The organism is Microcoleus sp. K4-B3, from assembly GCF_036704615.1.
In the GTDB taxonomy this organism is placed as follows: Bacteria; Cyanobacteriota; Cyanobacteriia; order Cyanobacteriales; family Microcoleaceae; genus Microcoleus.
Window position 1 is genome coordinate 1 of record NZ_JAUBSF010000006.1, and the last position, 57,671, is coordinate 57,671.

Annotated in this window: 41 protein-coding genes, 3 pseudogenes and 1 CRISPR repeat array (1 of these 45 running past the window's edge); of the genes and pseudogenes, 20 read left to right on the forward strand and 24 right to left on the reverse strand. The window is 45.7% G+C overall.

Translation table 11 applies throughout. The annotated features are described in order from the left end of the window. The first annotated feature begins 62 nt into the window (after positions 1-62). From QUA78_RS04910 to QUA78_RS04920, 3 genes are all read left to right on the forward strand, one after another. Positions 63-1,844, forward strand: coding sequence for a metallophosphoesterase (locus QUA78_RS04910; RefSeq protein ID WP_333304837.1), 1,782 nt, complete (start codon positions 63-65; stop codon positions 1,842-1,844). Positions 1,845-1,991: 147 nt separating this feature from the next. Next, the gene (locus QUA78_RS04915) at positions 1,992-3,239 is read left to right on the forward strand and encodes a DUF262 domain-containing protein (protein ID WP_333304839.1); all 1,248 of its coding nucleotides are present in this window, start codon (positions 1,992-1,994) and stop codon (positions 3,237-3,239) included. Between the two features lie 13 nt (positions 3,240-3,252). Further along, positions 3,253-3,894, forward strand: coding sequence for a HEPN domain-containing protein (locus tag QUA78_RS04920; protein ID WP_333304841.1), 642 nt, complete (start codon positions 3,253-3,255; stop codon positions 3,892-3,894). A 157-nt stretch (positions 3,895-4,051) separates the two neighbouring features. On the opposite strand, the gene QUA78_RS04925 is transcribed toward QUA78_RS04920, so the two are convergent. Together QUA78_RS04925 and QUA78_RS04930 are read right to left on the reverse strand one after the other, a co-directional pair. After that, a complete protein-coding gene (locus QUA78_RS04925) occupies positions 4,052-5,257 on the reverse strand; it encodes a DUF4336 domain-containing protein (protein ID WP_333304843.1) in 1,206 nt (401 codons plus the stop codon). 126 nt (positions 5,258-5,383) lie between these two features. Next, entirely contained in the window at positions 5,384-6,205 is an 822-nt protein-coding gene (locus QUA78_RS04930) for a Uma2 family endonuclease (protein WP_333304845.1), read from the reverse strand. Between the two features lie 119 nt (positions 6,206-6,324). Between QUA78_RS04930 and leuB the strand changes: the two genes are divergently transcribed. Next, positions 6,325-7,410, forward strand: a complete 1,086-nt coding sequence (gene leuB / locus QUA78_RS04935) for a 3-isopropylmalate dehydrogenase (RefSeq protein WP_333304846.1) — start codon at positions 6,325-6,327, stop codon at positions 7,408-7,410. Positions 7,411-7,564: 154 nt separating this feature from the next. Here leuB and QUA78_RS04940 read toward each other — a convergent pair whose 3' ends face one another. Then, positions 7,565-9,043 (reverse strand): bifunctional orotidine-5'-phosphate decarboxylase/orotate phosphoribosyltransferase, encoded by a 1,479-nt coding sequence (locus QUA78_RS04940; RefSeq protein WP_333304848.1) that lies wholly within the window; start codon positions 9,041-9,043, stop codon positions 7,565-7,567. A 222-nt stretch (positions 9,044-9,265) separates the two neighbouring features. On the opposite strand from QUA78_RS04940, the gene QUA78_RS04945 reads away from it, so the two are divergent. The 4 genes from QUA78_RS04945 (at position 9,266) to QUA78_RS04960 (ending at position 14,414) form a co-directional block, all read left to right on the forward strand. Beyond that, a complete protein-coding gene (locus QUA78_RS04945; RefSeq protein WP_333304850.1) occupies positions 9,266-9,496 on the forward strand; it encodes a pentapeptide repeat-containing protein in 231 nt (76 codons plus the stop codon). Positions 9,497-9,593: 97 nt separating this feature from the next. Next, positions 9,594-10,304, forward strand: coding sequence for a DUF547 domain-containing protein (locus QUA78_RS04950; protein WP_333304852.1), 711 nt, complete (start codon positions 9,594-9,596; stop codon positions 10,302-10,304). A gap of 250 nt (positions 10,305-10,554) precedes the next feature. Beyond that, positions 10,555-13,317: a CRISPR direct-repeat array (repeat unit 37 nt; unit sequence GCCGCAATCAAACTAAACCCCTATTAGGGATTGAAAC). Positions 13,318-13,320: 3 nt separating this feature from the next. Then, positions 13,321-14,244: a GNAT family N-acetyltransferase gene (locus tag QUA78_RS04955; RefSeq protein WP_333304854.1), complete on the forward strand. Its 924-nt coding sequence runs from the start codon at positions 13,321-13,323 to the stop codon at positions 14,242-14,244. A 23-nt stretch (positions 14,245-14,267) separates the two neighbouring features. Next, a complete protein-coding gene (locus tag QUA78_RS04960; protein WP_333304856.1) occupies positions 14,268-14,414 on the forward strand; it encodes a hypothetical protein in 147 nt (48 codons plus the stop codon). Between the two features lie 184 nt (positions 14,415-14,598). Here the strand turns inward: QUA78_RS04960 and QUA78_RS04965 are convergent, their stop codons facing one another. Then, on the reverse strand, positions 14,599-15,213 hold the full coding sequence (locus QUA78_RS04965; RefSeq protein WP_333398617.1) for a Uma2 family endonuclease: 615 nt from the start codon (positions 15,211-15,213) through the stop codon (positions 14,599-14,601). Positions 15,214-15,404: 191 nt separating this feature from the next. On the opposite strand from QUA78_RS04965, the gene QUA78_RS04970 reads away from it, so the two are divergent. From QUA78_RS04970 to QUA78_RS04980, 3 genes are all read left to right on the forward strand, one after another. After that, positions 15,405-16,805: a DUF2157 domain-containing protein gene (locus QUA78_RS04970; RefSeq protein WP_333398619.1), complete on the forward strand. Its 1,401-nt coding sequence runs from the start codon at positions 15,405-15,407 to the stop codon at positions 16,803-16,805. A 98-nt stretch (positions 16,806-16,903) separates the two neighbouring features. Then, positions 16,904-17,602 (forward strand): GDYXXLXY domain-containing protein, encoded by a 699-nt coding sequence (locus QUA78_RS04975; RefSeq protein WP_333301824.1) that lies wholly within the window; start codon positions 16,904-16,906, stop codon positions 17,600-17,602. Positions 17,603-17,838: 236 nt separating this feature from the next. Beyond that, entirely contained in the window at positions 17,839-18,960 is a 1,122-nt protein-coding gene (locus QUA78_RS04980) for a hypothetical protein (protein WP_333398620.1), read from the forward strand. A 132-nt stretch (positions 18,961-19,092) separates the two neighbouring features. On the opposite strand, the pseudogene QUA78_RS04985 reads toward QUA78_RS04980, so the two are convergent. Beyond that, a pseudogene (locus QUA78_RS04985) lies at positions 19,093-19,756 on the reverse strand (class I SAM-dependent methyltransferase). A 100-nt stretch (positions 19,757-19,856) separates the two neighbouring features. Here QUA78_RS04985 and hemH point away from each other — a divergent pair. Next, entirely contained in the window at positions 19,857-21,020 is a 1,164-nt protein-coding gene (gene hemH, locus QUA78_RS04990) for a ferrochelatase (RefSeq protein ID WP_333301822.1), read from the forward strand. Between the two features lie 188 nt (positions 21,021-21,208). On the opposite strand, the gene QUA78_RS04995 is transcribed toward hemH, so the two are convergent. After that, positions 21,209-21,820, reverse strand: coding sequence for a DUF4126 domain-containing protein (locus QUA78_RS04995; RefSeq protein WP_333301821.1), 612 nt, complete (start codon positions 21,818-21,820; stop codon positions 21,209-21,211). A gap of 387 nt (positions 21,821-22,207) precedes the next feature. On the opposite strand from QUA78_RS04995, the gene QUA78_RS05000 reads away from it, so the two are divergent. From QUA78_RS05000 to QUA78_RS05015, 4 genes are all read left to right on the forward strand, one after another. After that, positions 22,208-23,494 (forward strand): Glu/Leu/Phe/Val dehydrogenase, encoded by a 1,287-nt coding sequence (locus tag QUA78_RS05000; RefSeq protein ID WP_333301820.1) that lies wholly within the window; start codon positions 22,208-22,210, stop codon positions 23,492-23,494. A gap of 16 nt (positions 23,495-23,510) precedes the next feature. Beyond that, positions 23,511-23,672 carry a hypothetical protein gene (locus QUA78_RS05005; protein WP_333301819.1) on the forward strand — a complete coding sequence of 54 codons (162 nt, stop codon included), beginning with the start codon at positions 23,511-23,513 and terminating at the stop codon, positions 23,670-23,672. Positions 23,673-23,740: 68 nt separating this feature from the next. Beyond that, positions 23,741-24,157: an element excision factor XisH family protein gene (locus tag QUA78_RS05010; protein ID WP_333301818.1), complete on the forward strand. Its 417-nt coding sequence runs from the start codon at positions 23,741-23,743 to the stop codon at positions 24,155-24,157. After that, on the forward strand, positions 24,145-24,480 hold the full coding sequence (locus QUA78_RS05015; protein ID WP_333301817.1) for a XisI protein: 336 nt from the start codon (positions 24,145-24,147) through the stop codon (positions 24,478-24,480). The genes QUA78_RS05010 and QUA78_RS05015 overlap by 13 nt, the downstream gene beginning before the upstream one ends. A gap of 90 nt (positions 24,481-24,570) precedes the next feature. Here the strand turns inward: QUA78_RS05015 and QUA78_RS05020 are convergent, their stop codons facing one another. From QUA78_RS05020 to QUA78_RS05075, 13 genes and pseudogenes are all read right to left on the reverse strand, one after another. Further along, the gene (locus QUA78_RS05020; protein ID WP_333301816.1) at positions 24,571-25,659 is read right to left on the reverse strand and encodes a formylglycine-generating enzyme family protein; all 1,089 of its coding nucleotides are present in this window, start codon (positions 25,657-25,659) and stop codon (positions 24,571-24,573) included. Positions 25,660-26,117: 458 nt separating this feature from the next. Continuing rightward, positions 26,118-29,012: a ribonucleoside-triphosphate reductase, adenosylcobalamin-dependent gene (nrdJ, locus tag QUA78_RS05025; protein WP_333301815.1), complete on the reverse strand. Its 2,895-nt coding sequence runs from the start codon at positions 29,010-29,012 to the stop codon at positions 26,118-26,120. Between the two features lie 21 nt (positions 29,013-29,033). After that, a complete protein-coding gene (ltrA, locus tag QUA78_RS05030) occupies positions 29,034-30,863 on the reverse strand; it encodes a group II intron reverse transcriptase/maturase (protein WP_333301814.1) in 1,830 nt (609 codons plus the stop codon). A gap of 644 nt (positions 30,864-31,507) precedes the next feature. Next, positions 31,508-31,909, reverse strand: a complete 402-nt coding sequence (locus tag QUA78_RS05035; protein WP_333301813.1) for a hypothetical protein — start codon at positions 31,907-31,909, stop codon at positions 31,508-31,510. A gap of 62 nt (positions 31,910-31,971) precedes the next feature. Beyond that, positions 31,972-32,121, reverse strand: a complete 150-nt coding sequence (locus QUA78_RS05040) for a hypothetical protein (RefSeq protein ID WP_333301812.1) — start codon at positions 32,119-32,121, stop codon at positions 31,972-31,974. Further along, positions 32,118-32,405 carry a hypothetical protein gene (locus QUA78_RS05045; RefSeq protein WP_333301811.1) on the reverse strand — a complete coding sequence of 96 codons (288 nt, stop codon included), beginning with the start codon at positions 32,403-32,405 and terminating at the stop codon, positions 32,118-32,120. The genes QUA78_RS05040 and QUA78_RS05045 overlap by 4 nt, the downstream gene beginning before the upstream one ends. A 163-nt stretch (positions 32,406-32,568) precedes the next feature. Then, on the reverse strand, positions 32,569-34,731 hold the full coding sequence (locus QUA78_RS05050; protein ID WP_333301810.1) for a DUF4394 domain-containing protein: 2,163 nt from the start codon (positions 34,729-34,731) through the stop codon (positions 32,569-32,571). Positions 34,732-35,306: 575 nt separating this feature from the next. Beyond that, positions 35,307-36,971: a hypothetical protein gene (locus QUA78_RS05055; protein ID WP_333301809.1), complete on the reverse strand. Its 1,665-nt coding sequence runs from the start codon at positions 36,969-36,971 to the stop codon at positions 35,307-35,309. 267 nt (positions 36,972-37,238) lie between these two features. After that, positions 37,239-38,192, reverse strand: coding sequence for an ABC transporter ATP-binding protein (locus QUA78_RS05060; protein ID WP_333301808.1), 954 nt, complete (start codon positions 38,190-38,192; stop codon positions 37,239-37,241). Between the two features lie 322 nt (positions 38,193-38,514). Further along, positions 38,515-39,018 (reverse strand): annotated as a pseudogene (locus QUA78_RS32755) (DUF6745 domain-containing protein); the annotation flags it as partial. Between the two features lie 621 nt (positions 39,019-39,639). Next, positions 39,640-40,998: pseudogene (locus QUA78_RS32760) on the reverse strand (leucine-rich repeat domain-containing protein); the annotation flags it as partial. An 82-nt stretch (positions 40,999-41,080) separates the two neighbouring features. Beyond that, positions 41,081-42,121 (reverse strand): ABC transporter permease, encoded by a 1,041-nt coding sequence (locus QUA78_RS05070; RefSeq protein WP_333301806.1) that lies wholly within the window; start codon positions 42,119-42,121, stop codon positions 41,081-41,083. A 239-nt stretch (positions 42,122-42,360) separates the two neighbouring features. Continuing rightward, positions 42,361-42,873, reverse strand: a complete 513-nt coding sequence (locus QUA78_RS05075; protein WP_333301805.1) for an adenine phosphoribosyltransferase — start codon at positions 42,871-42,873, stop codon at positions 42,361-42,363. Positions 42,874-43,110: 237 nt separating this feature from the next. Between QUA78_RS05075 and QUA78_RS05080 the strand changes: the two genes are divergently transcribed. Next, on the forward strand, positions 43,111-44,277 hold the full coding sequence (locus QUA78_RS05080) for a pyridoxal phosphate-dependent aminotransferase (protein ID WP_333301804.1): 1,167 nt from the start codon (positions 43,111-43,113) through the stop codon (positions 44,275-44,277). Positions 44,278-44,597: 320 nt separating this feature from the next. On the opposite strand, the gene QUA78_RS05085 is transcribed toward QUA78_RS05080, so the two are convergent. After that, complete coding sequence (locus QUA78_RS05085) at positions 44,598-45,371, reverse strand: RNA polymerase sigma factor SigF (RefSeq protein WP_333301803.1); 774 nt, start codon at positions 45,369-45,371, stop codon at positions 44,598-44,600. Positions 45,372-45,834: 463 nt separating this feature from the next. Further along, entirely contained in the window at positions 45,835-46,677 is an 843-nt protein-coding gene (locus QUA78_RS05090) for a photosystem II manganese-stabilizing polypeptide (protein WP_333301802.1), read from the reverse strand. A 399-nt stretch (positions 46,678-47,076) separates the two neighbouring features. Here QUA78_RS05090 and QUA78_RS05095 point away from each other — a divergent pair, with 399 nt between their 5' ends. Beyond that, the gene (locus tag QUA78_RS05095; protein ID WP_333301801.1) at positions 47,077-47,439 is read left to right on the forward strand and encodes a hypothetical protein; all 363 of its coding nucleotides are present in this window, start codon (positions 47,077-47,079) and stop codon (positions 47,437-47,439) included. Positions 47,440-47,505: 66 nt separating this feature from the next. On the opposite strand, the gene QUA78_RS05100 is transcribed toward QUA78_RS05095, so the two are convergent. Beyond that, complete coding sequence (locus tag QUA78_RS05100) at positions 47,506-49,206, reverse strand: calcium-binding protein (protein ID WP_333301800.1); 1,701 nt, start codon at positions 49,204-49,206, stop codon at positions 47,506-47,508. A 123-nt stretch (positions 49,207-49,329) separates the two neighbouring features. Here QUA78_RS05100 and QUA78_RS05105 point away from each other — a divergent pair, with 123 nt between their 5' ends. After that, positions 49,330-49,491 (forward strand): hypothetical protein, encoded by a 162-nt coding sequence (locus QUA78_RS05105; RefSeq protein ID WP_333398622.1) that lies wholly within the window; start codon positions 49,330-49,332, stop codon positions 49,489-49,491. Positions 49,492-49,651: 160 nt separating this feature from the next. On the opposite strand, the gene QUA78_RS05110 is transcribed toward QUA78_RS05105, so the two are convergent. After that, positions 49,652-55,102, reverse strand: coding sequence for an AAA family ATPase (locus QUA78_RS05110; RefSeq protein ID WP_333301798.1), 5,451 nt, complete (start codon positions 55,100-55,102; stop codon positions 49,652-49,654). A gap of 166 nt (positions 55,103-55,268) precedes the next feature. Continuing rightward, positions 55,269-56,255, reverse strand: coding sequence for an AEC family transporter (locus tag QUA78_RS05115; protein ID WP_333301797.1), 987 nt, complete (start codon positions 56,253-56,255; stop codon positions 55,269-55,271). A gap of 213 nt (positions 56,256-56,468) precedes the next feature. Between QUA78_RS05115 and QUA78_RS05120 the strand changes: the two genes are divergently transcribed. Further along, positions 56,469-57,671: the beginning of a VWA domain-containing protein gene (locus QUA78_RS05120; RefSeq protein WP_333398624.1), read on the forward strand. Its footprint extends 1,329 nt past the window's final position; only the first 1,203 of its 2,532 coding nucleotides appear in the window; the start codon lies at positions 56,469-56,471; its stop codon lies off the right edge, out of view.

The window sequence follows — 57,671 nt, forward strand, 5'->3', positions numbered from 1 at the left end:
ATTTTTGGCTGGCATACTTCTGGCTTTTCTGTGACTTGTGATTTATTATTATACCAGTTTTAATGCGAAACAGCTTAGAATTTTCTCAAGGTTATTCTCGCAATCCCTGGTTTTTTGCTGTTTTGATTTTGATTGTCCTATTGCTAGGTTTTATTATGCCATCTAACCTCAACGAACCTCAACTTTTAACCGATCCCTTTCTCCAACTTCCAACAGCAAACTCGGTGCGAGTTGTCTGGTTTACCGAGTTTGCAGGTACTCGCAACACGGTTGCTTACGGCGAAAATCTGAATGAAATTGCGGCTGCAAATACTACGAAGCTAAGCCGCACTCGCGAAGACAAAGACTCGCGCATTTCCGAGGAAATCAAACAAAGCATAATTGACAGCAATCCAATTGTCCGCGACATCTGGCGCCACGAAGCAGAAGTCCCCAATTTAATGCCCGGTGTTCGCATTCCTTATCGAGTCACCAGCGAAAGGAAAGACGGCGCATCTGTCAGCAGCAAAATATTCACTCTTTCTCCGACACCAGCAGCAGGAATTGCGCTCAAAATTCTCCTCACTTCCGACCATCAATTGATGCCTATGACAGCAGCCAATCTCCAGAAAGTAGCCGAAATAATTGGGAGAGTTGACGCGGTTTTTATGGCAGGGGATTTAATTAATATACCCGATCGCGCTTCTGAATGGTTTGACGAAAATCGCGGCCGCGCCTTCTTTCCCGCTCTGCAAGGGCGCGCATTTTCCGCACTGGACAAAAACGGCATCAAAACAGTTTACAGCGGCGGTGAACTGATCCAACACGCGCCTTTATTCCCCGCCATTGGAAACCATGAAGTTATGGGTCGCTTTGCAACCAACAGCACACTCGGTGACCAATTTAATGATCCTTTTCCCCGCGCCGCTGCCGAGAAAATATACGCTCAACGTGCTGCATCTTTGAATCCCAATAATGATTCTTCAGTGCGCGAAATCTGGCTGAAAAACAATACTTTTAATAGCGATACCTATGACGAAATTTTCAATTTTCCGGAAGCAAAAAAATACTATGCTGTGACTTTTGGGGACGTGCGGTTAGTGACTTTGTACGTTACGAATATCTGGCGGACTCCGAATTTAGATCCGGGTGCAAGAGGCAGGTATCGCGAACGGGAGGAAAATTTTAATAATCCCGAAAAATGGGGATACGGACAGCATATTTTTGAGCCTATTGTCAAGGGAAGCGCTCAATATACTTGGCTGCAACAAGAGTTAAAGAGTTCGGAATTCCAGCAGGCAAAATATAAAATTGTGATGTTTCACCACCCGCCGCATTCTCTGGGTGACAATATTGTACCTGCTTATACTGAGCCAGTGCAAATAGTCGATCGCGCTCTCGATGGCGAGATTAAAATGGTGCGTTACGAGTATCCGAAACAGCAAGATTATCTGATTCGGGATGTAGTGCCGTTGCTAGAAACAGCGGGGGTGCAGTTGGTATTTTACGGACATTCGCACTTGTGGAATCGATTTGTAAGTTCCAGCGGAATGCACTTTTTGGAGACTTCTAATGTGGGCAACAGTTACGGTGCTTTTGCGGGGGAAAAACGCCGACTTGTGCCGCCGGGATATCGGGAAGATTACAGCGCTATTGGAGACCCGAACGGATTGGAACCTGTGGTGCCGACTGTTGCGCCTTTGTTGGGAGAAGACGGGCGGCCGCTGCCGTATATTGATAGCAATGATATTACGGCTTTTACTATTTTTGATACGGGGGAGGGTACTGTTAGCAGCTACTATTTTGATACGCGGAAACCCGGATCGGAAGTGGTGAAGTTTGATGAGTTTAAGTTGAAAAATTAGCCATCTAGCTTAAAAATACGTAAAAATTAAAAGCGATCGTTTTCATAATCGATAAATTAGTTACTGCTATGATAACTTAAGGCTTCTGACTTCTGCTATACTTAGGTATACTGTATCCAAATTAAACTTACCCAGTAGAGCGCGGTCATGCCTGAACTCAACCTCTTAGAAAAACAAGAAGAAGTAAGCTTTGATGAGGAAGATGAAGCTCTAGATTATGAGCTTGAATCTAATGGTAATCCCAAATCAGTATTAGACGAAATTTCCGAAATTATTGTAGCTGGGAATGACTGGACGACAGCCACCATACTCGATCAACTTGTTCGTGACAATATTCAACTTAATCCAAGATTTCAAAGACGAGATGCTTGGGATATAACTCGCAAAAGCAGGTTTATTGAATCAATTTTTCTAGGATTTCCCATTCCAGATATAGTTTTGGCTTCTCAAGATAAAAAGCGCGGAAAATTTGTAGTTCTTGACGGCAAGCAACGCTTGCTTACGATTCTGCAATTTTATGGAAGGAGCGAAACTCCCAACGATAGTTTTGCTTTGAAAAACTTAGAATTTAGACCTGAACTCAATGGTTGTACGCATGAGGCTATAAAAAACGATCTTCTCCATAGTTCTGTACTTGATGCACTCGATAATCAAACTCTTCGTACTACATTGATTCGGAATTGGCATACAGAAAGTTTACTCTACAAAATTTTTCTCCGTCTGAATGTAGAAAATACTCCGCTATCTCCACAAGAACTCAGGCAAGCATTGCATCCAGGTGATTTCATCAATTTTTTAGATGACGAATCAATTAAAAATCAGGCTTTAAGAAAAATACTTAAATCCCAAAATCCCGATCCTCGGATGCGCGATGTCGAATTATTACTGCGATATGTAGGATTCCATCATTTTTTATCCGATTATCGCGGTAATCTTAAAGTGTTCTTGGATATGACTTGCAAAAAACTCAACAAGGATTGGAAAGAGAAAAAAACTGAGGTCACATATACAGTTAGCCAATTTGAAAAGGCAGTGCAAACAACCACTACAATATTTGGAGAAGAAAATATATTTCGCGTGTGGTTGAGTAGTTATAATACTTACCGAGGCAAGTTTAATCGAGCTATTTTAGATGTAATGGTTTTTTATTTTTCAGATCCAGTTATTAGAGAAGCTGCTGAGAAGAATCGGGCGGGTGTGGAAAAAGCTTTTAAAGAGTTATGTTCATCATCTAATAGCGAATTCAGAGAAGCTGTTGAGAAAAGCACAACTAGCATGCGCGAAACTCATACTCGTCTCTCACTGTGGGGCAAAGCTTTGTTAAAGGTTTTGGATGTAGAGTTTAATGTACCTGAACTCGTAGATAACCATATTATCTTTAACGGTTTGAGGTAAGTTATTGAGAGGTATGCCAAAATCAGTTAGATTGCGTACTCTAACTCAGCAGTTAAATAGGTTAAAAAAACAATTTATTCCTAAGATTAGTCCTCTCGGTTCATATTCCGAGCGACAGCTAGCCTTAACTCTTGCCTACAGAGTTTTAGTTCATGCCGAAATTGAGGCTTATTTTGAGGACAGAGTTTGGGAAGTAGCCCTTAATGCTAAAAAGAATTGGGATAGTCAGGGTAAGACTTGCCGTACTTTAATCTGCTTGCTTGGCTTTTCTGGTCAAATGATGGAAGCACCACCAGATACACTGACTCCACCTAAGGGAAGTAAAGCTTTGCCACCGCAAAAAATAAAAGTCAACAAAAAAATAGATTTAGCTATTAATAGTTTTAAGCGAAGCATTGACCAGAATCATGGAATCAAAGAAGCTAATCTTCTGGCGTTGCTTTTGCCAATAGGAATAGATACCGATGATTTAGATCCTGCTTGGCTGGCTACCATGAATACGTTTGGGGAAGAAAGAGGTGTTGTGGCACATACTTCAGCTACATCCCCGAAAACTATTAAAAGCCTAAATCCTATAAATGAACTGCGGAGGGTAGAGCAAATTATTCAAGAACTTTTGAGGGTGGATGAGCTGATTAATAATTTAATGACATAAATGAATAAACCGACACCAATTGTCAAGAGTTTAATCTTTTTGGTAGGCTTCTAGCCGGAACGGGCAAGATGCCCGTTCCACAATACTTTATTTTTTTGTGGCACAGGCATCTTGCCTGTGCTCAAACAGCTTATTCAGAATGGTGCAAAATTTCAGATTAAACTTTCTCTTTTGCAGGCGGTACTAAACCTGTTTTATTCAAACCCGCATCAATCTGCCTGAGCAATTTAAAATCATCTTCGGGTAAAGAATTAACAGGCGAGTGTTTTGCCAGAAACGAGAATGCTTGCCGAAATTCACGCGGCCGGGAGTCGATCGCACTATCGAAGTGACAAGGTACAATCCTTTGAAAATCCCAACTCGCCACTTTATCCACCCAATCGAGAGTTTCCCTCGGCGCGCGGTTGAGAATCAATGTCTGCAAAATCGGGGCGACAAACAACCGCCCTCCTCCCCGCAAAGCCTCAAACGATCGCACCCAATCTGTTTTCCACTTGAACGGATACAACCCGAAATAAGCTTTTCTAGAGCGTTCTGGCGCTTGGCGCGCGCTGGCTAACACCTCCGACCACGGCGGCACTTCCAGCACGCTGGGGCTAAAATACATGGCAAATAAGGCGATTCTCTGCCAGCCTTTGCGCCGATTTTCCTGGGTGTCTGCCACCCTGTCCGAGGCGCTTTCTTTGGCGTGAAACAGCAGCGGGTAGGAGTCGAGTTGGACGATCGCCGGCGGATTTTCGGGAATCGAAACTATGGAATCTGTTAACATCAGCGTGCGCGATCGTCTGTGAAATAAGGCAACTTCTGCAAATTTGCCCAAACCGAGGTCGAGGGGGCCGAGAATTGCCCAGTCAAATTGATCGGCTAAGGGCGTGTTGCTGCTGTCAAACGGCAGTACAGACGTGCGTTTCGCCGGCAAACCCAGCCAACTCAGCGGCAAATTCACGGGGAAACTCCACTGCTGCGGGGCGACAAATACCTGCGCTTCGGGAAAACTCCTCGCAAAGGGGCCGACAAAAACTTTGTGCTCGATGCCTGAAACCGTTGTCAGCAGGATGTACTTCACCTCACCGTGCTCCGCTACTAACTCCTTTACCAAGCGGATGCACTCAGGAGTCGGTGCAACGGGGGCGTAGACGAGAAGGCCTTCGGGTTCTAGTTTAATTACTGTCATCCGAATCGGGACGACAACGTAGAAAATTCCTTGTAGCTGGTCAAAAGTCCAGATTGTGTCCTTAACAATTTCCTTGCGGATGGTGCGCCGCTTGCTGTAGGGATAGAGGGGGACGATGGGCCAAAAGGCCCAAGAATAGTCCCGAGAATCAATCTGTGCTGGTGTTGGTATGCCTTCGCCCTCTGCCACTGGTGCGACTCCTTGCCGATTTTTTTGTACGTGCGTGCGATCGAACTGTTTTTATCTTATTTCACTCCTGTTGCGCGGATTCGAGGAGTTGAAAAGGGGTTTCACCAGGCCTGGGTGCGAAAACTATTAAACCAACTGTTCAGGATCGATGCCTAGTTCCCGCAACCGCGCCGCTAGTCTTTCCTCTCGCTGTTGAGATTCTGTCAGTTGCTGTTGAGATGCTATGAGTTGCTGTTGAGATTCTATCAGTTGCCGTTCCGCCGCCGTTGCTCTTTCACCCGGACTCAAAATCAACCCTCCTTGGGCCGTAAACCATCGCAACCACAACCGATTCATACTCTTATAAGTGCCTTGCCACCAACCTAAACTCAATTGCAACTCAGGAATAAATAACCGCCCATCAATTAATTCTGCCGGTTCATAGTGGCCTCCTACAAGATGAAAAGCTCGCAATTCATCCGTGTAGCGACTGAACACAAAATAGTAAGGAATCCGCAAAATTTGTTCATAAACTTGCCACTTAGTCGGCGGTTCCCCAGCTTGCTGAACAGTCCGCCCTAAATCTTCATCTTCAGTGCCCGGCGATAGCAATTCCACCACCACAAACGGATTTACCCGTTCTTGCCAAACTACATAACTCAAACGCATATCGCGCCCTTGATAAAGCCTTGGCACACCCACCGCAGCAAACCAATCCGGGCGTTTGTGCCAGCGCGGTTGTGTTGCATCGTAATACAAATTTAGGTCACTGGCTGTAAAGACTTGTTCCGCATCCCATCCCGGCGGCAAAAACGTGAATTCCAAGAGTTGCGGCTGATCTAAATGAAATGTATCTGGCAAACCGGGCTCCTTTGGATCTTCGCTAGGTAAATCGTACATTGTTGGCAAACTCTGCCGGGGGTCTAGAGGCGGTTCAGCTTGAGCAGGCGGGTAAGTCGGGAATGTCATAATGAATTCTGAGGTTGCTTATCCTGATATGATTATAGCCTTGTGAGAATGTCTTGCATTTCCAAAGAATTCCCATTAACTCTCAATCTCAAATCTACAATCAAAACTCCAAAATCGATATGACTCAAAACTACCGCATCACTCTTTTACCAGGAGACGGCATCGGCCCTGAAATTATCGCTGTAGCGGTAGATGTCCTGAAACTTGTCGGTCAACAATTGGACATCGGCTTTGAATTTCAAGAAGCTTTAATGGGCGGCGCTGCTATTGACGCAACAGGCAATCCGCTGCCAGAAGAAACACTCTTAAAATGCCGCAACTGCGATGCAGTATTGTTAGCAGCAATTGGCGGTTACAAGTGGGATAATTTGCCCCGCAAACAGCGCCCGGAAACTGGATTATTAGGACTGCGCGCCGCATTGGGATTGTTTGCCAATTTGCGTCCTGCGACTATTTTACCGCAATTGGTTGATGCTTCTAGTTTGAAACGGGAAGTTGTCGAAGGCGTGGATATTATGGTCATCCGCGAACTCACAGGCGGCATTTACTTCGGCAAACCGAAAGGTATTTTTGAGACGGAAACAGGCGAAAAACGCGGTGTGAATACGATGGCTTACACCGAGTCGGAAATTGACAGAATCGGGCGAGTGGCTTTTGAGACGGCCAGGAAGCGGGGAAAAAGGCTGTGTTCCGTTGATAAAGCGAATGTTTTGGACGTTTCGCAACTGTGGCGCGATCGTATTATTGCCCTTTCTTCAGAATACCCTGATGTCGAACTTTCTCACCTCTACGTTGACAACGCAGCAATGCAGTTAATTCGCTGGCCGAAACAGTTCGATACAATTGTCACTGGCAATTTATTCGGCGACATTCTTTCCGATGCGGCGGCGATGCTAACTGGTAGCATTGGGATGCTGCCTTCTGCTAGTTTGGGAGCAACCGGGCCGGGAGTTTTTGAACCCGTACACGGTTCCGCACCGGACATCGCGGGACAAGATAAAGCCAATCCCATCGCCCAAGTTTTGAGTGCGGCAATGATGCTGCGCTACGCCTTAAATCAACCGGAAGCTGCTAATAAAATCGAGCAAGCAGTTGTCGAAGTTTTGGATCGAGGTTATCGCACTGGTGATATCATGTCAGAAGGCATGAAACTCGTCGGCTGTCGGGCAATGGGCAATGCTTTAATTGAAGTTTTGCAAGGTTGATATATTTACCTTTACTCGTTCCCAGGCAGAGCCTGGGAACGCATTTCAGGAGGCTTTGCCTCCCCTAAAACAAGGCAAACGAGACATAATTTTGGAGGCAAAGCCTCCGGAGCTTAATTACCAGGCAGAGCCTGGTAACTAGAAATTTTATAATTTAATGTTCTGCCGTCAAAAGATTGAATTGCTCGGTATCAATGCGATTTGCTCGATACAAAATCTCAGCTATTTCCGAAAGCGCTAGCACAGAATGTGCGCGATAACCGTTGGCCTGCATCTTATCTTTGACTCCCTGTTCGTGGTCGATCAATACTACAATATCTTCCACATTCAACCCAGCAGATTTTAACTTGCCCGCGCCTTCCATCACGCTTTTGCCACTAATCAAAATATCATCGACTACGACAATCGTTTCTCCTGCCTGAAAATGCCCCTCAATCAATTTACCTGCACCGTAAGTTTTCACTTCCTTGCGCGGGAAAATCATCGGGCGTTCCATCCGCAATGCTAAACCCGTCGCTGTGGGTAAAGAACCGTAGGGAATTCCCGCAATGCGATCGAATTTTAAGTTTTTAAGAATGTCTGCATAAGCGCTGACAATTTGATGGAAAATCTGCGGAATTGAGATAATTTTTCGCAAGTCGATGTAATATGGAAATACGGCTCCCGATGCTTGTACGTGGTCGCCAAAAACTACGCAGCCGATGTCATAAAGTTGCAAGATTAAATCGTGGTGAGGTTCCGGTTGTAAAAAGCAAACATCGGGCAGCCACAATTCGCAAGTGGGACTACCTTCGATCGCCCGCAGCCTCTGTTGATTAATACTATCCCGCAATTTCTCAATTTCTCGGCGCGGCTCTTTCCCCGCTAATAAACTCGGGGGGACTGGCAGCAATAAATCTTCACCATTCTTGCTTAAACCGGCCGCCAGCAGTTGTGCGAGGTCGTTTTCTTCTGTGAGGTCATTTTCTACGGGGATGTCTCCTTCGACTAAAATCAGGCGTTCAGGAGCCTCTTTGCGGATGCGGGCTAACATATCCGGCATTACTCCTACTTCTAAACCGACTTTTTCGGGAGTTCCCCAAGTTTGAGAGAGTCGGACTAATTGCAAGTAAAAAGGGTTGTTTGGCGTCGGGTATTCTTGCACAGCCGCCGCTGACGGGTTGGCGGTGGCACAGAGGACAAAAACAGTTTTTCCAGCGTATAACAAAAAAGGCGCTACTTGGTCGAATCCGGGATAGGGACTTAAAGTAATAGCGTCAACTCGCCAGTCTTGAAATACAATTTTGGCAAACACTGTGCTGGTATTTAAATCGCAGTGTTTGGCATCTAAAATTACTGGCAGGTGAGGGGGAATAATTGTTAAAATTTCTTGCAGCAATGCCCAACCGGGAATACCGAGAGATTGGTAAAAACCGAGGGTGATTTTGCAGGCACAGATTAAATCGGCTGTTTGGTCGATCGCACTTTTTAGCTTTGACAACAAATCAGTTACAAAAGTTTGAGTTTCCTCCCCTGTCATCGAAACCAGCGCGGGCAAGGTTTCCGGGTCGGGGTCGAGGGCTAAATACAGCAAACTTTGATTGTTTTCAACAGCCGCTAACAGTTTATCGAAAAAGTTGGTTCGATCCGTCATAGTTTGTTAGGGAGGTAAGGGGAATTTAAAAAATTGCCGCTCAAAGTGGGATTGGTGTTGTGCCGGAAGAAACCGATCCCTGTAGAAGTTGAAATTAAGAATCTTTTAAGATTGTAGAAGGTAAAGAGCAGGAAATCTGTAAATTAGGGAGCAGTTTCATGGGGACAGATGTTCGGGTTGGCTGCACCGGTGATTGCAGCTAACCCCCAGCAAGTCAATTAGTTGCGGCAAGCTAACCAGTCTCCGGGCTGCGATTTGATCGGCATTCCCCTAGCGCAGGCGAGTTTAGCAAATGCGGATTTGCCAGGGGCAGATTTGAGAGGAGGAAATTTTAGCGAAGCTAATTTATCGGGGGCAAATTTCAGCGGGGCTTTTTGGCGGCAAGCTAATTTACAAGGCGCTAATTTGAGCAATGCTAATTTAACCCGATCCCGTTTGACGGGGCTAATCTAAAAAATGCTACCGTTGCAGGTGTTATTTCGGTTGACGGTAGTATTAAATAGAAGCAGAAGCTCAAGCAATGCCCGCCTTATCATATGGATAGTAATAAATGATCGGTACGATCGACTTTACGATTTGGGACGAGTTGCTGCAACGCTACGTTGACGATTTGGGCCGCGTCAATTATCGGCGCTGGAAAGCTGAGGGGGCGGATGTTTTGAGGGCGTGGCTGGAAAGTTTGGCCGATTTGGATTTGGCGGAATGTACCGATGCGGATGCGCGGCTGGCGTTGTGGCTGAATGCGTACAATGCGATCGCAATTTCTCAAGTTCTGGAAGTATATCCGATCGCGTCCATCCGTCCCAAAATTTTGGGAATTCCCAACTGGCTGAGTTTTTTGGATTTTTTCACTCGTTCAAATACGATTATTGGCGGCAAAAAGTACAGTCTCAATCAAATCGAACACGCAATTTTGCGGCCGGAATTTGCGGAACCGCGCATCCATTTTGCATTAGTTTGCGCTTCAGTCGGTTGCCCGCTGCTGCGCCGGGGGGCTTATTTCCCGGAGTCTGTGCGGACTCAATTAGAAGCGGATGCGAGGCGTTTTATTCACAATCCCGATAAGGTGCGGTACGATGCCCAGAAAAAGACGCTTTATTTGAGCAAGATTTTTAAGTGGTACGGCGAGGATTTTGTAAAGGCGGCGGGTTCGGTGGCTGAGTATGTGGGCGGTTATTTGGGGCCGGAGGCGGCTGTGAGTGATGGATGGGCGATCGTTTTTTTGCCTTACGACTGGAATTTGAATCGGGTTGAGGGTTGAGTTTTCCGGGAATGGGTAGGTTTTTTTTGGGGGTGGTTTTTTTTCGGCTGTATCGCTTGCTATGTAAGGAGTTGAGCTACTTTTGGAAAAAATCGGTTCGCGGAAACGCTGTAATGCTTGCTGTGATTGGTTTTGAGGGGTGTTGAAAAATTTGCCTCTTGACAGGTCGATCGCTGAAATGGTACTTTTTAGATCGGTTCACGGAAATGTACCTTGAAAACTCAATAGAGTAAGGCTTTCAGATATGGCCGCCGCAATCAAACTAAACCCCTATTAGGGATTGAAACTTTCCAACTCATTTATAACAAAACTTAACTGCACCCAAGGCCGCAATCAAACTAAACCCCTATTAGGGATTGAAACCGTCCGAAGGTTTACCAAGAACTCTATCAATAATGCCGCAATCAAACTAAACCCCTATTAGGGATTGAAACTTTGACCGCTGGGCGGTAACGCCGGAGCGCAACATGCCGCAATCAAACTAAACCCCTATTAGGGATTGAAACAACCAGAAACTTTATGGACGCTGCACGCGGAAGAGCCGCAATCAAACTAAACCCCTATTAGGGATTGAAACGCCAAGCCGTGTACGATCGACTCGCAGCGCTTAAGCCGCAATCAAACTAAACCCCTATTAGGGATTGAAACGCAGATACTATGATTGTTCCAAATCCACATGAACCAACGCCGCAATCAAACTAAACCCCTATTAGGGATTGAAACTTTACACTTTTCTCGGGGAGATGGAACGAATCGGCCGCAATCAAACTAAACCCCTATTAGGGATTGAAACCGGATATTCTGCACAAGTGCTTTCATTGTATCCATCTGCCGCAATCAAACTAAACCCCTATTAGGGATTGAAACTCGGGAATAAAAAAATCAAAATGATTTTCAATAGCATTCCAGGGGCCGCAATCAAACTAAACCCCTATTAGGGATTGAAACCCGCTTAAAAGAGAGCGCGACCAAAAACAAAAAATTCGGCCGCAATCAAACTAAACCCCTATTAGGGATTGAAACTCTGGCTCTTGTTTTCTTAATGCTATCCCCAATATAGCCGCAATCAAACTAAACCCCTATTAGGGATTGAAACCCATTGCCTCTGCAACGGCGTAGTGTCCATATTCATGCCGCAATCAAACTAAACCCCTATTAGGGATTGAAACCGACCACGGAATTGAGGCAGTTGGCGGCAAAGTCGTCCAAGGCCGCAATCAAACTAAACCCCTATTAGGGATTGAAACGTGGATTCTTGACAGGCAGCGATCGGGGGGGTGAATCAGGCCGCAATCAAACTAAACCCCTATTAGGGATTGAAACATCGCGATAACCGGCAATTTCCCCAACCTGAACCAAGCCGCAATCAAACTAAACCCCTATTAGGGATTGAAACAGCCTGATTGTGTGGATGCTGCGGATACAGTTGATCGGCCGCAATCAAACTAAACCCCTATTAGGGATTGAAACATAATCCTAACAACTGCGATCGCATCACCTCAGAGTGCCGCAATCAAACTAAACCCCTATTAGGGATTGAAACAAAGCTTTGAGCGGTTTGTCTGGCGTCAGCCAAAATGCCGCAATCAAACTAAACCCCTATTAGGGATTGAAACTTAACAAAAACCTTCCTAAAGAATAAAATGAAACCAAGCCGCAATCAAACTAAACCCCTATTAGGGATTGAAACTTGGGGGAGGACGCTGAACGAACGATGAATTAGGCCGCAATCAAACTAAACCCCTATTAGGGATTGAAACCTTGAGTTTTATTTTTTCCATCTTCGTATTCTAATTGAAGCCGCAATCAAACTAAACCCCTATTAGGGATTGAAACAAACGACGCTCTACCGCTTCCTTTAAAGCGAGTCGCGCCGCAATCAAACTAAACCCCTATTAGGGATTGAAACGAATTAATTGATGCTCCAATTACCCGAGGCTACCTTGCCGCAATCAAACTAAACCCCTATTAGGGATTGAAACATGTGGGAGAACAGCCTTGCGGCGGGGGTCGTAGGCAGATTAGCCGCAATCAAACTAAACCCCTATTAGGGATTGAAACTTGACTGTACTAATTCCTTCAATTTGATCTGCGCGGAGGCCGCAATCAAACTAAACCCCTATTAGGGATTGAAACGGAGGCTTTTTTGTGCCTTAATTCTATTGAGCCGGTAGGCCGCAATCAAACTAAACCCCTATTAGGGATTGAAACGAGACTCTGCCTGATAGGATTTCTTTCAACTAATAAAAGCCGCAATCAAACTAAACCCCTATTAGGGATTGAAACTTATACCGAGCCAATGTGCAGCTTTATTGACCAGCGCCGCAATCAAACTAAACCCCTATTAGGGATTGAAACGAAGTCTTGGAAGGGAAAGCAAAAGGAGAACGCGCCGCAATCAAACTAAACCCCTATTAGGGATTGAAACTTCCACCCTTTAACTAAGGGACATTTACCGCGTAGCCGCAATCAAACTAAACCCCTATTAGGGATTGAAACTCAGGTTCTGGAGGCATAAGGTGACTATAATAAGCCGCAATCAAACTAAACCCCTATTAGGGATTGAAACTCAAAAATTTCCGATTGATATAGTGCAACCGACCCCAGCGCCGCAATCAAACTAAACCCCTATTAGGGATTGAAACAGATGATTTGGACTGAACATCTAGCGGGTAAAGATTTAGCCGCAATCAAACTAAACCCCTATTAGGGATTGAAACCGATCGCCTGATGGACAGCTTATGTCACATCCTCACGCCGCAATCAAACTAAACCCCTATTAGGGATTGAAACGTACATCGGCGTACAAAGTACAAAGCTTTTAGCCACCTAAGCCGCAATCAAACTAAACCCCTATTAGGGATTGAAACATCTCGGTGCAGAACTGCTGCCAGTGCTTGCTAAAGCCACAATCAAACTAAACCCCTATTAGGGATTGAAACAAATCGCAAAATAAAGGCAAATAGTATAGTAGAGGCCGCAATCAAACTAAAATCCTATCAGGGATTGAAAAACGGTGGCACTAACAGCGCATGAACTGGCAGCCGATGTTGCAACCACCAAAAACCCCAGATCCAATAACTTTAAGTACAAAAATATGACCCAAAAACAATGGATGATTAGCCGGATGACGATATCGGAACTTAATTTAGCAGTAGATTGGGCAGCCGCAGAAGGTTGGAACCCCGGATATTATGATGCCGAATGTTTTTTTCAAACCGATCCTCAAGGATTTTTCATGGGTTATTTGAATGATGAACCTATTGCTTCAATTTCTGCCGTTGCCTATGATTCCAGTTTTGGTTTTATTGGTTTTTATATTGTTAAACCTTCCTTTCGGGGCCAGGGATGGGGATTAAAATTGTGGCAAGCCGCGATCGAATATTTAGGAACGCGAAATATTGGTTTGGATGGCGTTATTGCCCAACAGGAAAATTATCAAAAATCAGGTTTTAAATTAGCTCACCGTCACATTCGTTATCAAGGTCTAGGATTTGGAGTTATTCCTGACGAGCTGATTCCACTTTCAACGGTTCCTTGGGAAGAAATTCTAGCCTATGATTCTCAACATTTTCCTGTTCGCCGTCCGGTTTTTTTAAAGCATTGGATTCAACAACCTGAAATAATCGCTTTCGGTGTCAAACATCAGGGAAAACTAAGCGGTTATGGCGTTTTAAGAGTTTGCCGTCAGGGGTATAAAATTGGGCCGTTATTTGCCGATAATGTCTGTTTTGCCGAATTATTATTGCAAGGATTAATGGCAAAAATACCTGATGTTACTGTATTTTTAGATGTGCCTGATACCAATTTAGAAGGTATTAATCTGGCTGATAAGTACCAAATGAAACCAGTTTTTGAAACTGCACGAATGTACACATTAACGCCACCAATTTTACCCCTAAATCGAGTGTTTGGGGTGACAACCTTAGAACTAGGTTAAACATCAGTTAACAGCACAAGCTGATGGGCCACCATTGCCGCGCGCCAAACAGTATTGCGGTGATTGTGGCTAGTACGGCTATTTTGCCAGCACTTGCTTCACCGATCGCCAACCCCTCTCAGATTCCCAGTCCGCAGGCGATCGCCAGTTTGATCGACAGCACGAAATAATTACGGTTGCAATTACCATAAAACCCTATGAGGGATTGAAACATCAAGGATTGTAATCCTCGACAACAAATGATTCATAGTTGCAATCAAACTAAAACTCGATCGGCGATTGAAACAAAATTCTGCGTTACTAGCAAAAGTGACTGGTTAGATGAATGCTAACCAGTTAGCTATTAGCCTGGCCCTAAACCTCTCCACTCAAAATCTGTTGAACCGTCAAATTTAGCTGTGGAAACATCGGAGATACGATCGCCTCTCCATCCCGAAACACCCCAACCTCAACATATTGCCCATCCTCAAGCAGCAAAACTGTCACTACTTGTTCAATTGGATCGATCGCCCAATACTCTGCGATGCCCCGCGCTGCGTACTGAGCTCGTTTGCGTTGGCGAAGCCCTCGAAGAGGATCGTAATCCCGATCCCTGCCCACTCTACCCGGACTGACTACCTCCACAACAAACCGAGGAGGCAGCATATCGAAAGTGATAGTTAGCCTGGTTGCTGTCAGCGGAATGTGTTCAGGTTCCAGAATTATCAAATCGGGGTAGCGGTTGGCGGCATCGGACGAGCGCAAAACGGCAACTTGAACCTCGCAATTATGCGTTTTAATCAGCCTGAGTGGCACTAGCCCGCTGCTAGCAAAATAGAAAAATAGATAGTTAGCAATGAAATTATTAGGTTCAGATTCTGGTGGCAAAGCTATTAACTCCCCATCAATTAACTCATAGCGTTGACCCGTATCATTTGAGTAATTAAGGTACTCGTCAAAAGTTAATTTTTTAGATTGAGCTTGTACCATAATATTACATTCCTTGATTTATTCGTTCCTTTCTGCTGGGAGTTTGTTTATGTAAAAACGGTTTTAACAGCCGAAGGATATCAATCAAAACTGTTGTGCAAGTTCAGCAGGTGTCCCAGCCTCCATCGACAATCGACTCACAAGTGACATATTAAAAACTATCACAGTTCAAATCCTCTGGAATATAAACAATGATTTCAGATAAATTTCGGCGCGAGTTGCGAGAACAAGCCAAACTCTGGCAAGCAGAAGGACTCATCGATACTTCATTCTACCAACAACTTTCCGAACGCTACCAATTCAACACACTCGAAACCGCCTCCCGCAACCGATTCCTCAGCATTCTGATGAGTCTCGGCGGCATTCTCCTCGGTATAGGAGTCATCACCTTTGTAGCCGCAAACTGGCAAGTTTGGTCGCGCGAAGTGAGAGTTGCGCTGCTGCTAAGTCTTTTCGTAGCAGTCAATGCAGCAGGTTTCTATCTGTGGCGAATTCCCCCATCCCGAAGCAACAACTCCCCTCCCAATCTGCCCGCAACAAAAGGGCGAAACAAACTCCTAGGTGAAGGATTGTTGCTATTAGGTGCTCTGATTTTAGGAGCAAATATGGCTTTGATGGCGCAAATGTTCCACATTGGCGGTTCTTCCTACGGACTTTTCCTTGCTTGGGGAATCGGCGTGCTCGGAATGGCTTACAGTTTGCGGTTGACTTCCTTGGGTGTTTTGTCCGCACTTTTAATCGGTTGGGGCTATTGGCTTGCCGTGTTAGATTGGTCTTCCAAAGTCGAGTTTTCTTGGCTGGAAGTTTTGGTGCGGCAAATGCCGATCGCAGCCAGTATAATGTTTGTGCCGCTGGCTTATTGGTGTCGATCGCGTGCTATTTTTGCCATAGGTGCGATCGCGATAATTTTTTCCCTACAAGTTTCTATCGTCCAAGGCTTAAATCTAACCTGGGGTACAGCAATTTTTTGCGCCCTACCGCCCGCTTTGCTGTGGGGATACGACGATGCAATCTGGCCGAAGGTACGCAGCAAGCTGTTTCAACCTACCGCCCGCAGTTTAGCACTGCTGTTTCTCGCCGGTTTGTTTTATTTTCTTTCTTTCCACTGGTTGTGGCAAGATTCGCCGAATCCTGGGCAAACTGAGCCCGATTGGGTTTTGCTGGCAAATGTGGTTGTTTTGGGCGGTTTCACGCTGTTTGAGTGGCTGCGTTTGGGACGTTTGGAACTGCGGCGACCAAGACAAAAAGCAGTGGATTTGACTACAAGTGCGATCGGCATTTTAATCCTCGCCAGCGCCTTTATACCGCTTTTTCACCTCAGTTTTACTCCCATTCCTCAATTAGCGACTTTTCTGTTCAATGTTTTCTTATTTTTGCTCGCTGTCGGCTTAATCCGAGAAGGTTTAGCTTTAGGCAACCGCCAGACTTTTTGGGGAGGGATGGTATTAATCACCCTGCAAATTATCAGCAGAGTATTTGAATATAACACAGGATTGTTGCTCAAATCTTTTGTCTTTGTTTTGTGCGGAATTGGCGTAATTGCTGCGGGTTTGTGGTTCGAGCGCCACTTCGCAAAAATTCCCGATGAATAGAAATTATTCATTTCTCTCTTCTCTCACTCAGCGCCCTCTGCGGTCTCTGTGGTTTAATCATTCCGAAACAACCGTAAACAATATAACCCATACATAACATGAACACAAACAACATTGACTTATTAGTTAAAAATCCAGATACAACAAATCTGTTTCAGCTTCCCCCAGAAGCAAAACGCCTTCCTGCGTGGCGGCTGTGGGTTCCTTTACTCCTGCAAATCGGACTAATTGCCGCCGTACCCGCCACCGCAGTTTACACTTTTATTACTGGCAAAACAGTTGTCCTACAAACAGCACCAGTAGACCCTTACGATTTTTTGCGCGGATATTACCAAGTTTTGAGCTATGATATTTCCGATCGCACCAATCTCGAAAAACTCCCCGGCTGGAAAGATTTACCTGCCGAAAAAACACCTTGTCCGCCCGGGGTTGCTTGTCCGCAAAATACGCACAATCCCAAGCCACAAACCAGTTTTTATGTAATCTTAGAAGCGCCAAAAGCGGCGACTAATCCGGGCCGCCCCCAACCTTGGAAACCCGTCCGCGTCAGTCTCAAAAATCCCACCAATTTGCCCGCCAATCAAATCGCAATTAAGGGCAAATATAACAGTTGGCGGATGGAATACGGCTTAGAAACTTATTATATGCCAGAGGATGAAAGGGAAAAAGTCAATCAGGAGATTAGCGAAGCTCAAAGGAATCAGCGACAATCTTTTTTGGTAGAAGTAAAGGTTGACAAAACAGGCCATGCTGTGCCTGTGAGTTTGTGGGTGCGCGATCGCAATTATCGATTTTAGCCAATAAGGCCAAAAGGTCGATCGGTCTTTTAGCCTTGTTTTGAGTATTTTGGCTTAGGCATGGAGCGGAGGTTGGGGAATTCCCTATCATTCCCGAAGGCACGCGGGTTCGGGATAGCTTCGCTGGCGCGGACATTTCAATTGCCGACAAACCAGGAGAATCTATTAAGATATATAAGACTTGCGCAAATCTTGCCAATTCAAGGGCGCAACTCATGACTCTACTGGAGCTTCTCATGTTAGCCGAGCTAATCTCTGCCAGACGCATACTCAAGACCAAACTGCTCGAATTTTTAGGACTTCCCGAAAATTGCCAAGACAAAACCGATTACCTCGTCAGCAAAATTGTATCCGTGCTGGAAGTAAATCCCGCCGAACAAGAAAGATTTTGGGAGACATTCAAAAGTGAATTAGCCGTCGATCCCGTAGAATTAGAAGCAATACTCAAGTGTTCGCCAGCAGAACGCCAGCAGTGGATTGAACAAGGCAAACTCCCTATTCTAGAATACCGCTCTTTTCGCAAATCTGGAATCCATTTAGAATATCCCGTTCACGACAGAAGATTCATCTTAAGTCTAACGGAAACTGATATTAATAATTGGCGCAAAGAACCCAAAAGGCTGATTCAAAATAATCGCCCAACAGCCTCCCCAATCAATACAGAAAACCGCGAAGAAAACGAACAATCCCGAGGAGCTTTTAGTTCAGCTTGGGAAAAAATCATTGCCGACTGGAAAGAACAAGGTTCGGCGGAAATTTCAGCAACCTTCCAGCTAGCTTACTGGACAGTTTGGGCGTCGCGGTGGGCCAAAGAAAATCAGCTCAACAGCTTTAAAGCAATTAAATATAAGGAAGTATACGAAACTCACCAGCAGGAATGGTACCAGCGAAAAAATCAAGCTGTCAAGTTACTGATTGAGATGCCCTACGCCATGCTTTACTTCTACCGCCCGGCGGATGCTGACAAATTATATCTAGAACTGTGCGACGACCACCAGGAAATGATGAAAGATGGCTACTATTGGGACAAGTGGGAGTTTTTCTATCAGAACCGCAAATTGGTAAATAAGTGCCGCGAATGTGTGTACTCCGAAACCAAAGATTATTACTCGCTTTACTACCTGGAAATCAAAAGCGACAAGTTTCCTGATTTTAGTTTTTCTTTCCACACGCCGTACACAATTGGCAGAAAATTTTTGCCGCATCCAGAAACGTTGCCTTATGTAGACCACGTAGAACAGGACGGCATTTTTCGCTTTGGCCGCCCGCTGCTGGAACAAGAGAAAGTTATTCACACAGAAAAGGATGTATTGCTCAAGTTTGAGGCGGCTTTGGCAGAAGCGAAAAAGTTTGTTTAGTTATGAGTCATTAGTCATTAGTAGACAAGATTGCATAATTTTTTGATTGATAGGGAAACCGCAGATAAAAGTAGATAAACGCAGATGCTTTTCCAGATTGTTTGTGAGTTTTGCAATCTTGTCTACTAATGACTAATGATTAATGACTTTTGACTTTTGAACTTGGATTACTGGAATGCTGCCGCCAGGATAAAGTTTTGGTTGCTGAGCTTCTTCGGAATTGTACGATCGCAATCCCACCTCTGCCAACAAACTCCCCAAGTCAGTTTCGAGCAACTTCCAAGCAGTTTCAGTCTCAAACAACCACAAAAATACAGCCAATCCTGGCCAAAATACCGGATTTGTGGGCCGATAAAAATCTACCAAAATGAATAGACCACCGGGCTTAAGCACCCGGTATACTTCCAGAAAGATTTCTCGCAACTGCGCCGATCGCATTTAGTGCATCGCAACGCTGCTGTGCACTCCTGTCAAACTGACTGTCGGGAAAAGGCATCGACTCAGCAGCAAAAGCTTCTACATAATTGGCTGATGGTACATTTTTCCTTGCCCGTTCCAGCGAGCGCGGTGAAGCGTTAAGTCCTGTGACATCCTGGGAATATTGCACCAGAAACTGCGTAGTTTGACGGCTGCTGCTGCAAAGGTCTAAAACTTTAGTTTCCGCGCTGACGGTCAAATTTTGCAAGGCTAGTTGGCTCAAACGAGCCTCGCCGCCTGCGCTCAAAGCTGCCAGACGCGCGATCGCATCGTAGAGCCACTGATACCGATAACTTAAATCTCTAAAAATTGTTGCCACAGTCAAAATTATGTATACCTTGCTATCGACTTAAGATATTATTAAGTTATATGATAAAGATAAGTAACAGAACTGAGACGATGGGAGAGCTGTAACCGCTATGGGTCGTGTGGGAGTATTGCTATTAAACTTGGGCGGGCCAGATCAAATCGAGGATGTCCGTCCTTTCCTGTTCAACTTGTTTGCTGACCCGGAAATCATTCGCATTCCGTTTCCGTGGATGCAAAAACCGCTCGCCTGGTTGATTTCGACCCTGCGTTTTCAGAAATCCCAGGAAAACTACCGCCAAATCGGGGGCGGCTCTCCTTTGCGGCGGATTACCGAGGAACAAGCCGCTTCGCTGCAAGAACTCTTGCAAAAAAAGGGACAGGATGCTCGAGTGTACGTGGGGATGCGCTACTGGCATCCTTTTACCGAAGAGGCGATCGCCAAAATTAAGCGCGATCGCATCGAACACTTGACAATCTTGCCGCTGTATCCTCAATTTTCCATCAGCACCAGCGGTTCTAGCTTCCGGCAGCTAGAAGAAATGTGGGGCAAAGATCCTGATCTCAAGGATATAGAATATACCGCGATTCCTTCTTGGTATCAGCGGCCAGGCTACATTCAGGCAATGTCGGAATTGATTGCCCAAGAACTAGACCACAATCCCGATCCCGATCGAGTTCACATCTTTTTTAGCGCCCACGGCGTCCCCGTCAGCTACGTAGAAGAGGCTGGAGACCCCTATCAGCGCGAGATTGAAGATTGCACTCGTCTGATTGTGGAACATTTGGATCGATCGAACGAACACACTCTAGCTTATCAAAGTCGGGTTGGCCCGGTGGAATGGCTCAAGCCTTACACCGAAGACGCCATTACCGAATTGGCAGAAAATGGAGTGCAAGATTTGTTGGTAGTTCCGATTAGTTTCGTTTCCGAGCACATCGAGACTCTACAAGAAATTGACATGGAGTATCGAGAATTAGCAGAAGAATCGGGGATTCAGAATTTCTACCGAGTGCCCGCCCTGAATACTCATCCGGTGTTTATTGAGGCTTTGGCCGATTTAGTCATCGAGTCGATCGAATCTCCCAGCGTTAAATTCTCTGATGTTATACGCCCTTCCAAGAAAGTGAAAATGTACCCTCAAGAGCAGTGGGAGTGGGGTTTGACGACGGGGGCGGAAGTCTGGAATGGTCGTGTGGCGATGATTGGTTTTATGGCACTATTGCTGGAGTTAATTACCGGTCACGGCCCGCTACACTCGATCGGATTGCTTTAAATTGACAGTTGACTGTTGACTGTTGACTGTTGACAGTTGACAGTTGACTGTAGTTACAAAGGACTAATGATATCAAATCCGTTGGGATCGGAATTATTCCTCTCTCTCTTCTGGAGACTCAGCGCCCTCTGCGGTCTCTGCGGTTAAATCATTCCGAAACAACCGTAAACGAAATGACTAATCACCAATTAATCTGGATCGCGCTTGTGGCGGCGGGGATTTCCCCTATCGCCCGTTATTCCCTGACTTCTGTACCAGCGATACCACTCTTTAGAACTGCGAATTGCCAGCCACAGCAGCATCATAGCAACTAGCCCTCCCTGCCGCGGAGCGTCAAAGGCAAACAAAACCAAGGAAATGCACAGAACATCTTGGAGGAAAATCACCCAAATCGGCAAACCCCGCAGTCGGTAAAGCCATCCTGCTTGTACCAGTTGCAGCACTAAAGCCAACAAACCTCCGACAACACCAATAATCCACAGCATCCAAGGGTGAGCAATAATTTCGTCGATCGAACTTACCTGAGCGATCGCAATTCCCATAATTGCTCCTACAATGGGACTGAAAATAATTTGCACAACTTGTAGCACCCGCTGTCCCACAAAGGTTTTAGAAGCAAATAATTCTAACAGCGACCAACTCACCAAGATGGCGATCGCCACTTGGGGGTGAACCCCCGACAATAGAGGTATTTCCGACCAAAGTTTGTCAATCCGCAACAAACCAATTAACAGCAGGGGCAGGGCAATTCTCATACCCCCTGCCGCAGACCCAGAGAGTGCGGCTAGGAGTCCAACCATAATAATAATTCAGTTGATAACGTCAGCTAAAGCCTCGATCTATTTCAGAATTTAATTTCCCTGATGGCTGGCTGTGATTTGAGCGATCGAACTCAAATTGTGGCTTGAGCTTAAATATCACCTTCTATTGTAAGTGTATCTGCTTAATCGCTGCTTGGCACTGCGAGATTGTCGATCGACACAAGGTAGAGAGCACTTATGCCAAAGGCACTTATGTAGAAGACACTTATGCAGAATTACACCGAGATTGTGATTAAATTAGAAAGGATCGCAAAACCACCAGGTAATCCAAAATAATTAAATTTAAGATGCCAGCTAACCAAGAGTTTTGCGGCAAATTATTCTCCTGTCTTCCTTCTTCCCTCGAACCTCTTCCTTCCTCTTACTATGTCTGATTCATTATTTGCCGATGCCAGTCGCCGATTAGAACGAGCCTTAAAATATGTGTCGCTTTCCGAGGATACGATCGAACGGCTGAAATATCCCAAATCTAGTTTAATTGTATCGATTCCCGTGCGGATGGACGACGGTTCCCTGCGAATTTTTCAAGGTTATCGGGTGCGCTACGACAATACCAGAGGCCCATCTAAAGGAGGAGTTCGCTATCATCCAGAAGTATCCCTTGATGAAGTGCAATCCTTAGCATTTTGGATGACGTTTAAATGTGCAGTTTTGAACTTGCCCTTTGGGGGAGCCAAGGGCGGAATTACTCTCAATCCCAAGGAATTGTCCAAACTGGAATTGGAACGGTTGAGCCGGGGCTATGTCGATGCGATCGCAGATTTCATCGGCCCCGATGTCGATATTCCCGCCCCGGATGTCTACACCAATCCCATGATTATGGGTTGGATGATGGATCAGTACAATATTATTAAGCGGCAGCTTTCTCCAGCCGTGGTGACTGGTAAACCAGTGACAATTGGCGGCAGCTTGGGCAGAGATACGGCCACAGCAATGGGTGCTTTTTTTGTAGTAGAAACTATCTTACCCAAATTTGAGCTAAATCCTCAAGATACGACTGTAGCAGTACAAGGTTTTGGTAATGCCGGCGCAGAAATAGCAGAACTGCTCTGGAAAGCAGGTTACAAAGTTGTTGCTGTCAGCGATTCCCAAGGGGGAATTTATGCTAAACAAGGGCTGGATATCCCCAGTATTCGAGGCTTTAAAGACTCTAACAAAGGTATCAAAGCTATTTACTGCGAAGGTTCAGTTTGCAATATTATCGAACACGAAATCTTGACAAATGAACAGCTTTTAGCATTAGATGTAGACGTGCTGGTTCCAGCAGCTTTGGAGAATCAAATAACGGAAGCCAATGTTAATGATGTTAAGGCTAAGTTTATTTTTGAAGTAGCTAACGGGCCGATTGATTCTGCTGCTGATTTGGTTTTAGAAGCGAGGGGGATTCAGGTAATTCCTGATATTTTAGTCAATGCCGGAGGCGTAACGGTTAGTTATTTTGAGTGGGTGCAAAACCGCAGCGGGCTTTATTGGACGCTGGAGGAAGTCAATCAGCGGTTGAAGCATAAAATGGTCGAAGAAACTGAGGCAATTTGGAAAAAATCTCAGGAATTGTCAGTTTCCATGAGAACTGCAGCTTACGTGTACGGGTTAAATCGACTCGGAGAAGCGATGAATGCGAAGGGAACGCGGGATTATTACATAAACGGTTGAGGGAAGTGCGGTAAGATTGTGCGATCGCACAATCTTACCGCACTTATTCGATAAGAGTGCAGTCTACCAACCAACTTGGCAAAACTTGGCTTTGAATTGGGGAATTTTAGGCCTGCACGCAGCAGTTTATTTAACCGCCACTTTGCTGTTGCAGAAGCGGAAAGATATTTTTAAATAATGCACGATGGGTCGTTGCTCCGACGCCGCCCCTGAAAGGCAGATCAATTTTTTGGTATAATTACTTCTATGCCAAGACAAGACATCTATCATGATTGCGTCAAAAATGCTTTAGCCAAAGAGGGCTGGGAAATTACAGACGATCCGCTGACAATCGAATTTCAAGACCTGCGTCTCTATGCGGATTTAGCAGCAGAGAAGCTATTCGCTGCTGAAAGGAATCACCGAAAAATTGTTGTAGAAATCAAAAGCTTTACGAGTCCTTCATTAGTTTCCGAACTAGAAAAAGCTGTCGGACAATACAATATATACCGAGGCTTTTTGAGGCGGCAGCATCCCGAAAGAGAAATATATTTAGCAGTACCTCAACAAATTTATCAAGGATTTTTTATGCGTATTTCTATTCAAACGATCGTTCAAGACCAAGAAATTAAGTTAATTGTTTTTAATCCAAGTTCTGAGGAGATAGTACAATGGATAAGTTAGAAAAGTATCGGCAGATAGTTCAAAAAATTGTAGCCGTTCACGGACAGTATAAATCCAGCCAGCCAGAAATTGAAAGTCTGACAATTTGCGATCGACAAAACGATAACTATTTATTGATGGGTGCAGGATGGAATAAAACAGGCAGAGTTCACAATATTGTTTTGCACCTCCGCCTTCGCGAAGGGAAGATTTGGATTGAATGGGATGGTATTGAAGAAGGAGTGACTCAAGAATTGCTAGAAGCTGGAGTTTTACCGCAGGATATCGTGCTGGCTTTTTATCCTCCAGAAATGCGGGTTAATACTGGGTTTGCAGTGGCTTAATATCAAACCAAATCCGAGTCTAATACTCCTTGTCTGTGTAACGATAGTTGTCAACATGGGAGACTACAGCACAGAAGCAGAAACCGGAGACTACGCGGAAACCAGAGCCACGCGAAAACCGATGAGCGAGTTGCAGTTGCCCGCCGATACCCAGCTACGACTCGCACTGCGACAAAGAACCGCAAGGCTACGCCAAGAACCGCCACGCTGCACTCGGGTATCATTGCCATTTACCCAGGAATATCCGTCATCAGGTGTGCCCTGATAGTCTTCGTGCCATCTATCGCTGCACCACTCCCAAACATTGCCGTGCATATCATACAACCCAAAGGCATTGGGGGGAAAACTCCCGACATCGGTTGTTTCTTCGCGCCGAAGTCCTTTGGGGGCGTTTGCGTAGGGGAAGTTTCCGTTATAGTTGACTAATTCCGGGGTAATGGTTTCCCCAAAATGAAATGGGGTTGTTGTACCCGCACGACAGGCGTATTCCCATTCTGCTTGACTCAGCAGGCGATATTTTCTCCCGGTTTGTTGCGAGAGTTTGCCACAGAATTCGACGGCCATATCCCACGATACTTGTTCTACAGGACATTTTTCGCCTTTGAAATGGGATGGGTTGTTTCCCATCACTGCTTGCCACTGTGCTTGGGTGATGGAGTATTTGCCTGCAAAAAAAGCTGGTACTGTGACTTGATACTGCGGACTTTCGTACTCGTATAGTCTTCTTTTGCTTTTGCGGGAACCCATCATAAATGTGCCGCCTGGAATGTAAACTATTTCCAGTACAATTCCGTTACCTAAGTCTTCCGAAAAAAAGTGAGCAAAGGACTTTCTGCGACTGCTTTCTTTTCCATACGCATCGACTGTGATGACATCAAATTCAAAATAGTTACGTAAATGTTGTTTTAATTTCTCCTTATCCCTATCTTTCAGCAGGGAATAGGCAGCTAATTTCACCTCCATTGACTCATCCCCCAATGCTTGAATTATTAAATCCAAGCCTGCTTCTTCATATTTCACCGCTTCAGAGAGTGCGGCGATTCTAACTTCGACAGCGGGCGAAGCTAAGCGGCTTTTAACGCCTGAGATGCCTCCGAGTATCGCAGCATTGACAGAAATTAAATTTTGACCGCCGAGAACGGCATCGTATTCTCTAGGTTCATTTTGATGGTCTGACATTGCACTAAAGCCTCTGCATTTTAATTCAGCACAACTTCACTCTATGATACCAAATCAGGCTTAAATATCCTCCTCATTTCTTAGGCTCTTAGAGAGGCACAAAAGTTTGTGTAGATGCGATTTCCAGTCGCCAAATAATAAACTCAGTTCGCGATCGCACTCCGACTCCTCGAAACCGGGTTTTTTACCGAGTGTACGGGCTGCAACGCGTCTTTTCGTAAAAAACCCGGTTTCTGGGCCCCCATGCGTAAGTCCTAAATTAGTAGGGTGCGTCAGAGGCGAAACCCTCAATCATCGCCTCATAACCAAAGTCTGACGCACCATACAACGCCAGGGCGGGTTTACGAGATGATTGATTTTAGGCAATTATTGTTGGTAAAATCCGCCCCTACGATTTTTGGTGAACCTGCACTTAAAGATAAAAAAATCCCCCGTTTGGGGGATTTCATTAAACGCTATTACATAGTCTTAGTCTCCGGCATCAGACACTTATCAGAATCGCAGCCCGCCGGCCCCGAATCCATCATTTCACCCAAGTCATAGCGACTCAGTGCCGCGTGAAAAACATCAATTTCGCGGCGCGCTAAAGTCTCTTCCACCATCTTGGTGTAAGTTTCCTTGCTCACCGGTTCAAAGGGCAGACGCGGGAAAGTTTCAAGAGCATCAAAGCGAGCCAAAAGCGCTGCGGAAATGTAGCCTTCATCATCGCGAATCGCTTCATAAATCCGAGTGCCCAAACTTTCCACTTCATTTTCGCGCAGTTCAATCGTGGCCGAAGTGTTATGTCTGACATAGAACTTTTGCACCTGCATATAAAAGTCCATTTGTGCCGCTGCTGAGAACTTATTAATGTCAATTTCATCAGCACCGGCTAAATCAGCCCAACTTACCGCAACGGGTATTTCTACCAGCCATTCTGTACAGCGTTCGTCGAAGGGATTGTTCAACAAATTGCCGTTTTCATCTTTGTCAGATTGAGACGGAATCACGTTGTATCCGTAGTCGATGCAGGCGAGGGCTACGGGGTCGTTTTTGCCGAAAGTGATTCGGCGAATAAAACGCTGGGCTTTCGGCGGATGCCAGCCGGGGGAAGCACCTGTCAGCAGAGATTTAGTACCCGATGGTTGAACGGTTGTGCAGCGATTTGGGCGTTTTAAGGAATGGCGATCGCAATAATCCCATACTACCCGATTCACAATCTCGCGCCAACCAGTCAAATACTCTTCTTCCCGCTGTTTAAAAGCGATTCCTTGCGGAGTTTGCGGGCGGCCTTCCACCCACCAGCGCAGCCACTCCACGCCAAAAGCGTGAACGAAGAAATCGAACAATCCCGTGAAAGATACGCCGACAATCGGGTCTAGTTCGCGGCTGTATTGATAGCGGGGTTCAAGAAATTTGTGATTGAGAAGTACCGCGACAGATAGAGCCGCCGCCTTGAAAGCTTCCTCCTGTTCTTTGAAATTGTAAGGGTCAATTTGATTGAGGTGAACCTCAGAAAGATTACAGTTTCCAGCTAGGGTATTGCCGAAAACTCCCTTATGAAACTCTGGTTCGTTGAAGCAGTAAGTATCGTGCAATCCTGGTAATTCTTCGACACTTCTGACCACTTGCCATTTACCTTTGTGTTTAGCATTCGTCCCTTTGCTCACATCTAACCGCTGACAAGGAATTTCACCACAGTCAGTAATTTGCAAGTAGTACAAATCCCGACTTCGGACACCGTAATTAGTAATTGACCCTTGATGAGCGCAAAGATTTAGCGACGAACGAATACCACATTTGGTCAAAAGTAACTGAACTCTGAAAGCGCGAGCGCGGTCAGAAATATAAATTCTGATACCATTACTGTGGGTATTCGAGCCGTCCGTATCGGCTAATCCAGCAATAAAATGTAAAATTGCTTGCCGATTCCAGCTCGCAATTACATTTAGTGCTTCTGGGTTAACTTTCAAACTTTTCAGCAACTCTCCAGAAAAGCTCAAGTTAGTTACATCGGTAAAAGCAGGTAAATAGTCATAGCTTCTTTCAGGAGACTTATTTCCTGCTACTGATAATGCCATTTTTTGTTCGTAAAGTCGAACTTTCGCATTGTCATTTTTGTCGGTAGTTCCATCTCCTACAGCCACTCCCAAAGTGTAAGCATAACTTGAATCGATATTCAAGCCATCTTCATACTGAATTGTAAAAGGTTCAGTATGAATGCTATATCGACTTGTATCCATCAAGTCTTTGGTTTGAACTTCTCTGTAAACTTTACCAAAGCGATCCTTGACAAAAAAGCGATGATATTCTGTCGCATCCAGATAAGTACCATCACCAAACTTTACACGATAAAGTTTGCGTCGCCCGCTACAAGTATCACTCGCTGTCTTAAATGGTGTGACGCAGCTCCATCTTTTACCATTCCAAATCTCAATTTCAGTTCCAAGAACGTCCTTTATTTTATGCAGTCCGTCTCTAGTAATTAGCAGAGTGTCGCCACTGACACAATGAAAATTAGAGCCGATGATTTCACCACAAGGGTTTAAGCCCATGCGGACTAACCGATGCTCTAATTCTTCCGCAGTCATATTAGGATGGCGTTCCTGCAACCAATCTTTAGCTTTTCCTTCGTCGTAAGCTTTCAAAAACTCAAGTTTAAGACTCGGTGTTGAAAGTAAATCAACGTTAGATCGAGCTACAGCTTCGCCGGCCCATTGAATCGCACCTTCGCCGCTGTAATACTGTTTGCGGACAGCATCAATACATTCTTCTAGTGTAGGTTTGGTATGGAAAACTCGCGTATGGTTTGCCATCCGAAGGGCATCGCGTTCTGGATCTATTCTCCAGTTGCCTTTATCATCTTGCTGCCACAAATTATTTTTAGCATTTGCCCCTAGTTCGTCATCGAAAGAAAACTGACGAATTCCCGCGCTTCGGCGAATATTGCCAGCAACAATTGTCACCGCCGCTTCATCTATCAACACGCAGCATTCAACGGAATTTAACTGCCGCCCTAAAGCTTTATTCAAAATTGCGGCGCAGCGCTGATAAAGGTCGGGCAATTTCACGGGATTTGCTACTCCCCCAAAACCTTTTAAAGGTTCTCCCACCGGGCGAACGTCGCTCAAATCGATGAATACTTGAACTTCTCCTGCAAATCTTTCATCTGTGGATAATTCCAGCAAAGTTTGATAGGAGTTTACCCAACCTTGGCGAGAATCTCCGACATAAATAGTTGCGGTTTTTTCTGCTATTTTTACTTCTGTTTCTTGACGGCGCAACTGGGCGGGTGTAGAGCCTATTTCGCCTTGCATGGTTAGGGTTAAACGGTTGCGAATCGGCGGCAGTTGGTTGATATATTGTGGTTCCAAGACTGCCCCAGTGCCATTAAACTAAGCAACACCCTCGCGAGTGCTACTCGTCTCCAGAACCGGACATGAGACTTTCACCTCATCCGGCTCCTCAGAAAACATACCTTTGTTATAGGAACTGCTCAGACTGCCATCTCTGGCTGTCTTTTGGTCATGGCAATGTCTATGCAATGCTTGAATGTTCTCGAACTTCTTTTTCCCGCCCAAGCTGATTGGTAGAATGTGGTCAAGCTCAATTTGATCTTCCGTTGTAAAAGTTAGATCGCATTGGGCGCATTTTCCTTTCTGCTTGTGCAAGGTTTTGGCGAGTAAAGAGGGAATTTCTTTACTCTTCCCAGTTCTTGAACCCCAGTAGACGAAATCACCGTTAAATGGTGAAGCATCGCCTTTAACCTTGATATGGCGAACAATCTTAGTCCATGTATGCTTTGACAAGATATATCTTTCATCTGTGTCTGGGTTGATATAACCAAACACCCAGTTATCCCCACCTACTTTTGTCCAGTATTTCTCAACTACCCATTCAGCACCCTTATTAGGATGCCTGTATCTCGCCCACGATGTTAGCTTGGTATAAATCAGATGATTCAAATCTCTGAAAGCATCTGTTGAGCAAGCAGATGAGTAATAGTTAGCCCATCCTTGAATGAGGGGGTTGAGTTTCTGAATTAGCACTTTTTGTGGTGCGGATTTATGGGAATCGATGATGTCAGATATAGCCTTATAGTGACGTTGTACCGTTTTTTTGCTGGGTTGGATGATTGTTTGGAATCCCAGGATTTTTCCTGATTTGGGTGCTTTAGCGCTCATCCCATCGTTGACTGGAAATTGTCGTATGTTAAAACCCAAGAAATCAAATCCAGGTTGTTTCCCTTCATATTCTTCAAAGGTGTGACAAATTATAGTCTTGCTTGGTTTTAGTTCCAAGCCGATGTCTTTTAAGAAACCTTCAATGACGGCTTTTGCCCCTAATACAACATTGATGTCTTCGTGAATAAGCACGAAGTCGTCTGCATAGCGAATCAAACTGAGGGCATTCCGGTTTTGCTTTTTCCCGTGGTTCCTACGAGTAGGTAGGGTGTTCGCATATTCCTTAATAGCCTCTTCCATTCCGTGTAAAGCAATGTTTGCCAGTAGCGGAGAGATAACTCCCCCTTGTGGTGTACCTGCTTCTGTTGGGAATATATTCTGCCCATCCATATATCCAGCTTTTAGCCAGCTACGGATTAACTGTTTCATGGAGGGATAGGTGTTTACTTTGCTCAGCAGTTTTTGATGGTCAATGTTGTCAAAGCATTTAGAGATATCTGCATCTAAGACATACTTAGCTTTGCAATGGATAGCTAAGTAGATGGCTTCGATGGCATCATGTGTTGCTCGCCCTGGTCTAAACCCGTAACTATTTGGCTCAAAGTAGGCTTCCCATTGTGGTTCTAAGGTTAGTTTGGCTAATGCCTGTAAAGCCCTATCTGTTATTGTGGGAATTCCTAGGGGTCGCTTTTCATCTGTCCCTGGCTTAGGAATCCAGATTCTTCGGGTTGGTTTGACCTTCCCGGTAATCTTTAGATTTTTTGCTAGTTCCAAACGTTGAGCGTAATTGAGGGATTTTACTCCGTCTATTCCCGCTGTCTTCTTGCCTCGGTTGTCTTGGGTTATTTGTCGCGTTGCTAGAAGCTTAGCGTACCAGGACTTCATCAAGGTTTTCTGGAGTCGTCGCATTGCTTTGACATCCCCACGTTGAGCAGCTTTATGTATGCGCTTTTGCAACTTGAACACCATCCTCTGAATTTTCTTCCAGTTGATGTTGTTCCATACCGCCGTAGTCTTAAAACTCGTTTTAGTCGTTTTCATTGCTACTTGTACCTACATATATCTGTTTTCCGTGAGTCCGTCAGCATATCCTACGAATTACCGCAGGCATTAGCTTCTGACTCAATCTCGCCACATAGCTCATCCGGTTAGCACCTACTCAGGTATCGACCTCCTGAGAGAAACTATGTGGTTACTTCGTTCCTGATAGTCATTGGTTGAGAGTTTAGGTTTCTACTGTTCACCGGGATTGCGAGTGGTGCAGACCACAACGGATGCTATTGGGGTCACTCTATCCTTGCCTTTTGGCACAGCCTGTTAGTCCACTAGGCTGTTTTATATGATCACGATGATTCAGACGTAGATTTGCTTTCGCTAACCATGCTCTCTTGCTAGTTGGAGTCGAAGTCTGGACTGACTTCTTACCACCGTTCATTCCCGCTTCACGGATTGATGGCTAGTCGCTACCGTGGGGAAAGTGCTTTCACCCTTGCACTTAGGGGGCTGGACTTCATCAGATATTTATATGCTTTCCAGATTTACCATTAGATATTTGTATGGCTTGTGCTGTACTGACATTATCTATTTCGATGTCACCAACATGACTATCAAGTTGTCAAGGTTCTTACCTTTATTGGTAGACTTACCTTGCGGCTAATCCCCCAAACCCTTGTGAGGTTTGGTTTCTAGCCAACGAGTCGCACGCAGCCCATCATTGCCAAATCCATCAACAAACCAAAGGAACGCCAGTCGAGAATATTTGTTGAGGAGCAATTATATGCGCCGGAAAAATTCTCTGGTTGCTCGATCCATTTGCTGCCACCTACCCACAGCCAGCGGCCTGAAGCGAGGGTTTTGAGCTGGTTTTGCATCCGGTGCAGCAGTTGTGTTTCTTCGGGGGTGAGGTTTCCCAGCTTTTGCAGCCCCTTGACTGTTCGATCGCACACTTGGGCCCAAGTCTCCCTTCCCGTCTCGGTACGGCGGCTGTAAGTCCTGAAAAATACTGGATTGGCTGCGGGTGCTGTTTCGGGGAAATCGGACAGGTTGCGTTGATCGCTGGCACTCGATCGCTCTAATTCTCGAACCATAGGTTGTGTACTGACGTGTGGGAATAAATCAACAGACTACGAATATACAACAGGAATCAGATTTAGGGTGAAAGCTTGACAAATTTCACAATTTCCACTAAATATGGGGCATAGAACTCTACAAACTCGATCGGGCGATCGCCTAAAAACTTGACCAAAAAACCCGATTTCTTCCAGAAACCGGGTGAAGCGCAAATGTTGTGAATTGTCAATCCTTTGTCAATAAAAACTCAATATTGGGTAACAGCGGGTCTTGAACAACCCCCACACCGTTAAATCCCCAACGTTCGAGTAGCTTTTTTACCTGAGAACCGGAAATCGATTCTACTCCGAATCGATCGGCAACATCAGCAGCGTGGGCGTTGAGATAACTCAAAGCGTCATAGTCTTCACTAAACATCAGCAGGTAACTCACGGCCGAATCTGGATTGGGATTCGCGGAGAGATATTTGCCGTCACTGCGGGAACGTAGCAAGTAAAAAACTTGAGATAACATCTTATCTTGGTTGTCAAAATAATATGTTACCTCAAATTGGGAATTGGGAATTGCCCAAACGATTTTAGACTGACAATTTGAGATAGTAGAAAAGTTGACTTGTTTTCAATTTCCCACCTAAAAACTACATAATTGATGCCTAAAATTGCTGGGAATCTAGCAGTTAAATCAAAGTCAGTGCTAAGCCTTTAATCCCTCGCCCGTCGCCAATTTGACCGACAATCGAAGCTTGACCGGTCGTCAAATTGATATTGTACAGGCTCGAAACTCCGCCAACCTCGATCGCAGCCAAAGCCGTCTCGTTACCGCCAACACTCCTGACATCAAAGCCGAGAACGGTACCAGCATCAACTCCCAAAGACCCGATCGTATTCAACACCCCATTATTCGGCGGATCTTGCCGCACCAGAACGTCTAAATTTGTGTCAATTGCAAACAGCCTTGTCGAAGTTGCCCCTGCAAAGTTATTCACATACGCAGCCCCCACACCCGCCGGAGGATTGCCAAAATTGCGATCGCCCGCAGCATAAGCCAAATTCCCGTCGAGTTGAATTCCCCCAGTCAGCGTGTCAAAATCGACAATTGCCCCGGTATCTGGGTTGAGGCGGGCGTTTTGACCGGCTTGATTGACAAACCGAATTCGATCGACTGTCGGATTGAAATCAAAACCCGCAGCCCCCGGAGTTAGGGGAACAGCAAACTGCCCGCTACCGACTTGACTTGCAACCCCAGTCACCGGATTGATGGCGTACAAGCGATTGCTAGAACCCACACCGTAAAGCACACCGTTAGCGGGGCGAAAATCAATCCCCAGCAAACTTTCTCCCGGCTGCAACCCCGTAACTCCTGCGTCGCTGAGAATCGCCCGCGGTGCCGCCTCATTAAAACCGACAATTGTTTCGGCGCCATTTCTGACAGTTAAGGCGTAAGCTGTAGGCAAAGGCAAAGCCAAACCGTTAATCTGTCTCCCGTCGGCAATTTGACCGACAAAGGAAGCTTGACCGCTACTTAAATTGATATTGTACAAGCCCGAAACGCCCCCAACTTCCAGTGCCGCCACTGCGACATCGCGGCCGCCAAAACTCCTGACATCAAAGCCGAGAATGCTAGTTGCATCAACTCCCAAAGATCCGATCGTATTCAACACTCCATTATTCGGCGGATCTTGTCGCACCAAAACATCCAAATCGCTGTCAATTACAAACAGCGTTGTCGAAGTTCCCGCTGCAAAGTTATTCACATACGCAGCCCCAGCAGCCGCTGGAGAACTTCCAAAATTGCGATCGCCGGTCCGGTAAGCCAAATTCCCGTCGAGTTGAATTCCCCCCGCCAGCGTGTCAAAATCCACAACTCCTCCCGTATCCGGGTTGAGGCGGGCGTTTTGATCGGCTTGATTGACAAACCGAATTCGATCGACCGTCGGATTGAAATCAAAACCCGCAGCCCCCGGAGTTAGGGGAACAGCAAACTGCCCGCTACCGACTTGACTGGCTTCCCCGGTTCTCGGATTGATAGTATACAAGCGATTGCTAGAACCCACACCGTAAAGCACACCGTTAGCCGGTCGATAATCAATTCCCAGCAAACTTTCTCCCTGCTGCAATCCAGTCACGGGCAAATCTGAGATCACACTTCCCGGATTGGAAAGACTAAAACCGACAATCCGATTAGCAGGAGTTAAAGCATAAGCCGTTGTCAGCGCTGGAGGTGGGGGATTGGGAACAATGCTGCCAATATTATTAGTGAAATTTGCTTGGTTAATCGAAGTTTGTCCCACCCCTTTGAGAGTAGCGAGAAATTCTCCAGTCACCCGGTCTTGAATAACAGTATCGTTTCCAGCGTCCAGAATATTTAAGTCGCTAAAACTGACACCTTCGCCCAAACCGATTAAATCTGTACCGACTGCAAAATCGGCGATCGCGTCAGCATTTGCCAAACTAACACCGCCGCTGGTACGGAAAGGGTCAGCCTCAGCGTAGCGCCTCAAAACAAATACGTCTGCCCCGTCTCCGCCTATCAGGAGATCGGTATCTCGATCGCCCGACAAAACATCATTGCCGGAGTTGCCCGATATGGAATCCCTGCCTTTCCCGCCCACTAAAAAATCGCTACCTTCTCCGCCGTTAATATTATCGTTTTCTAAATCGCCAAAAATCGAATCTTGACCAGAATTGCCATCAATTAAATCGCTTTGCTTACCTCCAAAAATGCTGTCATTACCAGAGTTTCCGGCAATGGTGTCATTGCCCATCAAACCAAATATCAGGTCATCTTCTGAAGTTCCTGCTAGCAAATTTGCTTGCGCGGTGTCTCTAATTTCTGCCATGCTCTAATCACCCTCTAATTTTGATACTTCCGTGGCCTAACGGCGGCGGTATTCTCAGTCAAAATATCACAAATTCGCACTTTTAGGATAGTTTTTATTATTTTCGGCTTTAGGGGTGGGTTGCAATAAAAGTATTACACGCAGCTAAAATGAGATATAAACCTGCCCCCCGATTCAAATAAACCCACTCCTAAATACAGATCACTTAACCCTATTTTATAGTTTGCTGTGTAGCCAAGCGCGATCGCAGCTCAACTGCAAACAGGCAAGCTGAAATTTTTAGCGGTGCGAACCTATGAAACTTTGTACTGCGTTCATTAGTAATATACGCTGACTCTATAATTTTGGATCGGTACAGTCAGAAATTATTTTTCAACTTTAATCTTAAAGCCTGCGAAGGTGGGCTTTGTGTGTGTAGCGGCGACCACCATCGCTCAATATAAAGTGGAGTATAAATGCGGAATTGGCATAATAAGTTAGTCGAACAGTCGTCTGAAGACGACTTAAGCTTTCAGGCAGGGGTTTAAGCCCCTGCCTGAATGGGAGTTTCACGTTCGATCCCTTCCCCTGCTTTTTCACGCTTTCAGCAGTGCTTTAGAAGCTGATTGCCCTGCGAGTCTCAGTTGCGATCGCAATTTGAGATTCAACAACAGCAACACAGTCCACTGACTGAGTATGGATAGCAAAATGGTATTTCCTGACGCGGCTGTCAGAAACGGCGAAAACCCAACGCCAAATATTGAAGACACCCACAAAATAGGAGCTTTTTCTGGGGTCAGCGACAGCATAGATAAAATCAGAGGTGGCAACAAGATAGCGCTACCGATTGTGAGAACGGCAGAAATTTCCTGATTTCGAGTTTTTGCAAATAGGAATAGTTGGGTGATGGCTGCGTAAATTAGGATGAGATTCAGACAGCAAATTACACCCCAAAATCCGTTTATATCATTTTTTTCCAACAGCGCCCAAGGTGTTAAAATTATTACTGAGCTGAGGAAATTGATCGCGATCGCAACTACAGCCGGACTTTTTTCGCTCCAAATTAAATCGAGTAGCGGGTAGCGCCGCCACAACTTGTGACTGCTGGGAACGATTTGTTGGCGATACCTCGCCCAATCGTACAAAGATTGTCTGTCAGATGTTAAAGCTGCAATTAAAGCTAAGAACATCAGCAAATTCAAGATAAGTAAACAGATTAGATTAGCGTTGTCTGGGGCGTCTGATTGGAGTGCAAACCCTAAAAATATTACCTGACAGCAGATAACTAGCAAATAACTTTGCCGCTTGCTCAAAACTGTAGCACTGGGATTTGGAAAGCGGCGCTGCCATCCCTGCCACATCCAGTACGTTCCTATACCACAAACCAAGAGAGACAAAGCAAGGCCACTCGCAATATTTGTACCGACTGGCGAGTAAAACCATTGCAACTTGTCTAAGTTTTCAACTAACGAATCGAAATCAGTTTTATTAACTAGAAAAAGCTGATATCTCAGGATAGCAAGGGGAGACAAAAAATGTACCACATCCCAAGCAGCTCGCGTGAGCGGGAACCAAGAAATCCCAAACACCACAAAAACCGTACCGCTAGCCAACCAAGGTTGAAATCCTCCCAACCAACTGGTTGTCAATCCACATAGCATCGCAGCGCTGTAAAATAAAGCACAGCTAGCTGCAACCGCTGTGTAGAAACATAAAATTTCATTCAGGGGTATTTGAGCGGCTAATCCAGCGTACAAATGCAGCGGTACTGTCAGAATTGTTGCTAAATACAGTAAAATAGGGACGCCCAGAATTTTGCCGAGAAAAATTGTTTTGGCAGATTGGGGACTGAGGCGAATAAAGTTGAGGGTGCCGCGGCGTTCCTCCTTGTCTAAGTCGCTGACCAGCAGATAAGTCCCTGCTACTAATAAAGCTAACACGCTCAATATGCTCAGCCAAATGAATATCTCCAGCCACCAGTTCGGCCAGTTAATGGCAAAGTTGCCCAAGGCATCTCTGACGCACTGTTTCTCATAGGAATTGGCAGTCTCTAAGCAAAATCTGTGATGGATGGGGTAAGTGTACTTGCCATTAGCAGGGGAAACGGGTATCTGGGCGCTGAAATACATCAACAGCAGCAGTTGAGCGCTTAGGGAAAGGGCAGAGACGATCGCCATATTGCCAGTATTCAAGCGGCCTTTGATTTCTCGAAATAACTGGGGATTCCAGTTGCCTATTTTGTCTAGTAAGTGGAGTGTCATGGTTTATTGGTTGTTAGTTATTGGTTATTGGTTATTGGGAATGGGTGATGACTCAGTTATAATTCACTGTCTCTCTCGTTTGTATCGAAGTTTCGATCCCCCTAAATCCCCCTTAAGAAGGAGGACTTTGAGTGCTTCTAGTTCCCCCCTTCTTAAGGGGGGTTAGGGGGGATCGGATTCTATGCAGCCTCATAAAAAATTGGTATAACCTGGTTGTTGACACAAATAGCCGTGGTTTCCACTTCTGTAACGAGGGAAACTAGCAAATTAGGATGCTTGCTGGTGTCCCATCTTGAGGAAGATGGTTTCTAAGTCTTCTTGAGTGCAGTGGAATTCGGTTAGGGGAATCTTGGCCGCGACGAGTTCGCGTAATAAATTTGCCGCATCTTCCGGGCTTCCTGAAAAATCAACGCACACCTGTTGAGTTTCCCGGATTATTGCCCAATTTTCCACCCAAGGAAAGTTTTTTAATTCCGATGTTAGCGCTGCTAATTTATTTCCTAAAACCGACATAAAAATTTGCTGGCGGCTGAGGCGTTTGTAAAGTTCTTGTAAGGGTGCGCTTTCGACCAGATATCCGAGTTCCATGATACCCACCCAACTACAAAGTTCGGCTAAGTCGCTGAGAACGTGAGATGATATGACTACGGTCATGCCGACTTCTTGCAAGACTTTGATAATTTCGCGGAACTGCATTCGGGCGATCGGATCTAAGCCAGAAACGGGTTCGTCTAACAACAACAATAGCGGTTCGTGGATAATAGTTCTCCCCAAACTCAGGCGCTGTTTCATCCCCCGCGACAGGGTGGAAATTAAGCTGTTGCGCTTGTTGGTTAGTTGCACGAGTTCTAAAACGGAGTTGATTCGCTCTCGTCGGCGCGGTTGCTGGAGGTTGTAGAGTCGGGCAAAATAGTCTAAATAATCCCAAACAGTCAAGTCGTCGTAGAGGGGAAAGTCGTCGGGAAGAAAGCCGATGCGCTGTTTGAGAATCGGGTGCGATCGATCGCGCAATAACCTATCTCCATTGATGTAAATTTCCCCTGTAGTCGGTTCCTCAGCCGCCGCCAACATCCGCAGCAAAGTAGTTTTGCCGGCACCGTTGGGGCCGATCAGTCCGCATACTTCGCCGGCTGCTACTTGCAAATCGATGTCATTGACAGCTATATGGCGATCGAATTGTTTCGTCAGCCCGCGAGTTTCTATTGCTAGTTGTTTTGCCATGTTTGGAGGGTGAATGAAGTTTTATCGGTGCATTCCTGGCATGGAAATAGAAGTCTACAACTAGCCTAGCCCGTTCTTCAATGAATTGTCAGCCCCGTTGAGAAATTAAAAATTCAAAGGCTTTTATATCTGCTATGCCCGATGCCCACGAGCATCTAATATCAAATCCGGTAGCATCGGAATTTTATTACCCACAATCAGGACACGGCAGTGCCGTTTCCCTACAATTAATCGGGGTAGAGAAACGGCACTGCCGTGTCCTGCGTTTATATCATTCCGGTGTTACCGGAATTGATATAATTTACCTGAGAAAGGCTCTATATCAAGTCTGCACGGAAAATTCCTCTGGATCGATATCCCAATTTGCCCAGCGAATTGCCTCCCTAGCAGATGTCAAGTTAGGCGGCACTCTCAAAGCGTGAATGAATCCCGTACTCGGACAAGTCATTTTTAACAAACAAATCGGCTCGACATCGGCATGATCTATTGTTAATAGTGAATATTCCTGCCAACTATCTATTTGTTCTGCTGACAAGTCTTGACAAATGCGATCGTAACCAATTCCTTGAATTAACACTCGCCGAAGTTCGGCATTCTCTTCTGTTAAAAGCCATTGCGATTGCCATTGATTTGGGTGGAATTTGCCGTATTCTTCAGGCAATCTGACGCCGTGATAATAGTAAAATTTCCATCCATCCGCAAACTCAATGGCAGGTTCTCCTTCCGCGTGCAAGCGGTTTTGACTGTCAAAGCGAAGGTGGCGGGGGCGATCGCACACAAAGCAATTTTTTTCAAAGGGAAATATAAAACCGCAATCCTCGAAAAGCAGCTTTTGGCAGTGATGTATTTCTTGTGCCTTTTGGGAGATATTGATGCCTGATGAAGAGATATAAAGTTCAGTCAAATAGATTTCTTTAAGCAAAGTCGTGGGGGTTTCAGGGGATGTCAGGTCGTACAAAGAATGGGAAAAATCATGCTCTATAGTTGGTTCCGATCGCGCATATTCGTCAACCAATTGGCTCATTAGCAAACTCAGTGTGCTGTCTGCTTCGGACTCGATGGTCATGCGATAATCGAGCTCATACCGCCACACTTCCGGACTCGCAAATTCTCCCACAATCGATGAGGACATCCATTTCCCGTCTAGCTTTTGCCCCGCTCTATTCCAAGACCATTCGTTTGAGCAGTTTTCTGAACGATCGCTTTTTAGCAAGTTGAAGATTTGAAGATAAGCGTCGCGCGGACTGCTGCAAATAATAATTTCAGGTTCTTCTAGACCAATAGCTGCATAGGCAACTTTGATTGCTTCAATGGCTTTTTCAACATCAATTGGCTTAGTCGAGAGAGCAAGATGTTTCTGTGCGAGTTCGCCTAACACGATCTTTGTGGCAATGAAATTGCCACAGAGAGACAGTTGTGTTAGATTGGTGAGCGATCGCAAGGCGCTGATGTCGGTAATTTCAGTCAAGAGATGGAGTGTGGTCAGATTGGTGAGCGAGCCCAGGAAGCTGATGTCGGTAATTTCATTGCCGTAGAGAGACAGTTCTGTCAGATTGGTGAGCGAACCCACGAAGCTGATGTCGGTAATTCGAGCGCTGCACAGAGTCAGTGTTGTTAGATTGGTGAGCGAGCCGAGGAAGCTGATGTCGGTAATTTCATTGTTGTCGAGAGTCAGTATTGTTAGATTGGTGAGGGAGCCGAGGAAGCTGATGTCGGTAATTTGATTGTGGTAGAGAGTCAGTATTGTTAGATTGGTGAGGGAGCCGAGGAAGCTGATGTCGGTAAGTTCATTGCTGCCGAGATGGAGTGTGGTCAGATTGGTGAGGGAGCCGAGGAAGCTGATGTCGGTAAGTTCATTGCTGTGGAGATCCAGCGTTGTTAGATTGGTGAGGGAGCCGAGGAAGCTGATGTCGGTAAGTTCATTGCTGTGGAGATCCAGCGTTGTTAGATTGGTAAGCGAGCCGAGGAAGCTGAGGTCGGTAATTCTATTCCAGTGGAGATCCAGCGTTGTTAGATTGGTGAGGGAGCCGAGGAAGCTGATGTCGGTAATTGGATTGTTGTTGAGATACAGCGTTGTTAGATTGGTGAGCGAGCCGAGGAAGCTGATGTCGGTAATTTGATTGTAGTGGAGATACAGCGTTGTTAGATTGGTGAGGGAGCCGAGGAAGCTGATGTCGGTAATTTGATTGTCGCTGAGAATCAGTATTGTCAGATTGGTAAGCGAGCCTAGGAAGCTGATGTCGGTAATTTGATTGTCGCTGAGAATCAGTTCTGTCAGATTGGTGAGTGAGCCGAGGGAGCTGATGTCGGTAAGTTCATTGCTGTTGAGATACAGCGTTGTTAGATTGGTGAGCGAGCCGAGGGAGCTGATGTCGGTAATTCTATTCCAGTTGAGAAGCAGTGTTGTCAGATTGGTAAGCGAGCCTAGGAAGCTGATGTCGGTAATTTCATTGTCCTTAAGATTGAGTGCTGTCAGATTGGTGAGTGAGCCCAGGGAGTTGATGTCAGTAATTTCATTGTCCTTGAGATACAGCGTTGTTAGATTGGTGAGTGAGCCCAGGGAACTGATGTCGGTAATTTCATTGCTGTTGAGATCCAGTTCTGTCAGGCTTGAAAGCATCTGCTCCGCTGCTTCAGCGTCATCAGTGCCAGCCTTTTTCAACAACACTTTAACTGTGTGCCTTGCCGATTCTGAAAGACTGTCAATATGCCTGCACCAGTCGGAAAAGCGGCTAAAAATCATTGGCTCGTTTGGTGGTTTTTCTGACATAAAACACTCCGAGAGGGGTAATGGGGCATGGGGCATAGGACATGGATAATGGGAAGACTGTTGACTGTTGACTATTACAAATCGCCCTTGCCGACCTCATATTACTGAATTAAATCTACTATTTCAAATCTTCCAGCTTAATCCGAGGATCGACAGCTTTCAGCAGCAAATCCGCCAACAAATTCCCCACAATCAACATCGTCGCACCCATCATCAAACTTGCCATTACTAAATACAAATCTTGATTGTTCACCGCCTCCAAAGTCAGCTTTCCCAAACCCGGCCAATTAAAGAAAAATTCCGCAATAAACGCACCGCTCAACAAACTAGCAAACTCAAAACCCAATAGCGTAATCAACGGATTAACAGCATTCCGCAAAGCATGAACGTAAATTACTCGATCGTCCGGCAAACCTTTCGCCCGTGCTGTTCGGATGTAATCTTGACGCAGCACGTCCAACAATTGTCCGCGCATCAATCTTTGCAAACCAGCAAAACCAGTAAGGCTGAGGGCGACAGTTGGCAAAATTAAGTGCCACCCGTAATCGAGGATTTGACCCCACCAAGGTAAGTCTGCGTGGTCGATACTTGTCATGCCTCCTACAGGAAACAGAGGCGAAGTATTTTGTGCGAAAAATAGCAGCAGCAAAGCTGTAATAAAGCTGGGAAATCCCTGTCCGGTGTAGCTGACTACTTGCAAAACTCGATCGACTGTGCGGTTTTGATTGACGGCGGCGACAATTCCCAAAGGAATCGCGATCGCCCAAGTTACAATCAAAGATGCGATCGCCATTAATAACGTCGCCGGTACCCGTTCCCACAGCAGCGAAGCTACCGATCGCTGATACACAAAACTCGTGCCAAAATTCCCCCGCGTTACAATTTGTTGCAGCCACAGCCAATACTGCACAATCGCTGGTTTATCTAAGCCGAACTGCTGTTCGAGTTGCTTGAGTGTCTCCGGCGAAATCTTCGGATTTTGGCTCAATGTATCCAAGTAATTTCCCGGTGCCAGTTCAATAATTGCAAAACAAAGCATCGATGCCAAAAATAGCGTTAAAAGTGCCTGCAACAGTCGCTTGACAACATAAGTAAATGTTTCCCCAGCAAACAGAGAACTCAAGAATTGCCAATTTCGATTAGATTTAATAGAAGTCATACGAGTTTAGATTTTAGATTTTAGAGTTTAGTTTTGAAAAATTGTGAATGATATTAATGCCAGTTGCATCGGAATGATTTAACCACAGAGAACGCAGAGATCGCAGAGAAAGAGAAGAGAGAGATGAATAATTCCGATGCAAAGCTCAAGAATATTATTTGTCAGTAGTTTTTATTCAACTGTCAGCAGTCAACTGTCAGCAGTCAACTGTCAACTGTCAACTGCCAACAGTTAACTAACTAATATTCAACTAGCGTGACGATCGGCACATCGGGCAATTTCTGCCTGCCGCCCAAAGCCTGCAATTCGATGATAAAAGCAAAACCGACAAGCTCGCAACCAGCTTGCTCCAACAATTTAGCCGTCGCCGCCGCTGTTCCGCCAGTGGCGATTAAATCGTCCACAATCAGCACTCGGCTGCCGGATGTCATCGCATCTCGGTGCATCTCCAGTCGATCGACACCGTATTCCAATTCGTACTCAGCAAAATGAACCGCACCTGGCAGTTTCCCCGGTTTGCGGACAGGAATAAAGCCTGTTCCCATTTTATAAGCCAAAGGCGCGCCAAATATAAAGCCTCGGGATTCCATGCCCACCACATAGTCAGCAGACATTTCAGAGCATTTTTCGGCTAAGCTGTCAATGGTGTAGCTGAGTCCTTGCGGGTCGCGCAGCAAAGTTGTAATGTCTCGAAACAGAATTCCCGGCTTTGGGAAATCAGGAATGTCGCGAATCAGAGATTTGAGATCCATAAGCTTGCAGATCGGCGTTGAGGGTAACGAGGCATCAAAAATGGTACAATAATAACGTCAAAATTTAAAAATTTAAGAATAAAAATTAAAATTAAGAGCTTTTTTAATTTTTATTCTTTAATTGCTTAATCCTTTACGTACTATGTAAACAAATGTCATAATTCCCTAACAACAGGGTTGAATATCAAGATTTGTCAACCTAAGATCTAAAGTCAAAAATCTAATATCTAAAATCCAATGATTAAGTTGGCAGCACGAGTGGGCGAGGTTTCTCCTTCCATAACCTTAGCGATCGCCGCTAAGGCTAAAGCCATGAAGGCCGAAGGAATTGATGTCTGTAGTTTGAGTACGGGAGAACCCGACTTTGATACCCCCGAACACGTTAAAGCAGCGGCAAAACAAGCTTTAGACGAGGGGAAGACTAAGTACGGCCCTGTGGCTGGAGAACCGAAGTTAAAAGCTGCGATCGCCCGCAAACTCCGCGATGACAACAATCTCAACTATCAACCGGAAAATATTATTGTCACCAACGGCGGCAAGCATTCCCTCTACAATCTGATGATGGCTCTGATCGAGCCTGGAGAAGAAGTAATTATTCCGGCTCCCTACTGGCTGAGCTACCCAGAAATGGTGAAACTCGCCAGCGGCAAACCAGTAATTGTACCCACAGATGCTTCTACAGGATATAAAATTACACCGGAACAACTGAGTCGAGCGATTACTCCCAAAACCAAGTTATTTGTACTGAATTCGCCTTCTAACCCGACAGGAATGGTTTACTCTCCGGCGGAAATCAAAGCATTGGCCGAGGTGATAGTCGATCGAGATATTTTAGTCGTTTCTGACGAGATTTACGAAAAAATTATATATGACGGTGCCCAACACGTTAGCATCGGTTCCCTAGGCAAAGAAATCTTCGATCGCACCCTGATCAGCAGCGGTTTTGCTAAAGCTTACTCGATGACAGGCTGGCGAGTCGGTTATTTGGCCGGCCCGATCGAATTAATCAAAGCCACCAGCACCATTCAAGGTCACAGTACCTCAAATGTGTGTACTTTTGCACAGTACGGCGCGATCGCAGCTTTGGAAAGCAGCCAAGAGTCTGTCGAAAAAATGCGTCTAGCTTTTGCCCAAAGGCGTCAGGTAATATTTGAATTACTCGATGCTATCCCCGGAATTAGCTGCATTAAACCAGACGGTGCTTTCTATATGTTTGTCAACATCAGTAAAACAGGAATGAATTCTCTGGAATTTTGCGACGCTTTCTTAGAACAGCAGCAAGTAGCAGTTATTCCGGGGATTGCTTTTGGTGCAGACGACCATATTCGCTTGTCTTATGCCACCGATTTAGGCACAATTAAAAAAGCCGTAGAAAGGCTCGATAAATTTGTCCGCAGCATCTAAAAATTAGTTAGTAGTCATTAGTCATTAGTCATTAGTCATTTGTTATTTGTTCTTGGTAGCAAGTGACTAATTACCGATCGCTGTTGACTATTGACTGTTGACTGAATACTGCTGACTGTTGACTAATACCAATTTTAAAAACTATTGCTACAGTAATTCTCTTATATAAATTATCGTTCATTCGCTCTCACCACCGGCCGGACACGGCAGTGCCGTTTCCCTACAGACGATAGCTGATAATTTATATCTAGCACTAATTTTCAGAATTGGTATAACTACTGCTGACCAATGACCAATGACTAATGACTAATGACTAATAACTAAAGCTGTTTCGTCATGATTTCTTTCAGCAAATCCAGCCCCTTCTTAACTCGGCGAGAAACAGTCACCGCACTGATACCCAAGCGTTCAGCCGTTTCTTTCTGCGTCAAATCGTAGAGAAAAACAAACTCCAATATCTCGCGAGTCCGTTGTTCCAACATAGCCAAAGCTTGCTGAACGCGAATTTGATCCTCTTGCGCCAACTGAAAACTCCGATACTTGGTATCGGGAACCAATTCTCCGAGACAAGTAGCCCCCTCATCTTCATCTTGCATCGGCGCGTCCAAACTCAGAGGCGATCGGTTGAGATGGGCCAACTTAATTTCTTGCCATTCTTGTACAGAAACCTCAAGCACTGCTGCTACTTCAGCATCCGTAGGTTTGCGGTTGAACTGCACCTGCAAATCCTTGATCGCTGTGACAGATTTGCGTTCCAGGGACTGCCAGTGGCGGGGAAATCGCACAGAAGGGCTTTTGTCCCGCAAGTAGTGTTGAATTTCGCCCCGAATGTAGGGAATTGCAAAGGAACTAAAAGCGTGTCCCTTCGACATATCAAACCGCTCGATCGCCCTGATCAACCCAATACACCCTACTTGCAGCAAATCGTCGTAGCTTTCACCGCACTGGTTTAGCCAGTGGTAAACTTCTTTTCTCACCAGTCCAATATTTAGTTTAACTAACTGATTGCGGATTTCATTCGATCCAGAAAGCTGGTACTCGCGCAACAATTGCAAATTTTCGTTTTTTAGCTCGTTCGGCACTGTGGTAGACATGGCGGCATAAGGGTTGGTAGAGGAGAGGACTGAGGTTGCTTTAGATCTAGTTTCCAATATAGTCTAAAAAATTCACCTTGATTGTAGTGTAATCCTAGCACTTAATAAGTGTGATAGCGGACACACCCGTTTAACTTTGGGAAGATGCAGCTATCTAGGGGGATTATCCGAAGACCTTCGGCACAATCCAGAATTTAACCAGGTAGAAGACCTTCGGCACAATCCAGAATTTAACCGGGATTTTTTAACACTATATTAAAATCTGAAAGCGGTTTCTATACAATACTTTAATTAATTAAAAATCCTAACTTACATTACTTGTAGCTAATCACAATCAAATCATAAATTTAGTCATTAGTCAACAGTCTTAATTTATATTGGTCAAGACTGTTGGCTAATGAAGGGCGAGCAGTAGCTTTATGGCAAAAAACTGCTCAAGTTCGATCTATCCAGAAACCCAATTTTACGATACAGAAGGCTCAATGCGAGCGTAAAACAAACCCCGAATTTTCACGTCCAGAGCAGGTCTAGCTCCCAAATCAGTATCAGAAGGCTGCGTGCTCTCAAAAATCCCGCCAACTTCGCCAGTGGCGCTGTTGACTTTAGCAACTTGGAGAGAAATTTTGCCCGCCTTGGTGCGGGTGTCAGCCAGCTTTACATTAGAGCGGTTCAGTTTGGAATTGTCAGTAGCCGGAAGCGCTACAGCATTGTCGTAGCCAGTCGATACGCCGCGACCTTTAGGGTCTAAAAAGCCTGCGCTGCGGTAAGAAGGTACGTTAAACTCCCCTCTCAAATCGGTGGAAGTATTGATAGCAACCACTCCGGGTTCGGAACTGGCTACCAACTCTTTAATAGTGAACAAGAAAGGTACTTGCTCTCCGCCCGGTAATTGAATCGTAATAGCTTGAAAGTCCAAGCCATCTTCTTCTGTAAAAGTCAGAGTTCCGTCAGTACCGACTTTGAGCGTACCTTGAACTTGGTCAATGCTCGACGTGAACCGCGTCAGCAATTTACCAGGCACAAATTCCGCCTCTTGGCGTTTGTTTGCTGGTTCTTCCTTCACAAAATAAGTTGTGGGCTGCAAACACAAACCAGCCAGTTTATAGGTGCCGCCCGCTTCGAGGGGGATCGATCCCCGAGAAGTTTCTGCCAAGCTAGGGCAGTTATTAGCCAATCCAGTACCTCTAATCTCGTCGTAGGTGAGCAACTCGGTAGTCGCCACCGTCGTGTCAGAAGCAGAAGAACAAGCAACCAGCGCACTCATGCAAAATGCTAAAAGTGCAACAATTAAAGCACGATATTTCATTGCAAACCTCAATATCCAACATCGGATTATATTAAGAAAAAGCCTTACTTCGAGCAAAATATAATTGCCCGCCGGCAGGCTAGGCCAGCGCTTTGGGCAGCATTTAGATCCAGATCGCTCGCTTCACCGAGACCGACATTGACTCAAAAAATCAAGCTAGTCCAGTGAAAATAAGCAAGAACTTATGATTTCTCAATCATGTTCGGATCGCAGCCCAATACACATGGTACGACGGGTTGTGCTCTTTTCTTGACTTGGACTGCAAATTAATATTGCTTAAGTCAACCTACTTAAGTTACTTTGCTTATGACCCCGAATGGCGATCGCGACTAGCTCGATTAGTCGGCTGACCAAAAGGCTGGGGACAAACGCCTTGTAGATTTCAAAGGAAGCAGCGGTATGGACAACGGCAAAGATTTAGAGTCAGAAAAGTTGCAGTCTCAAATGCAATCGCTGACAGAGGCGATTCGGACTTTAGCCGAAAGTTGTCAGGGAGACAGTCTGCTGCTTTTGGCCCTGCTGCGGACGCTGGAAGCTTCGCACCGGGAAATTCGGGACGGTTTGTTTCAAGCGTCTTTTCCCGACAACCGCCAAGCACTTTACAAACTACTCAAGAATATTGAAGCCAATGGTGGCTGGCCTTACATCCACCGCATGAAACTTCGATCGCTCTTGGGGTACACCCAACAATTATCTCCTCTAGAAGATTCTCCAGCCGACTTGCCAGAAGACTCGGCCGAGACTCCACAAGACGTTAAATAGTTTTGAGTTATGAGTTATGAGTTTATGTAAAACTCACAAACTCATAACTGAGCAGCGCGATCGCGCCTAGAACCCAAAAGGTGTAGGAGGTAAGGGTATCGGGTTCGGCACCGTCGGGAATATCGGCGTCTGCCCGGGCATTGGCAATAGTCCGGGAGTCTGCGTCGGGGCGATCGAACTAATTGACAGCAGGGGCGAATCAGGCACGCTAACTGTCGGCGGAGTCGGAATCCTCGAAGCAGTCGGCGTCGGAGTCGGTGCTGCTGTGGGAGTCGGAGTCGGAGTCGGCGTCGGAGTCGGAGTCGGTGCTGCTGTGGGAGTCGGAGTCGGCGTCGGCGTCGGAGTCGGTGCTGCTGTGGGAGTCGGAGTCGGCGTCGGAGTCGGTGCTGCTGTGGGAGTCGGCGTCGGAGTCGGAGTCGGAGTCGGAGTTGGAGTTGGAGTTGGAGTTGGAGTCGGAGTCGGAGTCGGAGTCGGAGTCGGAGTCGGAGTTGGAGTCGGAGTCGGAGTCGGAGTCGGAGTTGGAGTTGGAGTCGGAGTCGGAGTCGGAGTTGGAGTTAGAGTTGGATCTGTAATTGTGGTTGTAACTGTAGTTGTAGTTGTAGTTGTAGTTGTGGTTGGCCTGGGGGTAACCGTCCCAGTCACAGCGATAAAATCATTGGCATCGAGCAGCGCCGCCGGAGTGTCTGTCAAAATTGCTAAAAGCTTGCCGTCGAGCGTCGTAATTACTGTATCCCTGATATTTGCACCGTTACCTTGCCGAACTTGCAGTTGAGCGAAAGATAAATTGCTCGGCAGTCCAAAGAAATCCTCTGCCTCATTGTAATCAGTAATTAAAGCCAAACTGCCAGGCCCGGCTCCCAATCCAAAGACATCGCTGCCGCTGCCGCCAGTCAGAGTATCCGAACCCTCACCTCCGATCAGAGAATCATTACCCTCTGCTCCAAATAAATTGTCATTGCCGAAACCGCCCAAAATTGTATCGTCGCCGATACCTCCGGCCAAGGAATCATCGCCAAAACCGCCGTCGAGAGCATCATTACCTTTGCCACCAAACAGGAAGTCATTGCCTTCATCTCCCAGTACCGAGTCGTCGGCTTCATCCCCGCGAATCGTATCGGAACCTGTGCCGCCAAAAGCTGTATCGTCAGCCTTGCCGCCGAATATCTGGTCGTTACCAGCGTCTCCGAAGAGCGAATCGTTGTCGGCATTGCCGTACAAAGTGTCGTCGCCGTCGCTGGCACTCAAGTAATCGTTGCCCTCACCGCCCAACAGTTGATCCCTGCCGCTACCGCCGTTGAGAGAATCGTTCCCAAAATTCCCGTAGAGAAAGTCCTCATCAGCATTCCCGAACACGGAATCGTCGCCGTCACTCCCTGTGAGGGTGTCGTTGCCAGTACCGCCGGCAATCACATCAAAGCCTGCGTTGCCAAAAACTAAGTCGTCCCCTGCGTCTCCCACCACGCTGTCTATCCCGTCGTTGCCTTCGAGGATGTCGTTGCCCAAACCGCCGCGAATCGAGTCGTCGCCGTTCCCGCCGGAAGCAAAATCGCGGCCTTGGTTGCCAATAAGTTCGTCATTTCCTTCACCCCCAATCAGCGAATCTGCCCCATCACCTCCTAGAAGCTGGTCGTTGCCGGCGTCGCCGTCTAGGGTGTCATCTCCTCCCGCACCCAGGGGCGTGTCATCGCCATCTAAGCCGCGAATTCGATCGCTCAGCGGAGTTCCTAGAATAAAGTCGTTGCTGTCTGTGCCGATCAGGTTTGCCATAGGGGATACACCGGTCCTCAATAAAATAAATTGTTTGAAATTATGTTAATCGCCTTCGTGACAAGGGATTGCTGCTTGCCTAGGTTAGCATAATTGAGATTTTGGCAATCTGGCGAAGGGGCGATGAAAGTTTTGCCCGTGTCCGCAGTTGCGATCGGGGCTGGTATAATCCCCGATCGGCAATCTAATTTAGTTATTATGGATTTTTTCAAATACAAATTAGTCGATCGGACTCAAGGAACTCAAACTCGACAAACAAAAGGAGGAAGAATGAAAAATGAATAACCTTTTTCATTCTTCCTCCTCCTCAAATTTTTACTTCTGATACCACTTTGAAACAAGAATGCAACTGTAGGCAAGAGCCAAATCATTAGGTCATCTGTCATTCCCAATTCTTCAATCTAAAATCTAAAATCTAAAATGGTAGGACGGATGTCTTATACTTTTATTCGGTAACAGGTAACACTATCTCAAATTCAGTTCCCTCTCCCTGATGGGAATTCACCTCAATTGTTCCGCCGTGGGTCTCGACTACAATCTGGCGGGCGATCGCCAATCCTAACCCTGTGCCTTTTCCTACTGCCTTCGTTGTAAACAAATGGTCAAAAATCCGCTGTTTCACGGCTTCTGTCATGCCCGCACCGTTATCGGCAATCTGAATTTTGATGTGCCGATCGCCCGACTGACTGGTACGAACAGTGATACAGTATGGATTTGCTTTAATCGCCTCGAAACTGCGTCCTTGGTTTGATTCTTCTAGGGCATCGATCGCGTTAGCAAGCAGGTTCATAAAGACTTGGTTAAGTTGACCGGGAAAGCATTCGATTTCCGGGAGATTGCCGTAGTCTGTGACGACTTCGATCGCAGGATGGTGTTCGTTGGCTTTCAGCCGGTGTTTCAAAATTAAGATGGTGCTGTCAATGCCCTCATGGATATTAAAGGGAACTTTGTAGTCTTTATCGGCTCTGGAGAAGGTGCGGAGGCTGGTGCTAATGCCGCGAATGCGATCGCATCCCACTTTCATCGACAACAGCATCTTTGGCAAATCTTCTAAAGCATACTCTAAATCAATATCCTCAGCATCTTCTTCGATTTCATCGCCGGGATTTCGCAGTTTTTCTTGATATAATTTTAAGTGACCAATCACATCTTTGATTGTGGTTGTTGCTTCCTCAATATTGCCGCTAATAAAGCCGACAGGATTATTAATTTCGTGGGCAACTCCCGCTACTAAATTTCCCAAGGCGGACATTTTTTCGCTTTGCACGATCTGTAACTGTGCTTGCTGCAAATCAAGGAGCGATCGCTCTAATTCTTGTGCATAAGCTTGAGATTGTTGGTACAAGCGGGCATTTTCTAGAGAGATAGCCGCTTGGGCGCACAAAAGTTGGATAACTTCAGTGCGATCGTCTGTAAATGCACCAATTGTCAAGTTATTTTCTAGATATAGCAACCCGATTAATTTACCCTGATTTAAAATCGGCGCGCACAGCACACTTTTGGGCTTTTCCTGCATCAAATACGGCTCGGCAATAAAATCGTTTTGTGCTGCAGCATTATCTAAAACCACAGTTTTCCCAGTCCGCTTAACATAGTTGACCAAAGCAGCGGGAACCTCGTCGCTGGCTGACAGCGGTACAGATATTGAGATGACATCTTGATTGAGGGAGGCTACAGCTTCGAGCGCGAGATTCCCATCCTTAAGCAACAACAGAGCTGCTTTTTTTGCCCCGGCATTTTCCATCACCACCGACATCAGTGCAGCCAGCAATTTTTCTAATTTAATTTCACTTGATAGAGCTTGGCCGGCTTTAAAAATAGACGCAAAATCGAGGGTTTTGGAAATACTGCTGCTAGATTGAGTTGTGAGGAAGGTTTGATGTAAAATTGACGATTTATTGATAGTTTGGATGCGGGTATCGCTAAGTTCACAACGATTTTCTCTTGCCTGCAATATGGGAGCAAGAAGTTGGGGATAGTGTTTTTCTAAGTCATCGACTTTGGCTTTCGCACCCCAGCGAGCGTAACAGTAGTAGGCTTGTTGCATATAGGCTTGCGCCACTTTTTCTTTGCCCCAATCGAGGTAGAATTTAGCTGCTAGTTCGTTAGCGAGGGCTTCTTCTTGGATGTATTCGTTTTCTTTCGCTCCGAGGATCGCGCGATCGTAAAGTTCAATAGCTTCTGCCCTCTCTCCGGCAACTCGGTACTTCTCTGCTTCTACCAACTGCCACTTATGCAAATAATTCATGGGGGCGTGTTCTGCCCAATGCTGCAACTTCGTTTGAGTTTCGTGAACTCGTTGCCACTGCATTTCTAACTCAGCCTTGGACTCAGGAGCAGTGGCAAGGGCTATAAGTGAGTCATAGAAATATAAACCAGCTTGGCAAGTCATTCCTAAGCTTCCCCCTATATATTGTTTTGCTCGATCGAGATCTGCTGCTGCCCCAGCCATTTCTCCAAACAGGAATCTCAACGTCGCCCTGTATATATAGAAGCTGGAGAGTCGGTACAAATCGTTAGAAGCAAGCGACTGAGAAATCAGCTTCTCCTCATCACCCTCCTGTTCAAAGGAAATCTCAAACTTGTTTGGATTACCCAATAAAAACAGCGTTATTTCCAAAAAAAGCGAACAATAATTTGCCGTGGTTAGTTGGTTCAGGTCGAGTAATTGCTGACGGTATGCCCGAATTTGGGGCTCAAGTTCTGCCAAAGATTGACCGCACCAGTAGGAATTTAGACAAAATCCATGCCCATTATGCCCGACAAATTCTAAATTGCCTGTTTCTAATCCGGCTTGATAGCCTGCCTGAAGAATGGGGAGAGTCTCTCGCAAATGCGATTTGCGATGGTACAAACAGAGTCCGATCACAGCAAAAGTTGCAGAGCGAATATTTTTGGCATCCGCGCCACTGGCAAGACGATAAGCTAATCGACCAAACCGATCGGCTACCGTCATATCTTGTAGAAAGTTAAAGTTGTTGAGAACAATGCCATAACCACTATAGCTATAAGCTGAAGTAGGACTGTTGCCATATTGGATAGATAAATTTACCTGTAAGGCAGTCAGCAGCGCAAACAAAGACGAACCGACCAGATAACAAGCTGACCCCATGCTTGCCGCAACTTGCATAGCGGCCAGCTTTTGGGAATCCACTATCGCTGGAAGATGAAATAACTCTTCAATAGGTCGATCGCCGATCGAGCTATTAATTTCCTGCACTGCTTGCTGAATATCTTCTGATGTAGGGCTATCGGGCAATTCAACTCCTAATTCTTTGAGACTCAACAAACCGATAGCAATTGCTTCTAAAAACTTGTTCTGGGACGTTAATGCCTGAATTTTGACGATATAAACGCTCACTCGCTCTAGGGGAGTGCTGGTATGATGAATCACAGTGTCAATCCACCGATCCATCTGGTCAAATTCACCACAGAGTGAAGCCAATTCTGCGGCTATTTCGTGCAAGTTCAAGGTCATCTCGTACTGTCGTTGCCAAGCGCTCTCTCCAAGCAAATTTAGCCCGATCGCAGCATACTCGCGAGCAGCTTGATAAGCAGTAGCGCCTCTGGCTTTGCGGCAAGCCGTGAGGTTGAGTTGTGCCAAATCGTCGCGTTCTGTTTGGTCTTCAATCAGCGCAATACCATAATTCAACTGATTGACGACTGAAAAAATTTGCTCTTCGATAGCTGCGGGTGAAATTTGCTGGATCAGCAATTGTCCAATCTGATAATGAGCACGCGATCGCTCTTGTTCGGGAATTAAAGAATAGGCAGCTTGCTGAACGCGATCGTGCAAAAACTTGTAATTCACCACCTCCGAATTTTGTGCCTCCTCCTGTCTTTCTCGCCCCATATAAAACTTGTAGACTTCACTTTCAGGCAGGATTAACCCCTCTTGCAAAGCCTTCCACAAATCCGCCGCCGTTTCCGTTTCCAGTTGCTGGGAGACAACTGCCAAAGTCCCCAAATCAAACTGATTCCCCACACAAGCAGCCAACTTCAACACATTCTGAGTCCCCGGCGGCAATTTTTGCAACTGCAACGCCATAAACTCGACCACATCATCCGTCAGCGCTGCCTCCCGAACTCGCACAATATCGCACTTCCAATAACCAGCAACCCGGTCAAACTCAATCAGCCCATCCTGATGCAGTGCTTTGAGAAACTGCGTTGCAAAAAAGGGATTTCCTTGGGTTTTTTGTGCCGCCAAATCAGCCAAAGGTCTTGCCCAAGATGGATCGCAATTGAGCGTATCAGCAACCAAATGATTTAGACTTTCTGAGCTCAACGGTTCCAGCGTCAGAGTATTCACCGTCGCCCCAGCTTTTGCCATTGCATCCAGTGTCAGCATCAACGGATGTGCTGCAAACACTTCATTATCTCGGTAGGCACCAATTACTAATAAATAGCCGGTTGCTGACTCGGAAACCAGCAGTTGCATTAACCGCAGCGAGGCGGAATCAGCCCACTGCAAGTCATCCAAAAACATCACCAGGGGATGTTCTGGTTTTGTGAACACGTGAATAAAGTTTTGAAACAGCAAATCAAACCGATTTTGGGCCGCAGTTCCTGATAATTCTAGTGCGGGCGGTTGTGGCCCAATAATTTTTTCTAGTTCGGGAATTACTTCAATAATGACTTGTCCATTATCGCCCACTGCTTGCAATATTTGAGTTTGCCAGTTTTTCAACTGCTGGTCACTTGCACTCAACAGTTGTCCCATTAAATCTCGAAATGCTTGGACAAAAGCTGAGAAAGGAATGTTGCGGTTAAATTGGTCAAATTTGCCTTTGATGAAATAGCCGCGCTGGCGGGCAATTGGTTTGTGAACTTCATTGACAATTGCAGTTTTCCCAATCCCAGAAAAACCCGCGACTAACATTAACTCACAGCCTCCACCCTTTTCTGATGCCTGCTGGGAAAAACCTGCTACTCGATCGAATGCTGCGAGTAATTCGGCAACTTCGGTTTCGCGACCGTAGAGTTTTTCGGGTATGAGGAAGCGATCGCCCACATCCCTCTGCGCGATCGTAAAACTCTCTATCCTACCGTTTTCTTCAAGTTGCTTCAAACAAAATTCTAAATCGAATTTCAGTCCCAACGCACTCTGATAGCGGTCTTCGGCATTCTTTGCCATTAATTTGCTGACAATCTCCGAGAGGACGGGCGGGATTGCGGGATTTATTTCATGCAGTGATAGCGGTTGTTTGGCAATATGACAGTGTACCAATTCCATCGCATCGTTGGATTGAAACGGCAATTGTCCCGCCAGCAATTCGTAAAAACTCACCCCCAAAGAGTAAAAGTCTGTCCGGTAGTCAATCCCCCGATTCATCCTTCCCGTTTGTTCGGGAGACAAATAGCCGAGTGTCCCTTCCAGCACGTTAGGATTCATCAGGGTTTGAGTTTCCCTTGGCAGCAAAGATGCAATACTAAAGTCAATGAGTTTGACTTGTTTTGTATGCGGATTAATTAAAATATTGGCTGGTTTAATGTCTTTGTGAATTATCCGGTGGCGGTAGAGTATATCTAATGTATTGCTCAGGTCGATCGCCATTTGCAAGAACTCATTCAGAGTCGGGGCTGTTTCCCCTTGTTCCATCCATTCATTCAGAGAAATTCCCCCAAAGTCTTCCATTACCAGCGCATAGCTGTTTTGGTAGGTTTCCAAGCTGTAGGTTTCGATGATTCCTGGCAAGTTGAGGTTTTTGGCGATCGTGTACTGATTGCGAAATTGCACCAGTTCGCTGAAGCTGGGATACTCGCTGCGCAAGACTTTGATGGCTACTGGTTGTTTGTCGCCAGTGCGGAAAGCTCGATAAACCAGGGTGCGAGTTCCTGAGTAAATGCGATCGAGAGTTTGATAACCTGTCAGTGTAAAATTTTGAGTTGTCATACTTTTATTATCTGCCTCATCTGTAGGCTCTTTGTAGCTTAACAGAAGGAAATAGAGTTTTCAACTCCCGTGATTTTTAAGTACAATTTATATGACATAAATCACTTAAAATTAGTGACCGCGCTCACTAAACTGCACTTTTTCTACTAAACAAATTCTATTTTCATTAAAAATTAAATAGCCACATCCAGATTGGAATAGTGAATAATAGACTAACGCAGCCAATGCCGATCGCAGTTACGGCTAATTCGCGATCGAGATTGAAAGCTTCTGCCAGCAATGTAGTACCAAAAGCAGGAGGCATTGCCATTTGCAGCACTAGCACAAGTCGCGGCGCGCCCGCGAGCCCCAAAAACGTTAATCCCGTGCCAATTACCAAGGGAATTAACAACATTTTAATCCCCAGACAAGCTAAAACTTGTTTGAGGTTGTGCAAGGAATTCAACTTGCTCAACTGCATCCCGATCGTAATTAAAGCTAAAGTAATTACCGTCCAAGCACCTGTTGTTAACAATTCTGCGATTTGTGCCGACAGCGGCAAGCTGCGCGAGACAAATCCTAAACCAAAAGCCCACAGTGCCGGATTCTGAAAAATTGCCCGCAGGGGAATTAACCAACTCTGACGGCGATCGCTTTTACCGCAGTGAGAAGCAATAGCAACTCCCAGTATATTGATTCCCATGGTAGTGCCTAGCAAGTCGTAAAACAACGCCCATGCAAAGTGTTCCGACCCTAATAAGGACAAGGTGACGGGAATGCCTAAAAAACCCGTATTACCCACCATCGTTGCCAATAAGAAGCTGCCTTGAGTGGGCAAACTCCAAGCGGTGTTTTCTGCCGGGCTATTTTCGATAATCCGATTAAGATTATTGAGACGTTCCTCGCCCACCCCAAAATTTATCAAAATCCAAGCGAGTCCTCCACCTGCTATAGTTGCCAGCCAAGCTGTCAGCGGCGCCATCCAAATAGCGCCAGATAAATTGGCGCTGCGGATGAAAGCAACAATGCTCAATGGCGTGCCAAAGAAGAAAAGAAACTTGGCTAAATATGTAGAATAGCTTCTCGGTAGCTGGCGGCCGAGAAAAAATCCCAACGCCACCCATCCGAACACATTTAGATAAAGTTTGAGCAGCGGATTTTCTAAATAAACCATGATTGACTAAATATTTACTAAACGACTTACGCAGATCCACTACTTTTGCTAAAACAGCCCACCTTTAGCCTACCGCCGCAGTTTTCCCTGGCAGCGCAGCGCTAAATATTAATGCTTATTCAGCTTCGCAGATAATTTTCTACACAGGCCTTGACATCCCCAGAAGCGCGTGTCATGATTAAGTTGAGGAATAAATCAACATAGGTTAAAACTATGGCACGGCAAGCAAAACAATCATCTCAAGTCAAAAGTTCCAGCAGCCAAGCAGCCTCCAATACTCGCACCAAGTTTACCCTCTACAATTTTGCCGGAAACGCAAAGGCTTTCTATCTAGTCGATCGCATTAATTTAGAAAGAAAGCCCGGTGATATCCCAGAAAAATCCGTCGCTCACAGCATCATCATCATCGACCGTTCCGGCTCAATGTATTATGACTTAGAACCGCTGAAAGAAACCCTAATCAAGCTTTTGACCTTAGACGAATACAACAATTACCAGCTAATTGTCAGCCTGATTTCCTATGCTAGCAATCGGGACGTAATTTGTCATTTCCAGCGAATTCCCATTCAAGAAGTGCTGAAATTTGACTCTCAATACATCAAAGAAATTCAAAAAATCCACACGGCTGGCAGTACCTGCATATCGCAGTCGATGCAACTCGCTCAATGTCTGATTAAAGCGGGAGAAATGACAGCGATAAATTTGCACACAGACGGCTATGCAAATGACCCCAGTGCCAATTCCGAAGCTGCAAAACTAGGGGAAATTTGCGAAGAACTAAAAGACATGGATGTGTTTGCCAACACGATATCCTATGCCTCTGCTGACTTCAAACTTCTCTCCAAAATCGCCAACACGTTATCGGGGAATTGCATCCGCGCTGGCGAAGTCAAAATGGTTTATGATGCTCTTTACGACAGCACAAAACTTTTAGGCAGTTCCGTTGCACCTCCGCTGGAAGAACCGTTAATTAAGGAATATGATTATCAAGTTTTTGTTTCCCAAAGTGGCAAGAAAATCAACGGTTCATCGAGCACGCTGAAAATCTGCGGGCTGAAAGCAGACGATCGGGGACTGTTTTACAAATATCAGAAAGTCGCCAAAGATGAGTATGACAAACTAGATGTTCCCGTTGCTCAAACTGATGAGTCGGTGTTTGTTTTTGCGAAAGCTAACCTCGCTGACGGCAATTTAAATACGGCTAAGTATGCGCTGGCGAGTACCTTCGACGCTACTTTGACGGAAAAACACGCTAAAGCTTTGACAAATGCCCAAATAGCCGAGTTTACGGAAGATTTGGAACAGGCTGTTTTTGCGCCTGAGGTGTTGAAAAATCATGAAATTGGCGATCGGGTAAAAGTCAGCGATAAAATTTCCCTGCTGGAGTTAATCAAGATATTGGAGGAAAACAGCAAC

Bases quoted from the DNA above. Each gene is read 5' to 3' on its own strand.
- QUA78_RS04970 (WP_333398619.1), top strand. From the start codon at position 15,405: ATGATTTCAGATAAATTTCGGCGCGAGTTGCGAGAACAAGCCAAACTC.
- QUA78_RS05010 (WP_333301818.1), top strand. From the start codon at position 23,741: ATGCCAAGACAAGACATCTATCATGATTGCGTCAAAAATGCTTTAGCC.
- QUA78_RS05050 (WP_333301810.1), bottom strand. From the start codon at position 34,731: ATGGCAGAAATTAGAGACACCGCGCAAGCAAATTTGCTAGCAGGAACT.
- QUA78_RS05035 (WP_333301813.1), bottom strand. From the start codon at position 31,909: ATGGTTCGAGAATTAGAGCGATCGAGTGCCAGCGATCAACGCAACCTG.
- QUA78_RS04920 (WP_333304841.1), top strand. From the start codon at position 3,253: ATGCCAAAATCAGTTAGATTGCGTACTCTAACTCAGCAGTTAAATAGG.
- QUA78_RS04965 (WP_333398617.1), bottom strand. From the start codon at position 15,213: ATGGTACAAGCTCAATCTAAAAAATTAACTTTTGACGAGTACCTTAAT.
- QUA78_RS05115 (WP_333301797.1), bottom strand. From the start codon at position 56,255: ATGGTTTATTTAGAAAATCCGCTGCTCAAACTTTATCTAAATGTGTTC.
- QUA78_RS04940 (WP_333304848.1), bottom strand. From the start codon at position 9,043: ATGACGGATCGAACCAACTTTTTCGATAAACTGTTAGCGGCTGTTGAA.
- QUA78_RS05095 (WP_333301801.1), top strand. From the start codon at position 47,077: ATGGACAACGGCAAAGATTTAGAGTCAGAAAAGTTGCAGTCTCAAATG.
- QUA78_RS05100 (WP_333301800.1), bottom strand. From the start codon at position 49,206: ATGGCAAACCTGATCGGCACAGACAGCAACGACTTTATTCTAGGAACT.
- QUA78_RS05090 (WP_333301802.1), bottom strand. From the start codon at position 46,677: ATGAAATATCGTGCTTTAATTGTTGCACTTTTAGCATTTTGCATGAGT.
- QUA78_RS04980 (WP_333398620.1), top strand. From the start codon at position 17,839: ATGTTAGCCGAGCTAATCTCTGCCAGACGCATACTCAAGACCAAACTG.
- QUA78_RS05060 (WP_333301808.1), bottom strand. From the start codon at position 38,192: ATGGCAAAACAACTAGCAATAGAAACTCGCGGGCTGACGAAACAATTC.
- QUA78_RS04975 (WP_333301824.1), top strand. From the start codon at position 16,904: ATGAACACAAACAACATTGACTTATTAGTTAAAAATCCAGATACAACA.
- QUA78_RS04915 (WP_333304839.1), top strand. From the start codon at position 1,992: ATGCCTGAACTCAACCTCTTAGAAAAACAAGAAGAAGTAAGCTTTGAT.
- QUA78_RS05070 (WP_333301806.1), bottom strand. From the start codon at position 42,121: ATGACTTCTATTAAATCTAATCGAAATTGGCAATTCTTGAGTTCTCTG.
- QUA78_RS05105 (WP_333398622.1), top strand. From the start codon at position 49,330: ATGAAAGTTTTGCCCGTGTCCGCAGTTGCGATCGGGGCTGGTATAATC.
- QUA78_RS04950 (WP_333304852.1), top strand. From the start codon at position 9,594: ATGATCGGTACGATCGACTTTACGATTTGGGACGAGTTGCTGCAACGC.
- QUA78_RS05075 (WP_333301805.1), bottom strand. From the start codon at position 42,873: ATGGATCTCAAATCTCTGATTCGCGACATTCCTGATTTCCCAAAGCCG.
- QUA78_RS05110 (WP_333301798.1), bottom strand. From the start codon at position 55,102: ATGACAACTCAAAATTTTACACTGACAGGTTATCAAACTCTCGATCGC.
- ltrA (WP_333301814.1), bottom strand. From the start codon at position 30,863: ATGAAAACGACTAAAACGAGTTTTAAGACTACGGCGGTATGGAACAAC.
- QUA78_RS05000 (WP_333301820.1), top strand. From the start codon at position 22,208: ATGTCTGATTCATTATTTGCCGATGCCAGTCGCCGATTAGAACGAGCC.
- QUA78_RS05055 (WP_333301809.1), bottom strand. From the start codon at position 36,971: ATGACACTCCACTTACTAGACAAAATAGGCAACTGGAATCCCCAGTTA.
- QUA78_RS05020 (WP_333301816.1), bottom strand. From the start codon at position 25,659: ATGTCAGACCATCAAAATGAACCTAGAGAATACGATGCCGTTCTCGGC.
- QUA78_RS05085 (WP_333301803.1), bottom strand. From the start codon at position 45,371: ATGTCTACCACAGTGCCGAACGAGCTAAAAAACGAAAATTTGCAATTG.
- QUA78_RS05015 (WP_333301817.1), top strand. From the start codon at position 24,145: ATGGATAAGTTAGAAAAGTATCGGCAGATAGTTCAAAAAATTGTAGCC.
- QUA78_RS04930 (WP_333304845.1), bottom strand. From the start codon at position 6,205: ATGACATTCCCGACTTACCCGCCTGCTCAAGCTGAACCGCCTCTAGAC.
- QUA78_RS05045 (WP_333301811.1), bottom strand. From the start codon at position 32,405: ATGTTATCTCAAGTTTTTTACTTGCTACGTTCCCGCAGTGACGGCAAA.
- QUA78_RS04995 (WP_333301821.1), bottom strand. From the start codon at position 21,820: ATGGTTGGACTCCTAGCCGCACTCTCTGGGTCTGCGGCAGGGGGTATG.
- leuB (WP_333304846.1), top strand. From the start codon at position 6,325: ATGACTCAAAACTACCGCATCACTCTTTTACCAGGAGACGGCATCGGC.
- QUA78_RS04960 (WP_333304856.1), top strand. From the start codon at position 14,268: ATGGGCCACCATTGCCGCGCGCCAAACAGTATTGCGGTGATTGTGGCT.
- QUA78_RS05080 (WP_333301804.1), top strand. From the start codon at position 43,111: ATGATTAAGTTGGCAGCACGAGTGGGCGAGGTTTCTCCTTCCATAACC.
- QUA78_RS04910 (WP_333304837.1), top strand. From the start codon at position 63: ATGCGAAACAGCTTAGAATTTTCTCAAGGTTATTCTCGCAATCCCTGG.
- hemH (WP_333301822.1), top strand. From the start codon at position 19,857: ATGGGTCGTGTGGGAGTATTGCTATTAAACTTGGGCGGGCCAGATCAA.